The organism is Pseudomonas sp. KB_12, from assembly GCF_052114545.1.
In the GTDB taxonomy this organism is placed as follows: Bacteria; Pseudomonadota; Gammaproteobacteria; order Pseudomonadales; family Pseudomonadaceae; genus Aquipseudomonas; species Aquipseudomonas brassicacearum.
In genome coordinates this window covers 114,269-160,685 of record NZ_JBFREY010000012.1, presented here as the reverse complement: position 1 = coordinate 160,685, position 46,417 = coordinate 114,269, and the positions used below count along the sequence as shown (strand labels likewise).

Below are 46,417 nucleotides of genomic sequence, written 5' to 3'. Positions count from 1 at the left end.
CCGTTAACCACGCTGGCCGAACGCAGGCATTGTGGAGTGGGCAACCCGGCATGGATGCCGGGTTAGCCGCGCTGGGCCATGGATGGCCCTTCGCGGCGGGCCCACGGAGCAATGCCGGAGTGAGGGCACACCGAGCCTAGGCGAGGTGCCGAGTGGTGGGGCAAAGCGTTTTTGCTTACTTTTGGCGCTTTTCCAAAAGTGAGCCGCCGTAAGGGCGGAACCATAAGCCGCCGTTACCGCAGCAACGGATATGTACTCAGTCAGGCCGCCATCGCGAGCAAGCTCGCTCCCACAGGTTTCGTGAACGACACAAATCCTGTGGGAACCATTGGTTCTGTCAGGCGCTATGGTTCTGCTGGTATTGCATCAACGCCGGCAACAGCTGCTTATCAATCGCCTGGCGCACGGCCGGCAGGATAGTGGCGCTGCTGGTGTACATCTCCTTGACCATCCGCCGCAAATCATTGGCACGGACGGTGTCCAGCCCCCGCACGGCGCACTCGCACGCCTGCTCGGCGGTGGAGCCACTGGGTATTTGCAGGCCCAGGGCCTTGAGATGGCCCAGCAGGTCTTCCTGGTCGATCAAATCGGCGTACATCATGACGCTTTTCCTTGTTCAGGGATTGGGGTCGTGTCTCGATTCTGGTAGCCACCCGAAGCGGCGGCAAGGGCAAATGGTCGCAATGTCATGAATGACTATGGAGGCGTCGTTTTCGGCTAACTTGCACGGGGCTGGACTGGGCACACTGACCTCAAGCTGAATCACGATGGTTTGGTCACCCTCGCGCGACAGCTCCTCCAGTAACGCAACCTGCCCCGATCCTGTCACGGCTTGATCGGGGATTTTTTTGCCTGTGAATCAGGGAAAGCTTGGGTGTCTGGTGGATTGTCATCGCGAGCAAGCTCGCTCCCACAGGGGTTCTGTGTCGTTCACAAAATCTAATGTGGGAGCGAGCCTGCTCGCGATGAACGATGACGCGGTCTAGCGCTGCAACACCAGAATCCGCGACAACAACTCATCCCGATCCACATAGCACCCCTGGAAATGCCGGGCCCCGGAGGCCGGGTCGAAGGCATTGCGGGCGTGGAGGGTGCGGCGGTTGTCGAAGCACCAGAGCTGGCCGGGTTCGAGACGCTGTACCAGGCGAAATTGTGGCTCGCGGGTCAGGGCAATGAAGCGGCGGTAGGCGCGGTAAAGCCTGGGCATCTGCTCGACCGTGGTGTCGAACGGCCCACGCAGGAAGTTCGCCATGCGGATTTCCGAAACCTGGCCGAGGGCGTCCAGCGCGATGATCGGCGCCAGGCAGCGGTAGTCGCTGCGACGGTCCTTGTTGCGAAACTCCACCGGGATCCGGCACAGCGCGTCGAAGGCCTCGGGGTCTTCCTGGCGCAGCGCTTGGGCAATGGCAAACCCGTCGACAAAAATGCTCTCGCCGCCGTCGGCGTCATTCACCAGGCAATGCAGGAATTGCAGCCCCGGCTGCAATTCCCGGGTTGGCAAATCACTGTGCAACGGCAGGTTGAAAGCGGTGTAGGCGTTACTGTCGGCATCGGCCTTGGACTGCACGTTGAACAGCACGCCGAAGTTGCTCTCGCGAATGAAGGAAATGCGCTGGGCAATCCGTTTCAGCGAGCCGGGTTCGGTGGGTACGCCGCGCACCTGGGTCAGGCCGATGTCGCGCACCGCCAGCAACCATTGCAACAACGCATCGTCATCGTCCATCAGCGCGGGGTAGTCGAACACTGGCAATTGCAGGTCGCGTCGCCACAGTTGGCGCCGGGGCTTGTTCGCCAGGCGCTCGGCTCGGGACTGATCATCGTAGGCGTGGGCGCGCAACCAGCCGGGGTCGAAACGGCTCCGGTGACCGTCCTGCCAGTCCACGCACAGGCAACCTTCGTCGTCGAGGTAGGTTGCGCCGGGGGCAATGTCTTCAGGGACGTCGACGATTTCCAGCACCTGCTCGCGGGTGACGCTGTAGACGCATTGAGGGCAAGGGCAGTTGTCCCGCAACCACGGGTGATGAAAGGGGCTGGCCCGGCCATCGGCCCACGTCACTTGGATCCGGTCGACCAACGGTATGGCGGCGGTCAATGAGGAGATCAGGGGGTAACGACGGAAGTCGGCAAAGGCGGCGGTGTTCATGGCGATCTCCTGTTCGCGGCTTATCGGGGCAGAGGCAGGGCGATGATCCGGCCGATGTACAGCGGCGGCGGCAGGTCGGATTGTTCGTCGAGCAGGGCGCTGAGCCGGCCCAAGGCCTGTTCGGTGAACGGCACCGAGCGCGGGCCGGCCAGGTCGACGTGCAGTAGCATCTGTTCATTGCCGGCCAGCTCTTTATCACCGCCTACCAGGTGCAGGCTGTGGTAGAGGTGCAGGCGTTTGGCGTCGTGGCCGATGATGTGCGTGTGCACCTCGACCTGGGCGTCGAGCTTCACTTCGTGCAGGTAGTTCAGGTGCAGTTCGAGGGTGAACAACGAGTGGCCGCTGGCTTCGCGGTTCTGGCTGTCCAGGCCGAGCCGGTCCATCAGCGCGTCGGTGGCGTAGCTGAAGATCAGCAGGTAGAAGGCATCGCGCAGGTGGCCGTTGTAATCGACCCATTCGGGGAGGATGCGGGTTTGGTAGGTGGTTAGGGTGGGCATACTGGACTCCACAGGTCGTAGCTGACGTACACAATTGTGGCGAGGGAGCTTGCTCCCGCTGGACTGCGAAGCAGTCCCAAAACCGGTGGTATGCGGTGTATCAGTCAAATGGCATTCACTGGTTTTACGACCGCTTCGCGGCCGAGCGGGAGCAAGCTCCCTCGCCACAGGGGCGGTGTTTACTCGTTAAAGGCCATGCCGTGCTTGGCCTTGGTGGTCTTCACCGCCTCCAGCACCGCCAGCAGGCAATCATCACGATAGCGTTCCAGGGCCGAAATGCTGTGGCTGCCCAATTGCGCGCTCGTGCCGTCCACCACATCGTCGATCAGCTTTTCGGTCAGCTCTGGCGCTGGCAGGTAGGTCCACGGCAGTTGCAGCGCCGGGCCGAACTGGGCCATGAAGTGCCGCATCCCGGCATCGCCGCCGGCCAGGGTGTAGGTCAGGAACGTGCCCATGAACGACCAGCGCAAGCCGGCGCCAAAGCGGATCGCATCGTCGATTTCCCCGGTGGTCGCCACCCCGTCGTTGACCAGGTGCAGGGCTTCGCGCCACAGCGCTTCGAGCAGGCGGTCGGCAATGAAGCCGGGCACTTCCTTGCGTACGTGCAGCGGCCGCATGCCGAGGGATTCGTACACCTGCATCGCTGCCTGCACGGCTTCGGGCGCGGTGTCTTTGCCGCCGACCACTTCCACCAGCGGCAACAGGTAGACCGGGTTGAACGGGTGCCCGACCACGCAGCGCTCCGGATGGGTGGCGCCTTCGTAGAATTCGCTCGGCAGCAGCCCCGAGGTACTGGAACCGATCAACGCGTTCGGCTTGGCAGCGGCGCTGATCTGGCCGTGCAATTCGAGTTTCAGTTCCAGGCGCTCGGGGGCGCTTTCCTGGATGAAGTCGGCGTCGCGCACACACTCCTCGATGGTCGCGACAAAGCGCAGCCGATCCTGCGAAGCGCCGGGTGCCAGGCCTTGTTTCTCCAGGGCACCCCAGGCGTTGGCGACACGTTTGCGCAACGCTGCCTCGGCACCCGGCGCCGGGTCCCAGGCGACGACGTCCAGGCCATGGGCCAGGGCCCGGCTGACCCAGCCGCTGCCGATCACACCGCTGCCCAGGGCGGCGAAGGTCTTGATGTCGGTGATAAAGCTCATGGTGATTTCCTGAAAAAATAGTTCGGTGATCTCCTGTGGGAGCAAGGCTTGCCCGCGATGGCGGCAGTAGATTCAACGGGGATGTCGACTGACATACCGTTATCGCGGGCAAGCCTTGCTCCCACAGGTTGTGCCCCCCAATAGGGGAAGGTGGATGTCGGTTTAGCCGCGCTGGACCAGGCCCATTTTCTTGCGACCTTCAGCCGGGGTGAGCACCCGCGCACCGAGGCGGCTGAGGATTTCGCCAGCCCGCTCCACCAACTGACCGTTGGTAGCGAGTACGCCTTTGTCCAGCCAGAGGTTGTCTTCCAGCCCGACCCGCACGTTGCCCCCCAACAGCACCGCCTGGGCGGCCATCGGCATTTGCATGCGGCCGATGCCGAAGCCGGCCCACACCGCATCCGCCGGCAGGTTGTCGACCATGGCTTTCATGGTAGTGGTGTCGGCCGGTGCGCCCCACGGGATGCCCAGGCAGAGTTGGAACAGCGGGTTGTCCAGCAGGCCTTCCTTGATCAGTTGCTTGGCGAACCACAGGTGACCGGTGTCGAAGATCTCCAGCTCGGCCTTGACCCCCAGCTCAGTGATGCGCTTGGCGCCGGCCCGCAGTTGCGCCGGGGTGGAGACGTAAATGGTGTCGCCGTCGCCGAAGTTCAGGGTGCCGCAATCCAGCGTGCAGATTTCCGGCAACAGCTCTTCGACGTGGGCCAGGCGGGTCAGCGGACCGACCAGGTCGGTGTTGGGGCCGAATTCCATCGGGTTTTCCCCTGCACCGATTTCCAAGTCGCCGCCCATGCCGGCGGTGAGGTTGACGATGATGTCCACGTCCGCCTCACGGATGCGCTCCATCACTTCGCGGTACAGCGCCACGTCGCGGCTGAACTTGCCGGTCTGCGGGTCGCGGACATGGCAATGGACCACCGTGGCCCCGGCCTTCGCCGCCTCGATGGCAGCGGCGGCGATCTGTTTCGGGGTGACCGGCACGTGGGGGCTCTTGGCGGTCGTGTCGCCAGCACCGGTGAGTGCGCAGGTGATGATGACGTCGTGGTTCATGGTGCGGATTCCTTCAGGCGTGGTAAGTCACTGCGCAGTTAGTGGCCTGTGTGGCTAATTCGAGCACTCAACTTCGGCGCCAGAACTTGCCAGACTGCGTTGCCATTCCTCGCCGTAGCGGGCTACGACTCGTCATGGCGCCTTGCCTGGCAAGTCCTGACACTCGAATTTGAGTGCTCGAATTAACCGTACAGGCCACAAGTGCTGCACAGATGGATAACGGTTGTTCAGTTACTGGTCAGTTTCAGGTTGTCGGCGGCGGGCTTGCCGTCGAAGGTGGTGACGCCTTCGAGCCAGCGCTGCTTGTCTTGCGGATGATCCTTGAGCCATTGCCGGGCCGATTCGAGCGGGTCCTTGTGATCGAGCAACGGCTGCATCATCCGGCTCTCATCCTCGGCGCTGAACGTCAGGTTGCTCAGCAAGCGACCGACGTTCGGGCATTGTTGGGCGTAGTCCGGCGCGGTGACGGTCCACACGGTGGCCATGCCTTCGTTCGGGCCGAGGGCGTCGTCGCTGCCGGTGAGGTAGGTCATTTGCACGTTGACGTTCATCGGGTGCGGCGCCCAGCCGAAGAACACCACGGCTTCCTTGCGCCGCACGGCGCGGTCCACGGCGGCGAGCATGCCGGCTTCGCTGGACTCCACCAGTTGGAATTTGCCCAGGCCGAACTGGTTCTTGGCGATCATCGCCTTGATCTGGGTATTGGCGCCGGAGCCGGGCTCGATGCCGTAGATCTTGCCGCCCAGCTCTTTTTCGAATTTGGCGATGTCGGCGAAGGTCTTCAGACCCTTGTCGGCCAGGTAGGTCGGCACGGCCAGGGTGGCGCGGGCGTCCTTGAGGCTCGGCTGTTCCAGCACCTTGACCTGTTTGGCCTCGACGAACGGGGTGATGGTCTGGGTCATCAACGGGTTCCAATAGCCCAGGAACAGATCCAGGCGCTGGTCGCGGATGCCGGCGAAGATGATTTGCTGGGAGGCGCTGGTTTGCTTGGTCTTGTAGCCGAGGCCGTCGAGCATCACTTGGGTCAGGGCGCTGGTGGCGATGACGTCGGTCCAGTTGACCACGCCCAGGCGCACGTTCTGGCACGCGGCGGGCTCGGCAGCCATGGCGGCGCCATTGAGCAAAGTGGTGCCGCAAAGTGCAAGTACACAGGAGCTGATCAGTCGTTTCATGTCGGGTTCCTCGGCAGCTTATTGTTATGGGGTCCGGCATCTGCGTACCGGTGATGCCAAGTTACGCAGCCCGGCGCCTGGCAAAACGCACAGCGGCGACGTGCTCTTGCACTGCAGCGACTCTTGAATGGGCGTTGCAACTGGCGTATCAAGGTCCGCACGCAACCCGCCAACCGAGTGCGCTCCATGTCCCAGGATTTCTACTTTTTGTTGATGCCGGGTTTTTCGGCCATCGGTTTCATTTCGGCCATCGAGCCGTTGCGGGTTGCCAATCGTTTTCGCGGCGAGCTTTACCGCTGGCATGTGCTGAGTGTCGATGGCGGGCCGGTGCTGGCGAGCAATGGCATGTCGGTCAACGCCGATGCCGCACTGGAGCCGCTGAAGAAGGGCACGACCCTCTGGGTGGTGGCGGGGTTCGAGCCGCTGAAATTCGCCACCCCGGCACTGGAGCGCTGGCTGCATCGGCTGGACAACGAAGGCGTGACCTTGGGCGGTATCGACACCGGCAGTGTGGTGTTGGCCGAGGCGGGGCTATTGGAAGGGCACCGCGTGACCTTGCATTGGGAAGCGATCGAGGCGTTCAAGGAGTCTTATCCGCAACTCAGCGTGACCCAGGAACTGTTCGAGATCGACCGTCGTCGCATCACTTGCGCGGGCGGCACTGCTTCCATCGACCTGATGTTGGACCTGATCGGCCAGGCCTACGGTTCGGAGCTGGCGATCCAGGTCAGCGAGCAGTTCGTGCTCGGCCGCATCCGCCCGCGCAAAGATCACCAGCGCATGGAAATCGCCAATCGCTATGGCATTCGCAACAAGAAGCTGGTGCACGTCATCGGCGAGATGGAAACCCACAGCGAACCGCCCCTGAGCACCTTGGCGCTGGCCGAATCGATCAACGTCACCCGTCGCCAGCTCGAACGCCTGTTCCGCCTGCACCTGAACGATACCCCGAGCAACTTCTACCTGCGCCTGCGCCTGGAAAAGGCCCGGCAACTGCTGCGCCAGACCGACATGAGCGTGCTGGAAGTAAGCATCGCCTGCGGTTTTGAGTCGCCGTCGTACTTCACCCGCAGCTATCGGGCACGGTTCGAGCGCTGCCCGCGGGAGGATCGGCGGCGGCAGGGGGATGGGCGGGAGCTGGTTTGACAGGCTTTTATACTCAATTATACTCGCGACTATAAATTATACCTGTCGCCATAATTGAGTATAAAACCATGTCCAAGCACCCCGGTTTTGTTTTCCGGCGCCCCGATCTGGCCCGCAATATTGTCGATGGGCTGGCCGGCGCCGGGATCCAGGATTACACCTCAGGCCTGTTCCTGGCCGCTCCGAGACGCACCGGAAAAAGTACTTTCCTGCGCGAAGACTTGATACCTGAATGCGAAACCCGTGGTTGGCTCGCGGTCTACGTCGACCTTTGGGCCAACAAGGAGAAGGACCCTGCCGAGCTGATCGCCTCGGCCATCGCCGGGGCACTGGTGCCTTATGAAAAGGGCATCCGCAAGCTCGCCAAATCCATGGGCATCGACAAACTCAGCTTCTTGCGCACGTTGTCCTGGGATTTCAGCCAGCCGCAACTGCCCGAAGGGGCGACGCTGACCCAGGCGCTGGAGCTGTTGCACCGTGCCGCGGATAAAACCGTGGTGCTGGTGATCGACGAAGCCCAGCATGCCTTGACCACCGAGGCCGGGGTCAACGCGATGTTCGCCCTCAAGGCTGCCCGTGACCAGCTCAACCAGGGACGTGTGGGCGATGCCAGCGGCCTGCGGCTGGTGTTCACCGGCTCCAATCGCGACAAGCTCGCGCACTTGGTATTGAGCCGCAACCAACCGTTCTACGGGTCCAGCATCACGCCGTTCCCTTTGCTGGGCAAAGCTTTCACCCAAGCCTACACCGCTCATTTGAACGCACACCTGGCCCAGACCAACCAGTTCAATGCCGATGACCTCGACCAGGCGTTTGAGTTGGTGGGGCGCCGTCCGGAGATGTTGCGCAGCGTCATCGGCGAAATTGCCCTGGAACTGGGTGAGGCAAGCCATTTGGGTGAGTTGCTGCGCAGCAGCGCCGAAATGCTGCGCGCTGGCGTCTGGACCGAGTTCGAGAGCGCCTGGAACGCCCTGACGGTGCCGCAACGCGCGGTGCTGCAGGTCATGGCCGAGCGCTCGCAAAACAACGAGCCCTTCGCGCCCTTCACCGATTCAACGCTGGAGGCGGTGGGCAAGGCGCTGAGGGCTATGGGAAGCGAAGTCGTGCCCGGTACCCAGACCATCCAAGCCTGCATCGACGCGCTGCGGGAAAAGGAATTGGTGTGGAAGTCCAACCGGGGTGGTTATGCGCTGGAGGACAAGGCGTTTGCGGATTGGTTGAAGGGGTATCGCAAGCAACATTGAACCTGGGAATACATCCTGTGGCGAGGGAGCTTGCTCTCGCTGGGTGGCGTCTTGTAGGAGCTGTCGAGCGAAGCGAGGCTGCGATCTTTCCCCAGACACTTGAGTCCCAAGTGAAAGATCAAAAGATCGCAGGCTTCGCCAGCTCCTACAGAGCCGAGCGGGAGCAAGCTCCCTCGCCACAGGTATTGTGTTCGGCTTTAAAAGGTCTATTTCTTCATCAACGCCGAACACGCCGCCTTGTACGCCTCATGCTGATACTTGTTCAGCGTCGCCGGCAGGGCGAAGTCATGTTTCTTGCTCTGCGCATTGATGGTCTGCGGCGACAGTAGCGCCACCTCGCAACCTTCCAGCAACTGGAAGACCCCTTCGATCTTGAACGTCGTCGGCCCACCGGCGAACTCGCCTTTCTTGCTGCGCTTCTTGATGGCGATGCGTTCGATGCCATTCTCAACCACGAACGCCCGCACCTGGGCAGCGAAAGCCTTGACGTTGGCGGCTTCGTCATCGTCGTCCAGGGCGATTTTCTTGGTGTTCAGCGCGACATGGCTCAGCACCTGTTGATCCAGCGAGGCAACAGCGATGATCGCTTCGCTGCCTTTGATTTCGATGCCGCACGTTTTCATGTGAATCCCTTTACCAATGATGCAAGCAGCTTACCGCGCTAAACGGCTTCTGAAGCATCACTCCTGCCCAATCGACTCCAAAAACTCCGACCGATCATCGCTCACCTGGGCCATGCAGTCGTTTTCGGCGATTTTGTAGGCTTCGCTGCCGGGTTTGGCCGGGAAGGCGGCGATGGCGCAGTCGGCCTCGCGCTGTTTTTGCCACAGTTGTTGGGCGGCCTTGACCTTGGTGGTGATGTCGTTGAGCTGGGCCTTGTCGTTGGCGTAGCGGGTTTGCAGGCGCTCGTTGAGGCTTTGCAGGTTTTCGCCCAGCAATTGTTCGGCGGCGGTTTTGCCGTAGGTCGAGCAGGCCAGGGTCTGGACGTCGTTTTCAACTTCGTCGCAGGGGTTGGGTTCGGTGTCTTCGGTCGCATGCGCGACGGTGCTGATCAGTGCCAAAGCCAGGAAGAGTGATTTCATCGCGTTGCCGCTCAAGTCCAGTGAAAACCAGTGATGCAGCGGATTCTGGCGTAAGCGTCGGCTAAAGAACAGACGGGCAGGGTGGGTCGACCATAGCCCTTTGTCGCGGATTGACGCTTTCGGCAATTCCCCTGTCGTTTTTGCACCGGGTCGCCACGGCCCTCAGGCATATGCTGGCCCCAAAGCGCCGGCACACGATTCGGCGCATGAATCGCTGACAAAAGGGGACTGCCTGATGAGCCCAGCCGAATTGCACGCCGACAGCATCGTTATCGACGGGCTGATCATTGCCAAGTGGAACCGCGACCTGTTCGAAGACATGCGCAAGGGCGGCCTGACCGCAGCCAACTGCACCGTGTCGGTGTGGGAAGGTTTCCAGGCCACCATCAACAACATCGCCGCCAGCCAGAAACTGATCCGCGAGAACAGCGACCTGGTGATCCCGGTGAAAACCACCGCCGACATCCGTCGCGCCAAGGAACAGGGCAAGACCGGCATCATCTTCGGTTTCCAAAACGCCCATGCCTTCGAAGACCAGCTCGGCTACGTCGAGATCTTCAAGCAGTTGGGCGTGGGTGTGGTGCAGATGTGCTACAACACCCAGAACCTGGTCGGCACCGGTTGCTACGAACGCGACGGCGGCCTGTCGGGCTTCGGTCGCGAAATCGTCGCCGAGATGAACCGGGTCGGCATCATGTGCGACCTGTCCCACGTCGGTTCCAAGACCTCCGAAGAGGTCATCCTCGAATCGAAGAAACCAGTGTGCTACTCCCACTGCCTGCCGTCCGGCCTGAAAGAACACCCGCGCAACAAGTCCGATGAAGAGCTGAAGTTCATTGCCGACCACGGCGGTTTCGTCGGCGTGACCATGTTCGCGCCGTTCCTGGCCAAGGGCATCGATTCGACCATCGACGACTACGCCGAAGCCATCGAATACACCATGAACATCGTCGGTGAAGACGCCATCGGCATCGGCACCGACTTCACCCAGGGCCACGGCCAGGACTTCTTCGAAATGCTGACTCACGACAAGGGCTACGCCCGTCGCCTGACCAGCTTCGGCAAGATCATCAACCCCCTGGGCATCCGCACCGTGGGCGAGTTCCCGAACCTCACCGAGACGCTGCTCAAGCGCGGCCATCCTGAGCGGGTAGTGCGCAAGATCATGGGTGAAAACTGGGTCAATGTCTTGAAAGACGTCTGGGGCGAATAACCGCCGCCGCACCGCCAATCCTCTACCTGCGGCCCTCTGCGCCGCAGGCAATACCACGAATTTCCGGAGTCAAGTTTTCATGGCCAAGATCGCCCCGCAACTGCCTATCGAAGTCGACAGCGAAACCGGTGTCTGGACCTCCGACGCCCTGCCGATGCTGTACGTGCCACGGCACTTTTTCGTCAACAACCACATGGGCATCGAAGAAGTGCTGGGCGCCGACGCCTACGCCGAGATTCTCTACAAGGCCGGCTACAAATCCGCCTGGCACTGGTGTGAAAAAGAAGCCGAATGCCATGGCCTGGAAGGTGTCGCGGTGTTCGAGCACTACATGAAGCGCCTGTCGCAGCGTGGCTGGGGCCTGTTCAAGATCCAGGACATCGACCTGGACAAAGGCACCGCCAGCGTCAAGCTCGAACACTCGGCGTTCGTCTATGTGTACGGCAAGGTCGGGCGCAAGGTCGACTACATGTTCACCGGCTGGTTCGCCGGCGCCATGGACCAGATCCTCGCCGCTCGCGGCAGCAAGATCCGCACTGTGGCCGAGCAGGTCTACGGCGGTTCCGAAGAAGGCCACGACGACGGCCTGTTCATCGTCAAGCCGTTGTAAGTCGAGGATCGCACCATGGCTTTTGAAGCAATGTTCCAGCCGATCCAGATCGGCAAGCTGACCATCCGCAACCGCGTGCTCAGCACCGCGCACGCCGAGGTCTACGCCACCGACGGCGGCATGACCACCGACCGGTACGTGAAGTATTACGAAGAGAAGGCCAAGGGCGGCATCGGCCTGGCGATCTGCGGTGGTTCGTCCGTGGTCGCCATCGACAGCCCGCAGGAGTGGTGGAGTTCGGTGAACCTGTCCACCGACCGCATCATTCCGCACTTCCAGAACCTGGCCGACGCCATGCACAAGCATGGCGCCAAGATCATGATCCAGATTACCCACATGGGCCGTCGCTCGCGTTGGGACGGTTTCAACTGGCCGACCCTGATGTCGCCGTCCGGCGTGCGTGAGCCAGTGCACCGCGCCACCTGCAAGACCATCGAGCCGGAAGAGATCTGGCGGGTGATCGGCAACTACGCCAGCGCCGCCAAACGCGCCAAGGCCGGTGGCCTGGACGGCGTCGAGCTGTCCGCCGTGCACCAGCACATGATCGACCAGTTCTGGAGCCCGCGGGTCAACAAGCGTACCGACGAATGGGGCGGCACCTTCGAAGGCCGCATGAAGTTCGGCCTGGAAGTGTTGAAGGCCGTGCGCGCCGAAGTGGGCGACGATTTCTGCGTGGGCATGCGCCTGTGCGGTGACGAATTCCACCCGGACGGCTTGTCCCACGAGGACATGAAGCAGATCGCCAAGTACTACGATGACACCGGCATGCTGGATTTCATCGGCGTGGTGGGCTCGGGTTGCGACACCCACAACACCCTGGCCAACGTCATCCCGAACATGAGTTATCCACCGGAGCCATTCCTGCACCTGGCCGCCGGTATCAAGGAAGTGGTCAAGGTTCCGGTGCTGCACGCGCAGAACATCAAGGACCCGAACCAGGCTACGCGGATTCTGGAGGGCGGTTACGTCGACATGGTCGGCATGACCCGCGCCCACATCGCTGACCCGCACCTGATCGCCAAGATCAAGATGGGCCAGATCGACCAGATCAAGCAGTGCGTCGGCGCCAACTATTGCATCGACCGCCAGTACCAGGGCCTGGACGTGCTGTGCATCCAGAACGCCGCGACGTCCCGTGAATACATGGGCGTGCCGCACATCATCGAGAAGTCCACCGGGCCGAAACGCAAAGTCGTTGTGGTCGGTGCCGGCCCGGCGGGGATGGAAGCGGCGCGTGTGGCCGCCGAACGTGGGCACGATGTGACCCTGTTCGAGAAGAAAGAATTCATCGGTGGGCAGATCACCACGGCCTCGAAAGCCCCGCAACGGGACCAGATTGCTGGTATCACCCGCTGGTTCCAACTGGAGCTGGCGCGGTTGAAAGTCGACCTGCGCCTGGGCGTGGCGGCTGATGCGGCAACCATCATGGACCTGCGTCCGGACGTGGTGGTGCTGGCCGTCGGCGGCCATCCGTTCCTGGAGCAGAACGAGCACTGGGGCGCCGCCGAAGGGCTGGTGGTCAGCAGCTGGGACGTGCTCGACGGCAAGGTTGCACCGGGCAAGAACGTATTGGTCTACGACACCATTTGCGAGTTCACCGGCATGTCGGTGGCCGACTTCCTCGCTGACAAGGGCAGCCAGGTCGAGATCGTCACCGACGACATCAAGCCGGGCGTAGCCATTGGCGGGACGTCGTTCCCCACCTACTACCGCAGCATGTACCCCAAGGAAGTGATCATGACCGGGGACATGATGCTGGAGAAGGTCTACCGCGAAGGCGACAAGCTGGTGGCGGTACTGGAGAACGAATACACCGGTGCCAAGGAAGAACGCGTGGTGGACCAGGTGGTGGTGGAAAACGGCGTGCGGCCGGACGAAGAAATCTACTACGCGCTCAAGGAAGGTTCGCGCAACAAGGGCCAGATCGACGTCGAAGCCCTGTTCGCGATCAAGCCCCAGCCGTGCCTGGAGCAGAGCGGCGATGGCTACCTGCTGTTCCGCATCGGCGACTGCGTGGCCCAGCGTAATACCCACGCGGCCATCTACGACGCCCTGCGGTTGTGCAAGGATTTCTAACGGCTTGTGGATAACCCTGTGGGAGCAAGGCTTGCCCGCGATAAATGCGACACGGAGGATCTGACTGACCGAGTCGATCGCATCGCGGGCAAGCCTTGCTCCCACAGGAATCGGGCAAGGCATCCAGCTAGTTTGGCCTGCAAGACCTGTGGTCTTTGGGAGCAACACCTATGTTGAACACCCTTCTTCCCATCCTGCTGTTTGCTGCCCTGGGCCTCGCGGTCCTTGGCGCCTTGCGGCGGGTGAACATGTGGCGCCGCGGACGACCGGCCAAGGTCGACCTGATCGGCGGTCTCTTCGCCATGCCCAAGCGCTATATGGTGGATTTGCACCATGTGGTGGCGCGGGACAAATACATTGCCAATACCCACGTCGCCACTGCCGGTGGTGCGGTGGCATCGATTGTGTTGGCGATTTTGGTACACGGTTTTGGCCTGCACAACCGCATCCTCGGTTACGCCTTGCTGCTGATGTCGGCGGTGATGTTCGTTGGCGCGATCTTTATGTACTTGCGTCGGCGCAATCCGCCGGCCCGTTTGTCCAAGGGCCCCTGGATGCGCCTGCCGAAAAGCCTGTTGGCCTTCTCGGCGTCGTTCTTCCTGGTGACCCTGCCGGTGGCGGGCATCCTCCCGGAAAACTTCGGCGGTTGGCTGGTGGCGGCGATCCTGGGTGTCGGCGTGCTGTGGGGTGTGTCGGAATTGTTTTTCGGCATGACCTGGGGCGGGCCGATGAAACACGCCTTCGCCGGTGCCCTGCACCTGGCCTGGCACCGCCGAGCCGAGCGCTTTGGTGGCGGTCGTTCCACCGGTCTAAAACCGTTGGACTTGAACGACCCTAGCGCACCGCTGGGCGTGGAAAAACCCAAGGATTTCACCTGGAACCAACTGCTGGGCTTCGATGCCTGCGTGCAGTGCGGCAAGTGCGAGGCTGCCTGCCCGGCGTTCGCTGCCGGCCAGCCGCTGAACCCGAAAAAACTCATCCAGGACATGGTCGTAGGCCTGGCCGGCGGCACCGATGCGAAATTCGCCGGCAGCCCTTATCCAGGTAAACCTGTCGGTGAGCATGGCGGCAACCCGCATCAACCCATCGTCAACGGCCTGGTAGACGCTGAGACCCTGTGGTCCTGCACCACCTGCCGAGCGTGCGTCGAGGAGTGCCCGATGATGATCGAGCACGTCGACGCCATCGTCGACATGCGCCGCCACCTGACCTTGGAAAAAGGCGCCACGCCGAACAAGGGTGCCGAAGTGCTGGAAAACCTCATCGCCACCGACAACCCTGGCGGCTTCGCCCCGGGCGGGCGGATGAACTGGGCGGCGGACTTGAACCTCAATCTGCTCAGCGAGAAGAAATCCACCGACGTCCTGTTCTGGGTCGGCGACGGTGCCTTCGACATGCGCAACCAGCGCACCTTGCGCGCCTTCGTCAAAGTGCTCAAGGCGGCGAAGATCGACTTCGCCGTGCTCGGCCTCGAAGAGCGTGACAGCGGCGACGTGGCCCGGCGCCTGGGTGATGAGGCGACGTTCCAGCTGTTGGCCAAACGCAACATCCAGACCCTGGCCAAATACAGCTTCAACCGCATCGTCACCTGCGACCCCCACAGTTTCCACGTACTGAAAAACGAATACGGCGCCTTCGATGGCAACTACCTGGTGCAGCACCACAGCACCTATATGGCGGAAATCATCGACGCCGGGGCGCTGAACCTCGGCCAGCACAAGGGCGACAGCGTGACTTATCACGACCCATGCTACCTGGGCCGCTACAACGGCGAATACGAGGCGCCGCGCCAGGTGCTGCGTGCGCTGGGTATCGAGGTCAAGGAGATGCAGCGTTCCGGTTTCCGTTCGCGTTGCTGCGGCGGTGGCGGCGGTGCGCCGATCACCGACATCCCGGGCAAGCAGCGGATCCCTGACATGCGCATGGAAGACATCCGCGAAACCGGCGCCGAACTGGTGGCCGTGGGTTGTCCACAGTGCACCGCGATGCTGGAAGGCGTGGTCGAGCCGCGGCCGATGATCAAGGATATCGCCGAACTGGTGGCCGACGCGCTGCTGGAAGACGCGGCCCCGAGCAAGCCTGTAGTCCCGGCCAAACGTGAACCTGCGCAGGTGCATTCATGAGCACAATCATCCGCCGCGACCCTCGCGCCGAGTGGATCGCCCGCAACCGCCTGCACCCGCTGCACGCGGCCATGCAACCGGTGCAGCATAGCTGGATGGGGCCCAACGGCATCATCCGCAAGAATGTCCATGGCGTCGGTTTCATCGGCCCCAACGGTATCAAGCGCATCGACCGCAGCGGCGCCCAGCAGGGTGGCGCGACCAAGCGTACCGCCGCCGCTGAAGTGCAACTGCCGCTGCATCAGGTGCCGCAACCGGCGTTCTACATCAGTGTGGTGCCGGACATGGTCGGTGGCCGCTTGAGCAGCCACGACCGCGATCTACTGGGCCTGGCCCATCAGCTTGCAGGTGCGGAAGGTGCGGTGCTGGCGGTGGTCTTCGGCGAGCATAAGGAAAGTGCCTTCGCCACGGCCGGTGTCGACCGCTTGCTGGTGCTCGATGGCGAGGAATTCAGCGGTTATGCACCGGAACAACGGGTGCAAGGCCTGCGGGCTGTGGATAACCAGTTCAGCCCACGCCATTGGCTGTTGCCTGACAGCCGCACCGGTGGCGGCGAACTGGGCCGGCGTTTGGCCGCGGCCCTGGGCGAACGTCCGGCCACGCGGGTCTGGCAGGTCAAGGGAGAAGAGTGCATCGGCCGCGCTGGTGCGGGCCTGCAAGACCTGGCCCGGCCATTGGCGCGCTTGATCCTGGCAGCGGCCGAATGCGCTGAACCGGTCAGCGAAACCCGCCACGAAGCCTTGCCGGTGGAGTTATCCACAAGCGTGGCCCGCAGCTTGTCGCGCATCGAAGACCTCGGCGCGGTGGCGGTGGACCCGGGCGCGATCCCGATGGCCGAGGCCGAATTCATTTTCTCCGGCGGCAACGGGGTCAAGGACTGGGCACTGTTCCACCAGACCGCAGCGGCCCTGGGCGCTACCGAAGGCGCGTCGCGGGTGGCGGTGGACGACGGCTTCATGGCCCGCGATCGCCAGGTCGGTGCGTCCGGTACCTGGGTTACGGCGCGGGTCTACGTGGCCGTGGGGATTTCCGGGGCGATCCAGCACCTGCAGGGCATTGGCGCCTGCGACAAGGTGGTGGCGATCAACCTCGATCCGGGTTGCGACATGATCAAACGGGCGGACCTGTCGGTGATCGGTGACAGCGCGGCGATTCTCCAGGCCTTGATCGCGGCGGTAGAGGCTTACCGCAACGAAGCCAAGCGTGATGCGGCTTAAGAAGGATAAGTTGATGAGTACCCAAGTGATCAGCCTCGTGTCCATCGGCGCCCACCCCACTTCCGGTCGGCCTCGGCGCGCCGAACAGGACGCTAGGGCCGTGGAGCTGGGCCTGCAACTGGCCGGCAGCGACCTGCAAGTGCTGCACGCCGGCGACGTGGCCGAACCGGCCCTGCGCGCCTACCTGGGCATGGGCCTGGATGAATTGCACGTGCTGGAAAACCCCGTCGGCGCCGACGCCCTGCCGGCCCTGACCGATTACCTGCGTGATGCCGGCGCCCAAGTGGTGCTCACCGGTAGCCAGGCGGAAACCGGTGAAGGCTCGGGCATGCTGCCGTTCCTGCTGGCCGAGAGTCTCGGTTGGCCGCTGGTGGTGGGGCTGGCCCAGGTCGAATCCATCGACAGCGGTGTGGCCCTGGTGCTGCAAGCCTTGCCGCGCGGCCAACGGCGACGTCTCAAAGTGCGTCTGCCGTTCCTGGCCACTGTGGATAACGCCGCGCCAAAACCTCGGCAAAGCGCCTACGGCCCGGCCCGGCGGGGGGCATTGCATGGCGAGGAGGTCGAAGTGATCGACGACACCTTGCTGGCGGTGGCAACCCTGCAACCGGCCAAGCCACGGCCCAAACGCTTGAAAGTGATCAAGGCCAAGAGCGGCGCCGACCGCATGAAAGCCGCCACGGCCAAGGCCAGCGGCGGAGGCGGGCAAGTGCTCAAGGGCGTGAGCCCGGAGGCGGGGGCCGAGGCGATTCTCAAGCTGTTGGTGGAGGAAGGGGTGGTTCGCTAGATCTGCCCTGCATCATCGTCAACCGACCTACCGCCATCGCGAGCAAGCTCGCTCCCACAGGGGATTGGCGGTGTGTGTGAATTTTGTGCTTACACCCAATCATTGTGGGAGCGAGCTTGCTCGCGATGGCAGTCTGTCAGTTAGCAAGGATGGTGGCTGATAATCCGTCATCGCGAGCAAGCTCACTCCCACAGTTGCTCTGTGTTACCCACAATCCCTGTGCGCGCTTCTGTGGATAACCTGTTCGCCCCTCTCTGCACCCCATGCAAATCAGGCCCTCCAGCCCTGCGTTCAAAAAATAATCAGTCTAACTCACGGTTTTTATTGGCTTTTGCTTGTGAGTAGTTATTCGCTTCAGCCGAAACTTGCCCCCAATCTCTGTTGGCGCTTCTGTGGATAAGATGTTCGCTCTACGCTGCAAGCCATACGAACCGGGGCGTTCAGCGAGTTGATCATAAACTGATCAAACAGCCTCTTTTATCAGGAAAATCTTCGGAAAACCTCGATTTACAAGCCGTCCAAAGGGTTTTCCACAGAATCGTCAAAATTACCCCCAAACACTGTTGGCGCTTCTGTGGATAAGGTGTTCGCTTACCGCCACACGCCTTGCCAGGCATGACTTACAGGTCTTTGATCAAAAAACAGCCGATAGGCCGGTAAAACCGTCATTGTTCATAAGTCACGGTTTTTATTCACTTTGCCGGTGAAAAAATGCCGGACATACACCTACTTGTCCCCATTTGCTGTGGGTGGTCATGTGGATAACTTGTTCGCCAAACGCTGCAAGCCACGGCGGGCATAGCGCAAATGGCGATAGATCAAATTTCATACAGTTCTAAGTCACACCCTTGACGAGGGTCTGTGGGCTGTCTTCACTCCATGGCACAAGGACATCGCCACTTTATCCACATCAGGTTCAGGGAGAACACATGATGGATAGCAAGGACCCCCGCTCACACCCGCAATCATCGGTGACCTGCGTCCCGACACCTCCCACCTCGTTGCACAAACGCACCCATCGTCGCGCCGTCAATCAGCGTGCGCGTCTATAGCGCCTGGTTTTTCCCCTGTAGCACCGCTGACTGCCGCCGGACCCTGCAAGGGACGGTGGCCAGGCGTTTGTGCGTCTGTCGATTTGCAGGCAACCGCAGAGTTGCCCTATCTGCCTGAGAGGACTTGAACATGACACGGATCTCGACCCCCATCAGTGATATCCAGGAGCACTACGACGTGATCGTCATCGGTTCGGGCTACGGGGGCGGCATTGCTGCCTCGCGCCTGTCCCGGGCCGGGCGCAAGGTGTGCCTGCTGGAGCGTGGCCGGGAGATCCAGCCCGGCGAATACCCCAACACCCTGCTCGCGGCCACCGAGGAACTGCAAGTCCATGACCCGGACGGCCACATCGGTTCGCGCACCGGTCTGTTCGACCTGCACGTCAACGCCCAGCAGAACGTGGTGGTCGGTTGTGGCCTGGGCGGCACGTCGCTGATCAATGCCAACGTTGCGCTGGAGCCGGAGCCTGGCGTGTTCGAGGACCCGCGCTGGCCGCAGGCGGTCCGTGAGCACCAGGACACGCTGCTCAAGGACGGCTACGCCCGGGCCCGGGAGATGCTCAAGCCCACCCCTTACCCCGCGTCGGAACCGAACCTGCCCAAGCTCGACGCGCACAAGAAGTCCGCCGATTACCTCAAGCAAGGCGCGCATTTCTACAAGCCGCCGATCAACGTGACTTTCGACAAGCTGCCCAACAACCTCAACCACGTCGGCGTCGAACAGCTGCCGTGCAATGGTTGTGGCGATTGCGTCTCGGGCTGTAACAACAAGGCCAAGAACACCACGCTGATGAACTACCTGCCGGATGCCTGGAACCACGGCGCGGAGATTTTCTGCCAGGCCGAGGTGCGGCACCTGGAGCGCGACGGCGATGGCTGGATCGTGCACTTCCAATACCTGGACAGCGGTCGCGAGATGTTCTCGGCGCCGACCCTGTTCGTGCGCGCCGACATCGTGGTGGTGTCTGCCGGCACCCTGGGCTCCACCGAAATCATGTTGCGCTCGCGGGACAAGGGCCTGTCGATGTCCAGCCAATTGGGCGAGCACATGAGCGGCAACGGCGACATCCTCGGGTTCGGTCACAACTGCGACCAGACCATCAACGGCATCGGCTTCGGCGCCCATTCGGCCAAGGAACTGGAACCGGTGGGGCCGTGCATCACCTCGATCATCGACATGCGCACCGAGGGCGACTGGCGCAGCCGCATGGTCATCGAGGAAGGTTCGATTCCCGGTGCCCTCGGTCGGGCCATGGTGCCGAGCATGGCGGCGTTTGCCGAAATGATCGGTGTGCCCACCGACACTGGCTTCGGCGCCAGCCTCAAGTACAAGGGGCGCGAAGCCGAGAGCTTTTTGCGCGGTCCCTACTACGGCGCGCTGCATAACATGCAGACCTACCTGATCATGAGCCATGACAACGCCAAGGGGCGCATGCTGCTCGACAGCAAGGATCAGTTGCGCATCGACTGGCCCGGCGTCGGCGAACAGGAGAACGTCACCCTCGGCAACGAGCGGCTGCACCAGAGCACCAAGGCCCTGGGCGGGATCTGGGTCGAGAACCCGATCTGGACCAAGCTGCTCAAGCACAGCATCGTCTCGGTCCATCCCCTCGGCGGTTGCGTGATGGGCGAGGATGCGACCCAAGGCGTGGTCAACCACAAGGGCCAGGTGTTCAGTGGCGCCAGCGGCACCGATGTCTACCCGGGCCTGTACGTGACCGACGGCGCGGTGATCCCGACGTCGCTGGCGGTCAACCCGTTGCTGACCATCTCGGCGGTGAGCGAGCGCAACATGGGGCTGCTGGCGGCCGACCGCGGCTGGATCATCGACTACACGCTGCCTTCGGCCCCGCGCAAAGCCGTGGCGGCGCCGACCCTCGGCGTGCAGTTCACCGAAACCATGAAGGGCTACTTTTCCACAGCCTTCATCCAGCCCCAGGGCACCGATCTCAGCCTGTATGAAGCGGCGGCCAAGCGTGGCAAGGCCGACAACTCGTCCATCGAATTCACCCTGACCATCACCGCCGCCGACCTCAACCGTCTGATCAAGGAGCCGGAGCATGCGGCAACCCTGGTGGGGACCCTCGACGCACCGTCGCTCTCGTCGCAGCCGCTGATCGCCAGCAATGGGGTATTCAACCTGTTCGAGCAGTATCAGGGGCAGGTTGGCGTGCGGCACATGAACTACGACATGAAGCTGACCGCCGAAGACGGCAGCGACTATTACTTCAGCGCCTTCAAGACCGTGCCCGAGGACAACGGTGTGCTGAACATCTGGCCTGACACCAGCACCCTGTACGTCACGCTCTATCGAGGGTCAGACAAGACCGGCGCGGTGATCGGTTCGGGGGTGATGCACATTCTGCCGGCGGACTTCGCCAAGCAAATGACCACCATGAAAGTGCTCAATGCCCGCAATGAACGTGAGCGCGTGGAGGCGCTGGCGCGGTTCGGCAAGTTCTTTGCCGGCATCTTGTGGGAGAGCTACGGCGGTGTCTTCGCCGGCGACGTCTACTTCAACCCGGACGCGCCGCCCCGGTTGAAACGGCCGTTGGATGCGCCGCCCCCGGTGGTGCATTTCTTCCAGACCGAAGACAACGTCGAGCTGCGCCTGACCCGTTACCAGGCCGGCACCAAAGGCCCGGTGATGTTGGTTCATGGCCTGGGCGTGGGCTCGAATATTTTCTCCACTGACACCATTCATACCAACCTGCTGGAATACCTCTGCAAGCACGAATATGACGTCTGGCTGTTGGATTTGCGGGTGAGCATCCTGCTGCCGGCCAGCAAAAATGAATGGAACGGCGACCAGGTGGCCCAGTACGACTTCAAGGCCGCCATCGAGCAGATCCAGCAGGCGACCCTGGCCCGTGACGTGCAGTGCGTGGTGCATTGCTACGGCGCAACGACCTTCTTCATGTCGATGCTGGCGGGCTTGCAGGGCGTGCGTTCGGTGGTCTGCTCGCAGATCGCCGCCGACACGGTGGTTGCCACTGCTACTGGGCTGAAGGCCGGTTTGCATTTGCCGGGGATGCTCGATGCCATCGGCATCAAGTCCCTCACGGCCTACGCCGACACCAAGGAAAGCTGGTTCAACAAACTCTACGACAAGGCCCTCAACGGCTATGCCCGGATCGAGGCCCAGGGCTATTGCACCAACCCGGTCTGCCATCGCATCACGTTCATGTATGCGTCGCTGTACCGCCACGACACCCTCAACGAAACCCTGCACGACAACCTGCATGAGTTGTTCGGCGAGTCGAACATCCAGACCTTCGAGCACCTGGCGCTGATCGTGCGCAAGGGGCACCTGGTGGACTTCAAGGGCAACGACGTCTACATGCCACATTTCGATCGGTTGAAATTGCCGATCTGCTTCATCAGCGGCGCCGACAACCAGTGCTACCTGCCGCAAAGCACCCTCAAGACCTACGAGCGACTGTGCGAGATGCACGGCCCGCAGTTGTTCAGCCGTCACGAAGTGCCGGGGTACGGCCACATCGACTGCATGTTCGGCAAGGATGCGGTGGTGGATGTGTATCCGATCATCCTTGAGCACCTGGAGAAGACGGCGTTGGGCTAGCTGATCGCCATCCGTGGCGAGGGAGCTTGCTCCCGCTCGGCTCTGTAGGAGCTGGCGAAGCCTGCGATCTTTTGATCTTGATCTTTCGCTCTCGATTCAATGGGCAGTGGAAAGATCGCAGCCTCGCTTCGCTCGACAGCTCCTACAGAGCCCAGCACAAAGGCTGTGTACCGAGTCAGGAATAAGGAAAAAGGATGCCATGAACACTTACATCCGCTGGTTCCAACGCATCATCTGGGTCGGGATTGTCATGAACATGTTCTTCGCGATCCCGGCGCTGTTCGCGCCGGCGTTGCTGACGTCCATGATCGGCCTGCCCCCCGTATTGTCCGATCCCTGGCTTGAGAACGCCGGCATGTTGCTGGTGGGGATCAGCCTGTTCTACATGCCCTCGGGGTTCAACGCGCCGCGTTTCGTCGTGCATTCGTGGTTGTGCGTGCTGTCGCGGCTGGTGGCGGTGGTGTTCTGGATCTACCTGATCAACACCAACAACCAGGGCCAGCTGTTCGTGCCGATGTTGATGGGCGACCTGAGCATGTTCCTGATCCTGGGCGTGCTGTTGTACCTCGGTTGCCCGGTGGCCAATCGCCCGCTGGCCTTGCTCTGCGCCGGCTGGCGGGAATGGCGCGCCGGCTGGGCGCGGCGCTGGCAGAGCCACGGCTTCAAGGTCGGCACGTTGGTGGTGGTATTGCTGCTGGGTTTCATCGGCTACCAGACCTGGTACCAGATGATCCGGGAAGTGCCGCAACCGGACTTCGCCTCCGATGAAGACCATTACAAATACGCCGCCATTGGCCTGGGCATCGAGGCGCGGATTCCCTACTACCTGTTCGCCGTGTTGCCGCAGATGTGCCCGGAAAAACTGCCCAAGCCGGGCGGTTACGAGGTGTTCGGTTTTCTCTATGAAAACGGCAAAGACCTGCCCATCGGCATGGCCAAGCGGCAGCTCGGTTACCCCACGGTGGAACCCAACTGTGCCCTGTGTCACACCGGCTCCTATCGGGCCAATGCCAGTGACGTAGCGGTTCCGGTCGCTAGCGCGCCGGCCAATACCCTGCAACTGCAGGCCTTCCAGTGGTTCGCCTACGAGTGTGCCAGCGACCCGAAATTCACCCCCGATGCGGTGATGGCGGCGATTAACGGCAAGTTCCAGCTGGGCTTTTTCGAGAAGCTGTACAACCGTTACCTGATCATCCCGATGGCCAAGAGCGCGCTGCTCAAGCAGAAGCAGGCGTATGCCTGGCAGAAGCTGCGTCCGGCCCAGGGGCCAGGGCGGACCGACACCTTCAACCCGACCAAAATGGTGGTGTTCGGCTTCCCGGATGACTCCACCATCGGCACCGTGGACCTGCCGCAGGTCTGGAACCAGAAACCGCGCGAGTCCATGTACCTGCATTGGGACGGCAATAACAACAAGATCCACGAACGCAACTACGCAGCGGCCATGGCCGTGGGCGCGACACCGGAGTCGGTGCTGCCGCCGAGTTTCAACCGGGTGACCAACTGGCTGTTGGGCCACAAGGCACCGGCCTGGCCGTTCGCCCTGGACCAAGGGAAAGTCGCCCAGGGCAAACCGATCTGGGAGAAAAACTGCGCCGGCTGCCATGATTTCGGCCGCAGCGACACCGGCCAGGTCACCACCAACATCGATCAGTTGGGCACCGATCCCCATCGCCTGAACTCCTTCACCACCGGCCTGGTGGCGGCGTTCCACGGCTTCAAGAAACCGCCGTTCGACTTTGGCGCCTACCGCAAGACCCAGAGCTACAGCAACACCCCCACCGACGGCGTCTGGCTGCGCGCGCCGTACCTGCACAACGGTTCGGTGCCGACCCTGTGGGATTTGCTGCAACCGCCGGAGCAGCGTCCGCAGGTGTTCTACACCGGCTCCGACATCTACGACCAGGAGAAGGTCGGCTTCATCACCCGAGGCGCGCAGATGAAGGCGTCGGCCGATTTCAAATATGACACCCGCCAGGAAGGCAACCACAACGGCGGCCACCTGTATGGCACGCAGCTGTCGGACGTCGACAAACGGGCCTTGATCGAATTCATGAAAACCCTGTAGCCCAGGGCATTGCGAAGGAGCGTTCACATGTCATTACTGCACCATTGGGAACATGAGTTCGACAAGCTCAAGGTCCGTTTGCACGGGTTGGTCACGCGGCTGGAGATGTCCTGGCAGAAGCTCGTCAACGAGCTCGAGCCTGAAGAGTTCGAGGCCATCGTCAAGTTGCTGCAGCGGGGTCATGACCAGGCACAATATGTGATCAAGCATGGCGAGCTGCCGGACGACGAACCGGCCGTGCCGTGGGAGTTGTCCCACGGCTTGTCGATCCTCAAGATCGGCAACGCCACGCCCCTGCCGCAAAGCGTGGACGAGTTGCCGACCCGGGTACTCAAGGACGGCACCTTGCTCGGCTGCCGCAAATGGGAACTGCTGGACCTGTTGTGGAGCGAGGCGCTGCTCAAGTGGATCGAAAACCTGCGCCACCACGCGCCGTTCGCTACCAACCCGGCGTTGGTGAAAATGGACAACGACGTGGTGTTGGCGATTGCTGGTGACTGGGGCACCGGGCCGTTCGACAGTCATGCCCCGGCCGTGGCGGTGGCCAACCAGATGGAGCTGGCCCTGGCCGATTTCACCATCCATCTGGGCGACGTGTATTACGCCGGCACCCATTCCCAGGAAGACGTCGACATGGTCGGCTGGCCCCAGGGCAGGCATGGCGCGTTCACCCTCAATTCCAACCATGAGATGTACAGCGGTGCCCACGGCTATTTCAAGGAATTGTCCAAGCGTTTCCCGGTGCAGCAGGGCACCAGCTACTTTGCCTTGTACAACGACGACTGGCTGGTGGTCGGCCTGGACAGTGCCTACGCCTCGGACGCCATGAACCTGTACATGGACGGCACCCTCAACACCCAGCAGATCGAGTGGATGAAAACCCTGCCCAAACGCAAGAAACTCATGGTGCTCAGTCATCACCAGGGTTTTGATATTTCCGGGCACAACAAGACGGCGCTTTACCAACCGGTGTGCGATGCCTTGGGACGCGAGCCGGATTATTGGTATTGGGGGCATTTGCACAACGGCATCTGCTACGCACCGCAAGGCGGATTGCATGCGCGCTGCGCCGGGCACGGGGCGATTCCCTACGGTACTACCAGTGAGTTGAATGGGCATGCCCGGGTGCTGTGGTCGGAAACGCAATTGGCGGGTGACGAGGCGTATCCGCTGCGGGTGTTGAACGGGTATGTGAAGGTGCGGCTGAAGGGGGAGGAGATTGTCGAGACGTTTTATGGGGAGGATGGCAGTGTGCGGTGGTCTTCCCACTGAAGATCGTTCCCACGCTCCGCGTGGGAATGCCTCTACGGACGCTCCGCGTTCGGCTTTTGGGACGCAGAGCGTCCCGGGCTGCATCCCCACGCAGAGCGTGGGGACGATCATCAACCGAAGCTTTGGATTTTAGCCCTGGACTGGAACGCCCTTGAGGTACGGCGCCGGTTCGGCCCCCAGGTTGTTGAGCAAGCGCTCGCTGTACCAATCCACGAAGTTCACCACGCCGAACTCATAAGTCTTGGAGTACGGGCCTGGCTGGTAGGCGGTGGAGTTGATGCCGCGCTGGTTTTCTTCGGCCAGGCGACGGTCCTGGTCGTTGGTGGCGTCCCAGACTTCGCGCATGCGCGCCACGTCGTAGTCCACGCCTTCGACCGCGTCCTTGTGCACCAGCCACTTGGTGGTGACCATGGTTTCCTGGGCGCTGATCGGCCACACGGTGAACACGATGATGTGGTCGCCCATGCAGTGGTTCCACGAGTGCGGCAGGTGCAGGATGCGCATCGAGCCCAGGTCCGGGTTCTTGATGCGACCCATCAGCTTGGCGCAGCCTTGCTTGCCATCCATGGTCATCGACACGGTGCCCTTGAGCAGCGGCATGCGCACGATACGGTTGCGCAGGCCGAAACTGGCGTGGGCGTAAGGGATCTTCTCGGCGTCCCAGGCGGCGGCGGAAGCGGCCACATGGTCCTTGAAGGCCTGGTCGGCCCGCGGGTCGGTGACGTCGTCCCATTCCAGCAGGGTCTTGAGCAGTTCAGGGTGCGAGGCGTTGCAGTGGTAGCACTCGCGGTTGTTTTCCAGTACCAGTTTCCAGTTGGCCTTTTCCATCAAGGTGGTTTGCACCGCCACCTTGGTGTTCTCCATGTCGTACGGTTCCATGTAATGGTTCAGCGTCGACAGGAAGTCATCGATGGCCGGCGGGTTCTCTGCCAGGCTGATGAAGATGTAGCCACCTGCGGTCTTCACGTTCACAGGCTTGAGGCCGTACTGCTTCATGTCGAAGTCGGCGCCCATCTCGGTGCCGGCGAACAGCAGGCGACCGTCCAGCTCGTAGGTCCACTGGTGGTAGTGGCAGACCAGTTTGGCGACCTTGCCCTTGTCGCTGGTGCACAGCCGCGAACCGCGGTGGCGGCAGACGTTATGGAACGCGTGCACCACGCCCTCGGCACCGCGAATCACGATGATCGGGTTCTTGCCGATTTGCAGGGTCAGGTAGTTGCCCTTGGCCGGGATTTCGCAGGTCATGCCGGCGATCAACCATTCTTTCTGGAAGATTTCCTGCATATCGATATCAAACAGGCGCTCATCGGAGTAGAACGGCTGCGGCAGCGAAAAGGTGCGCTCGCGCTCTTGCAGCATTTGCGCGGTGGCCTTGCGTGCGGGTTCCAGCGGATCGCCCAGGCTCAGGGTAGTGGTGTCCATCGTTTTATCCTCGTGGCCCTCTAAGCGGAGCCGGTGAAAATGACTTGGTAGCCGATGTAACGGGTTGGGATGGTCAATTCCGGCGCAGGAAATCCTGATCCTGCGTTGCCGCTCCTCGCCATAGCGGGCTATGACTCGTCACGGCGCCTTGGCTCAGCATTTCCTGCATCCGGACTTGCCTCACCCCAACCCGTCACATCGGCTACAGGTTGTGCTACGCAAGGCAGAAAACTTTGTTTATCTGTTGGGGCGAGTGTGGGGCCGCGCAGGGGCGCAACCTTATCCATGGGCGACATGGCCCAATCTGTTCCCGACGCGCAAGCCCCGGTAGTTGGGGGCTGGTCGCGATAAGTATGTGAATGTCGCAGATAGGTAAATGGTCACTCAGGCGCCTGCGCACAATCGCCCTCATGAAGGCCGACAGTCGGCCGTGGAGATCAGCATGTCCAATAACTTCCTGAACCCGGTCACGACCCAGACCTGGGCCAATGGCCGACATATCGTACGTTGCGTCAAAGTCATCCAGGAAACCTGGGATGTGCGCACCTTCTGCTTCATGGCCGACCAGCCGATCCTGTTCTTTTTCAAGCCTGGGCAATTCGTCACCCTGGAGCTGGAAATCGAAGGCCAGCCGATCATGCGCTCCTACACCATCTCCAGCTCGCCGTCGGTGCCCTACAGTTTCTCGGTGACCATCAAGCGCGTGCCGGGGGGCAAGGTTTCCAACTGGCTGCACGACACCCTGCATGAAGGCCAGGAGCTGGCGGTACACGGGCCGGTGGGGTTGTTCAACGCCATCGACTTCTCCAGCCCCAAGGTGCTCTACCTCAGCGGCGGCGTCGGGATTACCCCGGTGATGTCCATGGCGCGCTGGTACTACGACACCAACGCCAATGTCGACATGACCTTTATCCACAGCGCCCGCTCGCCCAAGGACATCATCTACCACCGCGAGCTGGAGCACATGGCGTCGCGGATCGACAACTTCAGCTTGCACCTGATCTGCGAAAAACATGGCCTGGGCGAGCCCTGGGCCGGCTATCGCGGTTATCTGAACCACAAGATGCTGGAATTGATGGTGCCCGACTTCCTCGAGCGCGAGGTGTTCTGCTGCGGCCCGACCCCATACATGACCGCGGTCAAGCGCCTGCTGGAAGCGGCCGGCTACGACATGAAGCGTTATCACGAGGAATCCTTCGGCGCCACACCACCGGAAGCCCGCGCCGACGCCGTGGAACAGGCCGAACAAGCGGCCGACGCCCCGCAAGTCGATGCAGCGGACCTGCATCTGGTGGAGTTCACCTCCTCGGGCAAGAGCATTCGCGTGGGGCCGGGCGAAACCGTGCACGCCGCGGCTGCCAAGCTCGGCATGATGATCCCCAAGGCCTGCGGCATGGGCATCTGCGGTACCTGCAAGGTGCTGAAGCTGGGCGGGGAAGTGGAAATGGACCACAACGGCGGTATCACCGAGGACGACGAGGCCGAGGGGTATATCCTGTCGTGCTGCAGCGTGCCGAAGGGGGATGTGCGGATCGATTTCTGATCTGCCCATCTGTAGGAGCTGTCGAGCAAAGCGAGGCTGCGATCTTTTGATCTTTCGCTTGAGACTCAATCTGGCTTGGAAAGATCGCAGCCTCGCTCCGCTCGGCAGCTCCTACGCGCTCATAACTTCGCGAATATCCGCCGCCAATTCCCGCACCCGCTCTTCCTCGGTATCCCACGAGCACATGAAGCGTGCGCCGCCTTTGCCAATGAACGTGTAGAAACGCCAGCCCTTGGCGGTCAGCGCGGCGATGGCCGGTTCCGAGAGTTGCAGGAACACGCCGTTGGCCTGGACCGGGAACATCAGTTCCACGCCGGGAATGTCGCTGACCAGCTCTGCCAGCAATTGGGCGCAGTGGTTGGCGTGGCGGGCGTGCTTGAGCCAGGCCTGGTTTTGCAGCAAACCGACCCAGGGCGCGGAGAGAAAACGCATCTTCGAAGCCAGTTGCCCGGCCTGTTTGCAGCGATAGTCGAAGTCTTCGGCCAGATCATGGTTGAAGAACAGGATCGCTTCACCCACCGCCATGCCGTTTTTCGTGCCGCCAAAGCACAACACGTCCACGCCGGCCTTCCAGGTCAGGTCGGCCGGGGAGCAGCCGAGGAAGGCGCAGGCGTTGGAAAACCGCGCGCCGTCCATGTGCAGGTTCAGCCCCAGTTCCTTGCAGGTGACACTGATGGCGCGGATTTCTTCCGGGGTGTAGACACTGCCGACTTCCGTGGCCTGGGTCAGGGTCACGACCCGGGGCTTGGGGTAGTGGATGTCCTGGCGCTTGAGGGCGATCTCACGGATCGACTCGGGGGTCAGCTTGCCGTTTTCGGTGCGAGCCACCAGCAGCTTGGAACCGTTGGAGAAGAACTCCGGTGCGCCGCATTCGTCGGTTTCGACGTGGGCGGTTTCCGAGCAGATCACGCTGTGGTAACTCTGGCACAGTGAGGACAGCGCCAACGAGTTGGCCGCCGTGCCGTTGAACGCGAAGAACACTTCGCAGTCGGTTTCGAACAAGGCCCGGAAATCGTCCGCCGCGCGGTGGGTCCACTCGTCGTCGCCGTAGGCGCGTTGGTGACCCTGGTTGGCTTCTTCCATGGCCGCCCAGGCTTCGGGGCAAATGCCGGAATAGTTGTCGCTGGCAAACTGTTGACTCTTGTCGGTCATGGCCTTGCTCCTTGAATAGAGAGTCCTGGGTAAAGAGATCCCTGGCGGAATGCCCGGGTGGGGCGCTCCATGGTTCGGCGTGTTTGGGTCCACAGCGCCGTGTCAATGTTGGTGCGCACTTTACCCAAGATTAGCGGGGGAACACACCGGATGTTTCTGTCGGAAAGTATCAAACTCATCGAGCCGTTTTACACATGAGCCGGCGCGACGGGGCGCTGGACCTGCTCAAGTGGCTGGCTCTGTTGGCGATGGTGCTCGATCATCTGCGATATGTCGGTTTCTCCGTCGATTGGCTATATGTACCGGGACGCCTGGCGTTTCCCTGGTTCTGCCTGGCGATGGCGGCGAACCTGGCGCGCAACGACGCCAGCACCGTCCCGTGGCGTTACCTGGGTTGGTTGCTGCTATTCAGTGCCGTCAGCGAAATCCCCTACCGCTTGTTCATCCCTGATCCCACCACCCTGAATGTGATGCCAACCCTGGTCCTGGGCTTGCTGGTGGCGCGCGGTTGGCAGACACCCACCCTGGAGGCACGATGCCAGGCGGTGACGGTGTTGCTGCTGGCGGCGCTGTTTTCGCCGCAACTGATGTTCGGTTTCTTTGGTGTGCTGCTGCCGCTGGCGATGTTGCTGGTCTTCAAGCGTCCCTTGTACATGGCTTTGTTGCCGGGGCTGATCTGCGTGGCGGCCAATCAATGGCGGGTGTTGTATGGCTCGGCGTGGCTGGGGAATGGGGTGGCGCTTTGGGGATTGGTGGCCTGCCTGATCGCGCCATGGCTTGGGCTGATGCTTTTGCGACAGGCTGGTCGTTTTCATCCACCGGCGATGCGGCGCTGGGCGTATGGCCTTTATCCCGCGCATTTCCTACTGTTGCTCGCGGTTCGCCAGATCGTCGCGTAACCCTATGGGAGCAGCATCTTGGGAGCAAAGCCTGTGGGAGCAAGGCTTGCCCGCGATGAAAGCGCCGCGGTCTCCCGTGGACCGAGGCGCCTGGATCGCGAGCAAGCTTTGCTCCCACAGTGCTATCGCGCAGGCCTTGCTCTCCGACTCTTTGATCCCATGTCGTAAACGCACCTTTGCGTGGCGTCCATAGGCATTTGACATGCCTGCGCCAGCCATACCATCGCATCCAAAGGGCACGACCGAATGGTCCGTGCCTCACCGAGACGAAAGGCGCACCGCCGCCGCTGGGAGAGACGCGATGTTCAGCAAGCAAGACCAAATCCAAGGCTACGATGATGCACTGCTGGCGGCGATGAACGCCGAAGAGCAACGCCAGGAAGATCACATCGAACTGATCGCGTCAGAAAACTACACCAGCAAGCGCGTGATGGAGGCCCAGGGCAGCGGCCTGACCAACAAGTACGCCGAAGGCTATCCAGGCAAGCGCTACTACGGTGGCTGCGAACACGTCGACAAAGTCGAAGCCCTGGCCATCGAGCGCGCCAAGCAGTTGTTCGGTGCCGATTACGCCAACGTCCAGCCGCACTCCGGTTCTTCGGCCAACAGCGCCGTGTACCTGGCGCTGCTGCAGGCTGGCGACACCATCCTGGGCATGAGCCTGGCCCACGGCGGTCACTTGACCCACGGTGCCAAGGTGTCGTCCTCGGGCAAGCTCTACAACGCGGTGCAATACGGCATCGACACCACCACCGGCCTGATCGACTACGACGAAGTCGAGCGCCTGGCGGTCGAGCACAAGCCGAAGATGATCGTTGCCGGTTTCTCCGCTTACTCCAAGACCCTGGACTTCCCACGTTTCCGCCAGATCGCCGACAAGGTCGGTGCCCTGCTGTTCGTCGACATGGCCCACGTTGCCGGTCTGGTCGCCGCCGGTCTGTACCCTAATCCACTGCCTTACGCCGACGTGGTCACCACCACCACCCACAAGACCCTGCGCGGTCCACGTGGCGGCCTGATCCTGGCCAAGGCCAACGAAGAGATCGAGAAAAAGCTCAACGCCGCGGTATTCCCCGGCGCCCAGGGCGGCCCGTTGATGCACGTGATCGCCGGCAAGGCGGTGTGCTTCAAGGAAGCGGCGGAGCCTGGCTTCAAGGCTTACCAGCAGCAAGTGATCGATAACGCCCAGGCCATGGCTGGCGTGTTCATCAAGCGCGGCTACGATGTAGTGTCCGGTGGCACCGATAACCACCTGTTCCTGGTCAGCCTGATCCGTCAGGGCCTGACCGGCAAGGACGCCGATGCTGCCCTGGGCCGTGCCCACATCACCGTCAACAAGAACGCCGTGCCGAACGACCCGCAATCGCCGTTCGTGACCTCGGGCCTGCGCATTGGCACCCCGGCGGTGACCACGCGTGGTTTCAAGGTGACCCAGTGCGTCACGCTGGCCGGCTGGATCTGCGACATTCTCGACAACCTCGGCGATGCCGATGTCGAGGCCAATGTCGCGCAGCAAGTGGCGGCCCTGTGCGCGGACTTCCCGGTTTATCGCTGAGTCGGTTTTGGAGTAATGACTATGCAACGCTATTCGGGCTTCGGCCTCTTCAAACACTCTCTCAGCCATCACGAAAACTGGCAGCGGATGTGGCGCACGCCGACCCCGAAAAAGGTCTACGACGTGGTCATCGTCGGCGGTGGCGGGCATGGCCTGGCGACCGCCTACTACCTGGCCAAGGAACACGGCATCACCAACGTGGCCGTGGTCGAGAAGGGCTGGTTGGGCGGCGGTAACACCGCACGCAACACCACCATCGTGCGCTCCAACTACCTGTGGGACGAATCGGCCCACCTGTACGAACACGCGATGAAACTCTGGGAAGGCCTGTCCCAGGACCTGAACTACAACGTGATGTTCTCCCAGCGTGGCGTCTACAACCTGTGCCACACCCTGCAGGACATCCGTGATTCCGAGCGTCGCGTCAGCGCCAACCGCCTCAACGGCGTGGACGGCGAGCTGCTCAACGCCAAGCAAGTGGCCGACGAGATCCCGTACCTGGATTGCTCGAAAAACACCCGCTACCCGGTGATGGGCGCCACCGTCCAGCGCCGCGGCGGCGTGGCCCGTCACGATGCCGTGGCCTGGGGCTTTGCCCGGGCGGCGGACGCGTTGGGCGTGGACCTGATCCAACAGACCGAAGTGATCGGTTTCCGCAAGGAAAACGGCGTATGCATCGGCGTGGAAACCAACAAGGGCTTCATCGGTGCCAAGCGCGTCGGCGTGGTGACGGCCGGTAACTCCGGGCACATGGCCAAGCTCGCGGGCTTCCGCCTGCCGATCGAATCCCACCCGCTGCAAGCGCTGGTGTCCGAGCCGATCAAGCCGATCATCGACAGCGTGATCATGTCCAACGCCGTGCACGGCTACATCAGCCAGTCCGACAAGGGCGACCTGGTGATCGGTGCTGGTATCGACGGCTACAACGGCTACGGCCAGCGTGGCTCGTACCCGGTGATCGAACACACGGTCCAGGCCATCGTCGAGATGTTCCCGGTGTTGTCCCGCGTACGCATGAACCGCCAGTGGGGCGGCATCGTCGACACCACGCCGGACGCCTGCCCGATCATCTCCAAGACCCCGGTGCCGAACATGTTCTTCAACTGCGGTTGGGGCACTGGCGGCTTCAAGGCCACCCCGGGCTCGGGCAACGTCTTCGCTGCAAGCCTGGCCAAGGGTGAAATGCACCCGCTGGCCGCGCCGTTTTCCATCGACCGTTTCCACAACGGCGCACTGATCGACGAACACGGCGCTGCTGCCGTCGCCCACTAACAGGAGAAATCCCTATGTTGCACATCTTCTGTCCTCACTGCGGCGAACTGCGCTCCGAAGAGGAATTCCATGCATCCGGCCAGGCGCATATCCCGCGTCCACTGGATCCGAATGCCTGCACCGACGAACAGTGGGGCGACTACATGTTCTTCCGTGACAACCCACGCGGGTTGCACCATGAGCTGTGGGATCACGTCGCCGGTTGCCGCCAGTACTTCAACGTGACTCGCGACACCGTGACCTACGAGATTCTCGAAACCTACAAGATCGGCCAAAAGCCGCAATTCACCGACAAGGCTGACAGTCCGAAAGCGGCCGCGCAGGCTCTGGGAGAGAAGGTATGAGCCAGATCAATCGCCTGTCCAACGGCGGACGGATCGACCGCAACAAAGCGCTGAGCTTCACCTTCAACGGCCAGACCTACAAAGGCTTCGAGGGCGATTCCCTGGCCGCCGCGCTGCTGGCCAACGGTGTCGACATCATCGGCCGCAGCTTCAAGTATTCGCGTCCGCGCGGCATCTTCGCCGCCGGTGCCGAAGAGCCGAACGCGGTGCTGCAGATCGGTGCCACCGAAGCCACGCAAATCCCTAACGTGCGCGCCACGCAACAGGCGCTGTACCAGGGGCTGGTCGCCACCAGCACCAACGGCTGGCCGAACGTGAACAACGACATGATGGGCATTCTCGGCAAGGTCGGCGGCAAGCTGATGCCGCCGGGCTTCTACTACAAAACCTTCATGTACCCGCAATCGTTCTGGATGACCTACGAGAAGTACATCCGCAAGGCCGCAGGGCTAGGTCGCTCGCCGACCGAGAACGATCCGGACACCTACGACTACATGAACCGTCACTGCGACGTGCTGATCGTCGGCGCAGGCCCCGCTGGCCTGGCCGCCGCACTGGCCGCGGCCCGCAGCGGTGCGCGCGTTATCCTGGCCGATGAGCAGGAAGAGTTCGGCGGTAGCCTGCTCGAATCCCGCGAGAGCCTGGACGGCAAGCCGGCGACCGAATGGGTCGCTGCTGCGGTGGCTGAACTGCAATCGATGCCGCAAGTGTTGCTGTTGCCTCGCGCCACGGTGAACGGTTACCACGACCATAACTTCCTGACCATCCACGAGCGCCTCACCGACCACCTCGGCGACCGCGCACCGATCGGCCAGGTCCGCCAGCGCATCAACCGCGTCCGCGCCAAGCGCGTGGTCCTGGCGACCGGCGCCTGCGAGCGCCCGCTGGTCTATGGCAACAACGACGTGCCGGGCAACATGCTGGCCGGTGCGGTGTCCACCTACGTGCGTCGCTACGGCGTGGCACCGGGCAAGAAACTGGTGCTGAGCACAAACAACGACCACGCCTATCGCGTGGCCCTGGACTGGTTCGACGCCGGCCTGCAAGTGGTGGCTGTCGCCGATGCGCGCAGCAACCCGCGTGGTGCGCTGGTGGAAGAAGCCCGCGCCAAGGGCATTCGCATCCTCACCGGCAGCGCCGTGATCGAGGCCCGTGGCAGCAAGCGCGTCACCGGGGCACGTGTTGCCGCGATCGACGTCCGTGCCCACAAAGTCACCAGCCCCGGCGAATGGCTGGACTGCGACCTGGTGGCCAGCTCCGGCGGCTACAGCCCGGTGGTTCACCTGGCTTCGCACCTGGGTGGCAAGCCGATCTGGCGTGAAGACATCCTCGGTTTCGTACCGGGCGAAGCACCGCAAAAGCGTGTCTGTGTCGGTGGTGTGAATGGTGTCTACAGCCTCGGTGATAGCTTGGCTGACGGTTTTGAAGGCGGCGTGCGCGCGGCCAACGAAGCCGGCTTCAAAGCGGTGGAGGGTGTGTTGCCCAAGGCCCTGAGCCGTCACGAAGAGCCGACCCTGGCGCTGTTCCAGGTGCCTCACGAAAAATCCACTGCACGGGCACCGAAGCAATTCGTCGACCTGCAGAACGACGTCACTGCCGCCGCCATCGAACTCGCCACCCGCGAAGGCTTCGAATCGGTGGAACACGTCAAGCGCTACACCGCACTGGGCTTCGGTACCGACCAGGGCAAACTGGGCAACGTCAACGGCCTGGCCATCGCGGCCCGTTCGCTGAACGTGAGCATCCCGCAGATGGGCACCACCATGTTCCGTCCGAACTACACGCCGGTGACCTTCGGCGCGGTGGCGGGCCGGCACTGCGGGCACATCTTCGAGCCGGTGCGCTTCACCGCGCTGCATGCCTGGCATGTGAAAAGCGGCGCCGAGTTCGAAGACGTCGGCCAGTGGAAGCGTCCTTGGTACTTCCCGAAGAACGGCGAAGACATGCATGCCGCGGTCAAGCGCGAATGCAAGGCCGTGCGTGACAGCGTTGGCCTGCTGGACGCCTCGACCCTGGGCAAGATCGACATCCAGGGTCCGGATGCTCGCGAGTTCCTCAACCGCGTCTACACCAACGCCTGGACCAAGCTCGACGTGGGCAAGGCCCGCTACGGCCTGATGTGCAAGGAAGACGGTATGGTCTTCGACGACGGCGTAACGGCCTGTCTGGCGGACAACCACTTCCTGATGACCACCACCACCGGCGGCGCGGCGCGCGTGCTGCAATGGCTGGAAATCTATCACCAGACCGAATGGCCGGACCTGAAGGTGTACTTCACCTCGGTCACCGACCATTGGGCAACCATGACCCTGTCGGGCCCCAACAGCCGCAAGCTGCTGAGCGACGTCACCGACATCGACCTGGACAAGGACGCTTTCCCGTTCATGACCTGGAAGGAAGGCCTGGTGGGCGGCGTACCGGCGCGGGTGTTCCGCATTTCGTTCACCGGTGAACTGTCGTACGAAATCAACGTGCAGGCCGACTACGCCATGGGCGTGCTCGAGCAGATCGTCGAGGCCGGGAAGAAGTACAACCTGACCCCGTATGGCACCGAGACCATGCACGTATTGCGGGCCGAGAAGGGCTTCATCATTGTCGGTCAGGACACTGACAGCTCGATGACCCCGGACGACCTGAACATGGGCTGGTGCGTAGGACGGACCAAGCCGTTCTCGTGGATCGGCTGGCGCGGCATGAATCGCGAAGATTGCGTGCGTGAAGAGCGCAAGCAACTGGTGGGCCTCAAGCCGATCGACCCGAATGTCTGGCTGCCAGAGGGCGCGCAACTGGTGTTCAACACCAAGCAGGCGATCCCGATGACCATGGTTGGTCACGTGACCTCCAGCTATGCCCACAACTCCCTGGGTTATTCATTTGCCATGGGTGTGGTCAAGGGCGGCCTCAAGCGGATGGGCGAGCGCGTGTTCGCGCCATTGGCCGACGGCAGCGTGATCGAGGCAGAGATTGTTTCTTCGGTGTTCTTCGATCCGAAGGGGGATCGGCAGAATATCTAACATTTAAGCCCTGTGGTGGGGGCGTGTGGGAGCAAAGCTTGCTCGCGATGCAGGCGACACGGTAGCCATCAGACCGAGTTATCGTTCATCGCGGGCAAGCCTTGCTCCCACAGCGCCACGCACCGGCAGGTCGAACAAGCATTCAGACAGGTGCTCCATATGACCGCAGTCAACGTGTACCCACAACGCCCAACCACCGGGGCCAAGGCCGAGTCGTCGCTGCACCATGCCGACCTCGCCAGCCTGGTGGGCAAGGGCCGCAAGAACGCCGGCGTGACCGTGCGCGAGAAAAAACTCCTGGGCCACCTGACCCTTCGTGGCGACGGTCACGACCCGGCGTTCGCCGCCGGCGTGCACAAGGCCCTGGGCCTGGAATTGCCAGGCGCCCTGACCGTCATCGTCAAGGGTGAAACCAGCCTGCAATGGCTTGGCCCGGACGAGTGGCTGCTGGTGGTACCCACCGGCGAAGAGTTTGCCGCCGAGAAAAAACTGCGTGAAGCCCTGGGCGACCTGCACATCCAGGTCGTCAACGTCAGCGGTGGCCAGCAGATCCTCGAACTGTCCGGCCCGAATGTGCGCGACGTGCTGATGAAATCCACCAGCTACGACGTTCACCCAAGCAACTTCCCGGTGGGCAAGGCCGTGGGCACGGTGTTCGCCAAGTCGCAACTGGTGATCCGCCACACGGGCGAAGACACCTGGGAACTGGTGATCCGCCGCAGCTTCTCGGATTACTGGTGGCTGTGGTTGCAGGACGCCGCGGCTGAGTATGGCTTGAGCGTGCAGGCCTGATTCTTGGTCTTGGAATGCTGTTGTGGCGAGGGAGCTTGCTCCCGCTCGGCTCTGTAGGAGCTGCCGAAGGCTGCGATCTTTTGATCTTTCGCTTGGGATTCAAGTGTCCTTGGAAAGATCGCAGCCTCGTTTCACTCGACAGCTCCTACAGAGCCCAGCGGGAGCAAGCTCCCTCGCCACAGGGTTCTATGTCGCCCAGTTAATTTTGAACAGGAGTCACCGCAATGAGCCGCGCCCCAGACACATGGATCTTGACTGCCGACTGCCCCAGCGTGCTCGGCACGGTGGACGCGGTGACCCGCTTTCTGTTCGAGCAGGGCTGCTACGTCACCGAGCACCACTCCTTCGACGACCGGCTTTCGGGGCGCTTCTTCATTCGCGTGGAGTTTCGTCAACCCGACGGTTTTGACGAGCAGAATTTCCGTTCCGGCCTGGCCGAGCGTGCCGAAGCCTTCGGCATGGTTTTCGAACTGACGCCGCCCAACTACCGGCCCAAAGTGGTGATCATGGTCTCCAAGGCCGATCACTGCCTCAACGACTTGCTCTACCGCCAGCGCATCGGCCAGTTGTCCATGGACGTGGTGGCCGTGGTCTCCAACCACCCCGATCTCAAGCCGCTGGCCGACTGGCACCAGATTCCCTACTACCATTTCCCCCTGGACCCGAACGACAAGCCCTCCCAGGAGCGGCAGGTGTGGCAGGTGATCGAAGACACCGGTGCCGAGCTGGTGATCCTTGCGCGCTACATGCAAGTGCTGTCGCCGGAGTTGTGCCGCAAGCTCGACGGCAAGGCGATCAACATTCACCACTCGCTGCTGCCGGGCTTCAAGGGCGCCAAGCCGTATCACCAGGCCTACAACAAAGGCGTGAAACTGGTGGGCGCCACGGCGCACTACATCAACAACGACCTGGACGAAGGTCCGATCATCGCCCAGGGCGTGGAAGTGGTGGACCACAGCCACTATCCCGAAGACCTGATCGCCAAGGGCCGCGATATTGAAGGGCTCACCCTGGCCCGGGCCGTGGGGTATCACATCGAGCGAAGAGTGTTCTTGAACGCCAATCGCACTGTCGTTCTTTAGACCGACATCGCGAGCAAGCTCGCTCCCACAGGGAGTACGCGATCAACTGTGGGAGCGAGCTTGCTCGCGATGAGGCCCTTACAGACGACAAAGAAACAAAGACACAAGCACTAACCCGAGCAATCAACGCGCTGCCTGCCTGGGCAACGCAGTTCCACAAAAACAACAGCGAGGTGAAAGCATGTCTGGTAATCGTGGTGTCGTGTATCTCGGCAACGGCAAGGTCGAAGTACAGAAAATCGACTATCCAAAAATGCAGGACCCGCGCGGCAGGAAGATTGAGCACGGTGTCATCCTGCGCGTGGTCTCCACCAACATCTGCGGCTCCGACCAGCACATGGTGCGCGGCCGTACCACCGCCCAGACCGGCCTGGTCCTGGGTCACGAAATCACCGGTGAAGTGATCGAAAAGGGCAGCGACGTCGAGAACCTGAAAATCGGTGATCTGGTGTCGGTGCCGTTCAACGTGGCTTGCGGGCGCTGCCGTTCCTGCAAAGAGCAACACACTGGCGTCTGCCTGACCGTCAACCCGGCCCGTGCCGGCGGTGCCTACGGTTACGTGGACATGGGCGACTGGACTGGCGGCCAGGCTGAATACGTACTGGTGCCGTACGCCGACTTCAACCTGCTGAAACTGCCGGACCGCGACAAGGCCATGGAGAAAATCCGCGATCTGACCTGCCTGTCCGACATCCTGCCCACCGGCTACCACGGCGCAGTCACCGCCGGCGTTGGCCCTGGCAGCACCGTCTACATCGCCGGTGCCGGCCCGGTTGGCCTGGCGGCCGCCGCTTCCGCCCGTCTGCTGGGCGCGGCCGTGGTGATCATTGGTGACGTCAACTCCATCCGCCTGGCCCACGCCAAGGCTCAAGGCTTCGAAATTGTCGACCTGTCCACCGACACCCCGCTGCACGAGCAAATCGCCGCACTGTTGGGCGAGCCAGAGGTGGATTGCGCCGTCGACTGCGTCGGCTTCGAAGCCCGCGGCCACGGCCATGACGGCGTCAAGCACGAAGCCCCGGCCACCGTGCTCAACTCATTGATGGGCGTGGTCCGCGTCGCTGGCAAAATCGGCATCCCCGGCCTCTACGTCACCGAAGACCCGGGCGCTGTCGATGCGGCGGCGAAAATGGGCAGCCTGAGCATCCGCTTCGGCCTGGGCTGGGCCAAATCCCACAGCTTCCATACTGGCCAGACCCCAGTGATGAAGTACAACCGCCAACTGATGCAGGCGATCATGTGGGACCGTATCAACATTGCTGAAATCGTTGGCGTACAGGTGATCAGCCTGGATGACGCGCCGAAGGGTTACGGCGAGTTCGATGCGGGCGTGCCGAAGAAGTTTGTGATTGATCCGCATAAGTTGTTCAGTGCGGCGTAAGCGGTAAAGGGCAAGACGGGGAAAGGGCGACTGTGATGTCGCCCTTTTTATTCAGCTCAGCGTAAAGCGTGGGTGATGCGAGGATGTAAGTATTGGCTGCTTAAGTTCGTCGAACTCTGTTGCGCGACACCTCCTCGTAAGACGGTGGAGCATCGTAAGGTGGTGGCGGAGTATCATCGTAACCGGGAGGCACAACGCCAAATCGATGTCTAAGAGCAGTTAGCCCTGGATCATTGTCATCCATAACAACAGCTGGTCTATGACCTTCAGCAGCTCTACGAGCTCTCCTTGCTGTGAAGGGGTCCCACCATGAGTGTTGTGAAGAAGCGCGCGGCCGAGAGAGTTCCGGTGATGGGGGGCCTGAAGCAAACGGAATGTCCGATGTCTCACCCCCGTCTAAGTAGTAGGAATGCGAGCCGCGACGGGAGGCAGAAGGCGAGTGATGTACTGCTATCGTTTCTCTAGTTGTCCATGCAGCAGTTAAATCGTTCGGGCTCTTTGATGCGATGGGAGAAGGAGGGGGCGTAAGTGGTCTATTGGGAACTCCGTTGGTTGGGAACCCTGAGATGCCTTGTCCTGCTGTCTCTTGCACTGCAAGGTTATAGGCCCGATCAGCACGCGCTACTCGCGACGATGGCGGTATGAATCCCAGTGCCCTCCCAATGGATTTAAACCATGCCGGTAAGTGCCCCGTCGGATCCACCCGATTTACCGGATCTCCAACACAGTACGTATAAGCATTCACGCCCCCGTCCCCAAACGGACTCAAACTGTCCGGGCTGTTAAACCGCATCAATACCGGATTGAACGCCCGATACCCATTACCCAACAAATAATGCCCCGTCACCGGATCCGGCCGTTCGCCGTTGAAGCCGAGCAGGCTGAGTAAGCCGTTTTCCGCCGGGCGATGGCCGTAGGGTGTGTAGGCGAGGGGATGAGGCTGTGTGGCATCGAGCGCGTGCAGCACCGAGCGTTGCTGATCGGTGGCGAGCAAGGTGCTTTCGATGACGCCATCCTGGCGCTGTTGTTGCGCCAGGAGTTGATCGCCCTGCTGGAAAATCGAGCGCTGTACCGAGCCCTGGATCTCGCTGGTCAGGCGCTCCTTCAGGTAGAAGCGCTGGGTGTGGGCCTGGGCCGATGGCGTGCAATCGACCAGGCGATCCAGTGGGTCATAGTGGTAACGGCAGAGCAGCGTTTTGTGGTTTGCCGACATGAATTGACTCCTGCGTGAGCCGAGGGTTAATCCGGCGTCACTCTCATGGCTTGCATGCCTTTGTCACTCTTCTCGATTTCAAAGAAGACTGTTTGCTTCTGTTTCAATGTTTTATAACCCTCGCCGGCGATCGCCGAGTAATGAACGAACAATTCCTTGCCTCCTTTGCCGCAAGTGATGAAGCCATAGCCCTTTGCATCGTTAAACCACTTCACGGTTCCTTTGATTCGGTCGCTCATTTTTATTCTTCCTGCTTGCCCGAATGAAGAAAGGCACAGGGACTGTGGTTTGCCCAGAGCCTTGTTTGTCGTTGTCACGGCTGCAGGTTAGAACCCGAATGAACAGCTGCCTACTGTCAACGTTGACAGTAGGCAATACCGAGAGGAAATAACGGCTTGCGCGTTGATAGTCGGATGACTGGCGCTGCGGTCAGGCCATGGCTTGTGCCTGCAAGCGGCGACCGATCACGTCCAGCACGTCGCAGCCATCGCGCAAGGGAATCGCCAGGAGCAGGGCGAAGTCGTGGAGGACGACGGCGTCGGAACTGAGCTCTTCGCGAAAGGCGATGTTTTCCAACAGTTGGGTCACGGCGCGGATGCGGTAGGCGGCGGTTTCGTGGAGGACGTCGAGGGGGGCTTGGGTATCGATGAGCAGGGCGGCGGGGGAGCAGTCGACGCCGGTGAGGGGCATGTATCGGTTCATTGGGTAGATCTCAGCAGTTTAGTGGGGGCCGCCACTCACTCGTCGCCAAACGAATGGGTGGCAGCTGTACGCGGGTTGGCGAACCGAAAACTGCAAATCGGCAGACCCGAGAGTCTCCCGCGCACAACTGCCATTAAGCAGTTTTGCGAGTGCAAAAGCCCGTGCCAAAAAGCAGGGCTTCTGACTGCAGTTTATCGAGTCGCCAAACCCGAGTCGCCATGTGGACGACGGGACAACTATAGGCATCGCGGATTGGCTTGGGCAAGGCTCGCTGTTGCGGGTGATTTCCCAAGTAGTTGTAAGATTTTTAGTCGACGGTGATCGAGCGCCGGTTGTGGCCAGAAATTGCACGCGTCGGGTTGTGGACACTGTGTAGGAGCTGCCGAGTGAAACGAGGCTGCGATCTTTCCCCAGACACTTGAGTCTCAAGCGAAAGATCAAAAGATCAAAAGATCGCAGGCTTCGCCAGCTCCTACAGGGTCCAAGTGCCCTCGCCACGGTTAGCGATGGGCCGTTGCAGTCTCGACCCGTTCGCAAAATTCAGGGTAGAACCCTTTGGCGCTAGGACCTTGGCAATAGTCCTGCGCCTGGGCCAGGGCGTCGCTGCTGAATTTCAGGCTGCGGGGCATGCTGGCAAAGGTCTCGTAGCCGCCTTGTTGGGTCTTGATGGCGTCGAACCCTGGCATGTCATAGACCAGTTCCACATCATCATCGGCAAGGATCCGCGCCTTGACCGTCACTTGCGTGTACTGCTTGCCCCCTGGCGCGCCGTTGAGCGCTGCCAGGCCATGGCCGACAACGCGCAGCAGGTGCGGCACCCAGGGCTCGCAGTCATCCGCGCAAGCACCTGGACGGTAAAGCACCGTCAGCGTTTGCTGGTCGCGGGTCACATCGGTAAGCGTCGGGTCGGAGCGCTTGATGCGGTGTTCGATGGTCAGCCAGGTCTTTTGTTCTTCGCTGGTGCCGTCGGCCAGCTCCGGATTCAGTGGGCCGCGCTGGCATTCGTTGACGCCCAGGACAATGAGCATGCCCGTCAGGATAACGGCGAGGGTGGCGCCGCCGATTTTTACGTTCATGGGCAAACTCTGCTGGAGAAAGCCGCACTGTACGGTAACGGTGCGGGCGATGGCAGGGCGCCTTGAAACGCTGTGCAGGAACAGTGACGCGGTTGCCATTCCCGATCAAAGAAACAGGTTGAAGTAGTCTCCGTCCATTAACCTGCACATTCTGGTGTTCGGGCTTTCGCAGCGATTGTTCACCCACCCTGAAAAGGCCGGTTCCAGGATCTGCTGATACTCCATATTCAGATTTATGTCCCCGTACCTGCACGTGATGGTCGCCCTTGTGGTTGCCTGCCTGTCCTCGTCGGCTTCATGAATAACGTACTCGGCACCTTCGAACTGCAACGATTCCGGGTCGACCACGTCCACGAGGCTTTCGCTCTCCCATTCGTGGTCGTCCTGTACATCGACGAAGAAAACATCCTCCACCGATTCAATGTTTCTATGGATGTCAGTGACGGCAGGGCAGGTTATTTCACCGGCATGGGCTTGGCCGATGATCAGCAAAAGCAACGCCGCGCCTCCAGTCAGTATTTTTTTCATGTGCCAGGCTCCAGGGCTCAGATCAACGATTCACGGCTTTGGTCGGGCGGGCTACTGTCAAGGTGGGCAGTTCTTTATGTCAATTTAGAACTGTATATGGATGTTTGGTAACTTTTAGCTATATAAAAAAGCGCAGTTTTCGTTGATTCAGAAACTTCTGACGGCCTTGGAAGAATTTTCTGTAATGGCTATCGGCCATTCCTGTAATACGTTTAGGAACAATCTGCGTCCACACCAGTCCAACGCACGCTTTACGCCGCTCTCTATGAGCGGCTTTTTCATGCTCAAGAGGAAGTCCCGGATGAAGGTTTCACGTGGTTTTGCTCTGTCTTGCCTGTTGACGCTGGCTGCCAGCCCAGCCTTCGCGCAGTTCAGCCTCAGTGATGCAGCCAATGTGGTGTCGGCGATGCAGGGCAACCAAGGCGAGCAGGGTGAGGGCGCCGTGGCCGCCGCGCCGAAAGCCGCCGGCCTGCTCAACACCTTGGGATCGGAACTCAAGATCACGCCGGAACAGGCCATCGGCGGTGCCGGTGCGATGCTGGGGCTGGCGAAGAACCGACTCAGCGAGCCGCAGTTTTCCGAGTTGAGCAAAAGTGTCCCGGGCCTGGATCAGATCGCTGGGAACAGCGCCATCGGTGGGCTCAATGGCCTGGGCGGTTTGCTCGGCGGCGGGTCGGACAAGAATGCACTGCTCGACGGCTTGCTGGGCAACGTCAAGGACACCGGCGACCTGAACAATGCCTTCAGTGCGCTGGGCATGGACAGCGGCATGATCGGCCAGTTTGCCCCGATCATCTTGCAGTACCTCGGTCAACAGGGCGTGGCGGGTTCGTTGCTGCAGAATCTGGGGGGGATTTGGGGGAGTAGTGCGGGTGTTTGATGAGGTGTGGCGACATCGAAAATCCGCCACGCAACCATCAGAATCTCAAGCTGAAATAGTCGGTGTTCACTCGTCTGCAGGTGTCGGTGCCCCGGCTGGCGCAACGGTTGGCGGCCGAGGGTAAAGACATCGGCTGATAATCCAGCGTGAGATTGTTCTCGCCGTAATTGCAGGTGATGGTCACCCTCCTCGGTACCTGCTCATCTTCGTCGGGTCCATGGATCGCGAACTCGGCGTCGTTGAAGGGCAGCGCCGCCGGGTTGAGCTCCTGCACGAGGCTCTGGCTTTGCCATTCGGGATCATCCTGCATTTCTATCGTCGCAGTGTTGTCATGGAGTTGTGCCACGGCCGGACAAGTGACTTCTCCGGCGTGGACATGGCCGATCATCAGCAGAATTATTCCGCCGCCGCCCGTCATGAAGTTTCGCATGTGTTTGCTTCCGTGTTATGTCCCGGCGACATGGTTACGGCTGGGTCTGGCGAGGGGTACTGTCAGGGTTGACAGTTTTTTATGCTGATTTGGAATAAAAAAATGCCAGGTCCAAAAGCCGAGCCTTCAGCATCGGAGCTTTTTCAGCCGCTGCCTACTATCAGAACTGTTAGGTTCCACTCCTTTCGTTGCGCAATTGGGCGATGCGTCGGTCCTTTTCAGTCCAGAGCTGATTAACCCAATCCTGCACCTGCTGGCGAAACTCCGGGTCGTTTTCGTAGTCGCCCTGCCAGAGCGTAGGGTCCAGCTCGCGGGTCTGGATGTCGATGATGACCCTGGGCACCGCGCCGCTGATCAAGTCCCAGAACCCGGGGATGCGTTGCTGCGGATAGACCACTGTCACGTCCAGCACCGCGTCCAGCTGTCCGCCCATGGCCGCCAGCACGAACGCCACGCCACCGGCCTTGGGCTTGAGCAGGTGGGTGAAGGGGGATTGCTGTTGTTGGCTTTTGGCGGCGGTGAAGCGGGTGCCTTCGAGGTAGTTGACCACGGTGACCGGTTGACGCTTGAACAGCTCGCAGGCGGCCTTGGTGATTTCCAGGTCCTTGCCGGCCAGTTCCGGGTTTTTTGCCAGGAACGCCTTGGTGTAGCGCTTCATGAACGGGTAATCCAAGGCCCACCAGGCCAGCCCCAGGAATGGCACCCAGATCAGTTCTTTCTTGAGGAAGAACTTGAAGAACGGCGTACGCCGGTTGAGGGTCTGGACGAGGGCGGGGATGTCTACCCAGGATTGGTGATTGCTGATCACCAGGTAAGACGTATCGCCACGCAGGTCCGCGCCGCCGCGGATGTCCCAGTGGGTGGGGATGCACAGGGCAAAGATCAGCTTGTCGATCTCGGCCCAGGTCTCGGCGATCCACATCACCGCCCACGAGGCATAGTCGCGAAAGCGCCCGGGCAGGATCAGTTTGAGCACGGCGAACACCATCAGCGGCCCGAACAGCACCAGGGTGTTGAGCAATAACAGCAGCGTGACGAAACAGCCGGTGAGCAGGCGGCGCATAGATGACTCTTGCAAACAGGTGGGCGGGCCATGATAAGCAAGCTTCGGGCGGCAGGCCAAATCGGTGTGGACGAAAGTTTCACTTGGGCTAGGGTAGGTTGGGAGTGCTTTTTGTGGTCAGAGACTGCTCTCGCTCGGCTGTGTAGGAGCTGCCGAAGGCTGCGATCTTTTGATCTTTCGCTTCGGACTCAAGTGTCTTTGGAAAGATCGCAGCCTCGTTTCACTCGACAGCTCCTACAAGGGCCGAGCGGGAGCAAGCTCCCTCGCCACAGGGATGTTTAACCGAACGAATTCGTTGGCCACGGTCTAAAACCCCACTCCCACAATGGAAGCCCTATTGCATGAAATCCCTTCTAGCCCTGCTTTCCCTGGTGGCTCTTCCAGTGCTGGCCGCCGAGCCAACCCTGTACGGGCGCTACGAATACATTGCGCTGCCGGAAATCGGTGGCGAAGTGCTCAAGGCCAAGATGGACACCGGCGCCCTGACCGCCTCGCTGTCGGCCAAGGACATCGAAACCTTCACCCGTGACGGTGATGACTGGGTGCGGTTCCGCCTGGCGACCAAGGATGCGAGCAACAAGGTCTATGAGCA

General features: G+C 61.4%; 40 protein-coding genes (1 of these 40 only partly in view). 23 read left to right on the top strand and 17 right to left on the bottom strand.

Annotated features, from left to right (window positions below; translation table 11 throughout):
• Positions 1-337: 337 nt before the first annotated feature.
• The 6 genes from AB4Z20_RS12585 to AB4Z20_RS12560 all read right to left on the bottom strand — a co-directional run bounded on the left by AB4Z20_RS12585 (position 338) and on the right by AB4Z20_RS12560 (position 6,007).
• On the bottom strand, positions 338-601 hold the full coding sequence (locus AB4Z20_RS12585) for a hypothetical protein (protein ID WP_018612353.1): 264 nt from the start codon (positions 599-601) through the stop codon (positions 338-340).
• A gap of 381 nt (positions 602-982) precedes the next feature.
• Positions 983-2,143, bottom strand: coding sequence for a gamma-butyrobetaine dioxygenase (locus AB4Z20_RS12580; RefSeq protein ID WP_442090013.1), 1,161 nt, complete (start codon positions 2,141-2,143; stop codon positions 983-985).
• Positions 2,144-2,163: 20 nt separating this feature from the next.
• Positions 2,164-2,640, bottom strand: a complete 477-nt coding sequence (locus AB4Z20_RS12575) for a thioesterase family protein (protein ID WP_258689582.1) — start codon at positions 2,638-2,640, stop codon at positions 2,164-2,166.
• Between the two features lie 179 nt (positions 2,641-2,819).
• Positions 2,820-3,785: an L-carnitine dehydrogenase gene (locus tag AB4Z20_RS12570; RefSeq protein WP_253470072.1), complete on the bottom strand. Its 966-nt coding sequence runs from the start codon at positions 3,783-3,785 to the stop codon at positions 2,820-2,822.
• 162 nt (positions 3,786-3,947) lie between these two features.
• Complete coding sequence (locus AB4Z20_RS12565; RefSeq protein ID WP_442090012.1) at positions 3,948-4,835, bottom strand: 3-keto-5-aminohexanoate cleavage protein; 888 nt, start codon at positions 4,833-4,835, stop codon at positions 3,948-3,950.
• Between the two features lie 227 nt (positions 4,836-5,062).
• Positions 5,063-6,007 carry a choline ABC transporter substrate-binding protein gene (locus AB4Z20_RS12560; protein WP_013694418.1) on the bottom strand — a complete coding sequence of 315 codons (945 nt, stop codon included), beginning with the start codon at positions 6,005-6,007 and terminating at the stop codon, positions 5,063-5,065.
• Positions 6,008-6,193: 186 nt separating this feature from the next.
• On the opposite strand from AB4Z20_RS12560, the gene AB4Z20_RS12555 reads away from it, so the two are divergent.
• Both AB4Z20_RS12555 and AB4Z20_RS12550 read left to right on the top strand, forming a co-directional pair.
• Positions 6,194-7,153: a GlxA family transcriptional regulator gene (locus AB4Z20_RS12555; protein ID WP_253470070.1), complete on the top strand. Its 960-nt coding sequence runs from the start codon at positions 6,194-6,196 to the stop codon at positions 7,151-7,153.
• Between the two features lie 68 nt (positions 7,154-7,221).
• On the top strand, positions 7,222-8,397 hold the full coding sequence (locus AB4Z20_RS12550) for an AAA family ATPase (protein ID WP_320389561.1): 1,176 nt from the start codon (positions 7,222-7,224) through the stop codon (positions 8,395-8,397).
• A 206-nt stretch (positions 8,398-8,603) separates the two neighbouring features.
• On the opposite strand, the gene AB4Z20_RS12545 is transcribed toward AB4Z20_RS12550, so the two are convergent.
• Both AB4Z20_RS12545 and AB4Z20_RS12540 read right to left on the bottom strand, forming a co-directional pair.
• Positions 8,604-9,020, bottom strand: coding sequence for a DUF3010 family protein (locus tag AB4Z20_RS12545; protein ID WP_253470066.1), 417 nt, complete (start codon positions 9,018-9,020; stop codon positions 8,604-8,606).
• Positions 9,021-9,077: 57 nt separating this feature from the next.
• Entirely contained in the window at positions 9,078-9,479 is a 402-nt protein-coding gene (locus AB4Z20_RS12540) for a lysozyme inhibitor LprI family protein (protein ID WP_253470064.1), read from the bottom strand.
• Between the two features lie 235 nt (positions 9,480-9,714).
• Here AB4Z20_RS12540 and AB4Z20_RS12535 point away from each other — a divergent pair, with 235 nt between their 5' ends.
• From AB4Z20_RS12535 to AB4Z20_RS12495, 9 genes are all read left to right on the top strand, one after another.
• Positions 9,715-10,692 (top strand): dipeptidase, encoded by a 978-nt coding sequence (locus AB4Z20_RS12535; protein ID WP_014340593.1) that lies wholly within the window; start codon positions 9,715-9,717, stop codon positions 10,690-10,692.
• 79 nt (positions 10,693-10,771) lie between these two features.
• Positions 10,772-11,302, top strand: a complete 531-nt coding sequence (locus AB4Z20_RS12530) for a 4-vinyl reductase (protein ID WP_003177589.1) — start codon at positions 10,772-10,774, stop codon at positions 11,300-11,302.
• A 15-nt stretch (positions 11,303-11,317) separates the two neighbouring features.
• Positions 11,318-13,378 (top strand): dimethylglycine demethylation protein DgcA, encoded by a 2,061-nt coding sequence (gene dgcA / locus AB4Z20_RS12525; protein WP_014340592.1) that lies wholly within the window; start codon positions 11,318-11,320, stop codon positions 13,376-13,378.
• Positions 13,379-13,548: 170 nt separating this feature from the next.
• The gene (dgcB, locus tag AB4Z20_RS12520) at positions 13,549-15,501 is read left to right on the top strand and encodes a dimethylglycine demethylation protein DgcB (protein ID WP_442090011.1); all 1,953 of its coding nucleotides are present in this window, start codon (positions 13,549-13,551) and stop codon (positions 15,499-15,501) included.
• Positions 15,498-16,718, top strand: coding sequence for an electron transfer flavoprotein subunit alpha (etfA, locus tag AB4Z20_RS12515; protein WP_442090010.1), 1,221 nt, complete (start codon positions 15,498-15,500; stop codon positions 16,716-16,718). Before dgcB ends, etfA begins: the two co-directional genes overlap by 4 nt.
• A gap of 13 nt (positions 16,719-16,731) precedes the next feature.
• Positions 16,732-17,502, top strand: coding sequence for an electron transfer flavoprotein subunit beta (gene etfB / locus AB4Z20_RS12510; RefSeq protein WP_253470056.1), 771 nt, complete (start codon positions 16,732-16,734; stop codon positions 17,500-17,502).
• Positions 17,503-18,684: 1,182 nt separating this feature from the next.
• A complete protein-coding gene (locus AB4Z20_RS12505) occupies positions 18,685-22,137 on the top strand; it encodes a GMC oxidoreductase (protein WP_253470054.1) in 3,453 nt (1,150 codons plus the stop codon).
• Between the two features lie 199 nt (positions 22,138-22,336).
• On the top strand, positions 22,337-24,205 hold the full coding sequence (locus AB4Z20_RS12500) for a hypothetical protein (protein ID WP_442090009.1): 1,869 nt from the start codon (positions 22,337-22,339) through the stop codon (positions 24,203-24,205).
• Between the two features lie 27 nt (positions 24,206-24,232).
• Positions 24,233-25,477, top strand: coding sequence for a metallophosphoesterase (locus AB4Z20_RS12495; RefSeq protein ID WP_442090008.1), 1,245 nt, complete (start codon positions 24,233-24,235; stop codon positions 25,475-25,477).
• A 129-nt stretch (positions 25,478-25,606) separates the two neighbouring features.
• On the opposite strand, the gene gbcA is transcribed toward AB4Z20_RS12495, so the two are convergent.
• Positions 25,607-26,899: a glycine-betaine demethylase subunit GbcA gene (gene gbcA / locus AB4Z20_RS12490; RefSeq protein WP_253470047.1), complete on the bottom strand. Its 1,293-nt coding sequence runs from the start codon at positions 26,897-26,899 to the stop codon at positions 25,607-25,609.
• 442 nt (positions 26,900-27,341) lie between these two features.
• Between gbcA and gbcB the strand changes: the two genes are divergently transcribed.
• Positions 27,342-28,442: a glycine-betaine demethylase subunit GbcB gene (gene gbcB, locus AB4Z20_RS12485; protein ID WP_024618931.1), complete on the top strand. Its 1,101-nt coding sequence runs from the start codon at positions 27,342-27,344 to the stop codon at positions 28,440-28,442.
• A gap of 111 nt (positions 28,443-28,553) precedes the next feature.
• Here the strand turns inward: gbcB and AB4Z20_RS12480 are convergent, their stop codons facing one another.
• Positions 28,554-29,594: a threonine aldolase family protein gene (locus tag AB4Z20_RS12480; protein ID WP_442090007.1), complete on the bottom strand. Its 1,041-nt coding sequence runs from the start codon at positions 29,592-29,594 to the stop codon at positions 28,554-28,556.
• Between the two features lie 194 nt (positions 29,595-29,788).
• Here AB4Z20_RS12480 and AB4Z20_RS12475 point away from each other — a divergent pair, with 194 nt between their 5' ends.
• From AB4Z20_RS12475 to fdhA, 8 genes are all read left to right on the top strand, one after another.
• Positions 29,789-30,493, top strand: a complete 705-nt coding sequence (locus AB4Z20_RS12475) for a TraX family protein (RefSeq protein ID WP_320389554.1) — start codon at positions 29,789-29,791, stop codon at positions 30,491-30,493.
• Positions 30,494-30,794: 301 nt separating this feature from the next.
• A complete protein-coding gene (gene glyA, locus AB4Z20_RS12470) occupies positions 30,795-32,048 on the top strand; it encodes a serine hydroxymethyltransferase (protein WP_003206308.1) in 1,254 nt (417 codons plus the stop codon).
• A gap of 21 nt (positions 32,049-32,069) precedes the next feature.
• On the top strand, positions 32,070-33,320 hold the full coding sequence (locus AB4Z20_RS12465; RefSeq protein WP_003177603.1) for a sarcosine oxidase subunit beta: 1,251 nt from the start codon (positions 32,070-32,072) through the stop codon (positions 33,318-33,320).
• 14 nt (positions 33,321-33,334) lie between these two features.
• Positions 33,335-33,664, top strand: a complete 330-nt coding sequence (locus AB4Z20_RS12460; RefSeq protein WP_003206305.1) for a sarcosine oxidase subunit delta — start codon at positions 33,335-33,337, stop codon at positions 33,662-33,664.
• Positions 33,661-36,678, top strand: a complete 3,018-nt coding sequence (locus tag AB4Z20_RS12455; protein WP_214509904.1) for a sarcosine oxidase subunit alpha — start codon at positions 33,661-33,663, stop codon at positions 36,676-36,678. Before AB4Z20_RS12460 ends, AB4Z20_RS12455 begins: the two co-directional genes overlap by 4 nt.
• Before the next feature lie 159 nt (positions 36,679-36,837).
• Positions 36,838-37,470 carry a sarcosine oxidase subunit gamma gene (locus tag AB4Z20_RS12450; RefSeq protein WP_442090005.1) on the top strand — a complete coding sequence of 211 codons (633 nt, stop codon included), beginning with the start codon at positions 36,838-36,840 and terminating at the stop codon, positions 37,468-37,470.
• Between the two features lie 224 nt (positions 37,471-37,694).
• On the top strand, positions 37,695-38,552 hold the full coding sequence (gene purU, locus AB4Z20_RS12445; RefSeq protein WP_014340578.1) for a formyltetrahydrofolate deformylase: 858 nt from the start codon (positions 37,695-37,697) through the stop codon (positions 38,550-38,552).
• A gap of 181 nt (positions 38,553-38,733) precedes the next feature.
• Positions 38,734-39,933, top strand: coding sequence for a formaldehyde dehydrogenase, glutathione-independent (gene fdhA / locus AB4Z20_RS12440; protein WP_003177608.1), 1,200 nt, complete (start codon positions 38,734-38,736; stop codon positions 39,931-39,933).
• Positions 39,934-40,033: 100 nt separating this feature from the next.
• Here fdhA and AB4Z20_RS12435 read toward each other — a convergent pair whose 3' ends face one another.
• Positions 40,034-40,900, bottom strand: coding sequence for an RHS repeat-associated core domain-containing protein (locus AB4Z20_RS12435; protein ID WP_442090015.1), 867 nt, complete (start codon positions 40,898-40,900; stop codon positions 40,034-40,036).
• Positions 40,901-40,906: 6 nt separating this feature from the next.
• Here AB4Z20_RS12435 and AB4Z20_RS12430 point away from each other — a divergent pair, with 6 nt between their 5' ends.
• Positions 40,907-41,164: a hypothetical protein gene (locus AB4Z20_RS12430; protein ID WP_442090016.1), complete on the top strand. Its 258-nt coding sequence runs from the start codon at positions 40,907-40,909 to the stop codon at positions 41,162-41,164.
• 8 nt (positions 41,165-41,172) lie between these two features.
• On the opposite strand, the gene AB4Z20_RS12425 is transcribed toward AB4Z20_RS12430, so the two are convergent.
• The 4 genes from AB4Z20_RS12425 to AB4Z20_RS12410 form a co-directional block, all read right to left on the bottom strand.
• Positions 41,173-41,385 carry a cold-shock protein gene (locus AB4Z20_RS12425; protein ID WP_024619756.1) on the bottom strand — a complete coding sequence of 71 codons (213 nt, stop codon included), beginning with the start codon at positions 41,383-41,385 and terminating at the stop codon, positions 41,173-41,175.
• Between the two features lie 190 nt (positions 41,386-41,575).
• A complete protein-coding gene (locus AB4Z20_RS12420; protein WP_018603560.1) occupies positions 41,576-41,848 on the bottom strand; it encodes a hypothetical protein in 273 nt (90 codons plus the stop codon).
• A gap of 500 nt (positions 41,849-42,348) precedes the next feature.
• Positions 42,349-42,924 (bottom strand): hypothetical protein, encoded by a 576-nt coding sequence (locus tag AB4Z20_RS12415; protein WP_253478324.1) that lies wholly within the window; start codon positions 42,922-42,924, stop codon positions 42,349-42,351.
• Between the two features lie 105 nt (positions 42,925-43,029).
• Complete coding sequence (locus AB4Z20_RS12410) at positions 43,030-43,452, bottom strand: DUF3757 domain-containing protein (RefSeq protein ID WP_442090002.1); 423 nt, start codon at positions 43,450-43,452, stop codon at positions 43,030-43,032.
• Between the two features lie 301 nt (positions 43,453-43,753).
• Between AB4Z20_RS12410 and AB4Z20_RS12405 the strand changes: the two genes are divergently transcribed.
• Positions 43,754-44,332, top strand: a complete 579-nt coding sequence (locus AB4Z20_RS12405; protein WP_053182592.1) for a DUF2780 domain-containing protein — start codon at positions 43,754-43,756, stop codon at positions 44,330-44,332.
• A 37-nt stretch (positions 44,333-44,369) separates the two neighbouring features.
• Here the strand turns inward: AB4Z20_RS12405 and AB4Z20_RS12400 are convergent, their stop codons facing one another.
• Positions 44,370-44,762 (bottom strand): DUF3757 domain-containing protein, encoded by a 393-nt coding sequence (locus AB4Z20_RS12400; RefSeq protein WP_258689564.1) that lies wholly within the window; start codon positions 44,760-44,762, stop codon positions 44,370-44,372.
• Positions 44,763-44,931: 169 nt separating this feature from the next.
• Positions 44,932-45,825, bottom strand: coding sequence for an acyltransferase (locus AB4Z20_RS12395; RefSeq protein WP_442089999.1), 894 nt, complete (start codon positions 45,823-45,825; stop codon positions 44,932-44,934).
• Positions 45,826-46,166: 341 nt separating this feature from the next.
• Between AB4Z20_RS12395 and rloA2 the strand changes: the two genes are divergently transcribed.
• Positions 46,167-46,417, top strand: partial view of a retropepsin-like aspartic peptidase RloA2 gene (gene rloA2, locus AB4Z20_RS12390; protein WP_024618699.1) — the 5' end (the start) only. It continues 256 nt past the right edge of the window; the window shows 251 of its 507 coding nt (coding positions 1-251); its start codon is at positions 46,167-46,169; its stop codon lies beyond the right edge, outside the window.

Excerpts from the sequence above, each read along its gene's own strand:
- AB4Z20_RS12585 (WP_018612353.1), bottom strand. The coding sequence starts at position 601 with ATGATGTACGCCGATTTGATCGACCAGGAAGACCTGCTGGGCCATCTC.
- AB4Z20_RS12580 (WP_442090013.1), bottom strand. The coding sequence starts at position 2,143 with ATGAACACCGCCGCCTTTGCCGACTTCCGTCGTTACCCCCTGATCTCC.
- AB4Z20_RS12575 (WP_258689582.1), bottom strand. The coding sequence starts at position 2,640 with ATGCCCACCCTAACCACCTACCAAACCCGCATCCTCCCCGAATGGGTC.
- AB4Z20_RS12570 (WP_253470072.1), bottom strand. The coding sequence starts at position 3,785 with ATGAGCTTTATCACCGACATCAAGACCTTCGCCGCCCTGGGCAGCGGT.
- AB4Z20_RS12565 (WP_442090012.1), bottom strand. The coding sequence starts at position 4,835 with ATGAACCACGACGTCATCATCACCTGCGCACTCACCGGTGCTGGCGAC.
- AB4Z20_RS12560 (WP_013694418.1), bottom strand. The coding sequence starts at position 6,007 with ATGAAACGACTGATCAGCTCCTGTGTACTTGCACTTTGCGGCACCACT.
- AB4Z20_RS12555 (WP_253470070.1), top strand. The coding sequence starts at position 6,194 with ATGTCCCAGGATTTCTACTTTTTGTTGATGCCGGGTTTTTCGGCCATC.
- AB4Z20_RS12550 (WP_320389561.1), top strand. The coding sequence starts at position 7,222 with ATGTCCAAGCACCCCGGTTTTGTTTTCCGGCGCCCCGATCTGGCCCGC.
- AB4Z20_RS12545 (WP_253470066.1), bottom strand. The coding sequence starts at position 9,020 with ATGAAAACGTGCGGCATCGAAATCAAAGGCAGCGAAGCGATCATCGCT.
- AB4Z20_RS12540 (WP_253470064.1), bottom strand. The coding sequence starts at position 9,479 with ATGAAATCACTCTTCCTGGCTTTGGCACTGATCAGCACCGTCGCGCAT.
- AB4Z20_RS12535 (WP_014340593.1), top strand. The coding sequence starts at position 9,715 with ATGAGCCCAGCCGAATTGCACGCCGACAGCATCGTTATCGACGGGCTG.
- AB4Z20_RS12530 (WP_003177589.1), top strand. The coding sequence starts at position 10,772 with ATGGCCAAGATCGCCCCGCAACTGCCTATCGAAGTCGACAGCGAAACC.
- dgcA (WP_014340592.1), top strand. The coding sequence starts at position 11,318 with ATGGCTTTTGAAGCAATGTTCCAGCCGATCCAGATCGGCAAGCTGACC.
- dgcB (WP_442090011.1), top strand. The coding sequence starts at position 13,549 with ATGTTGAACACCCTTCTTCCCATCCTGCTGTTTGCTGCCCTGGGCCTC.
- etfA (WP_442090010.1), top strand. The coding sequence starts at position 15,498 with ATGAGCACAATCATCCGCCGCGACCCTCGCGCCGAGTGGATCGCCCGC.
- etfB (WP_253470056.1), top strand. The coding sequence starts at position 16,732 with ATGAGTACCCAAGTGATCAGCCTCGTGTCCATCGGCGCCCACCCCACT.
- AB4Z20_RS12505 (WP_253470054.1), top strand. The coding sequence starts at position 18,685 with ATGACACGGATCTCGACCCCCATCAGTGATATCCAGGAGCACTACGAC.
- AB4Z20_RS12500 (WP_442090009.1), top strand. The coding sequence starts at position 22,337 with ATGAACACTTACATCCGCTGGTTCCAACGCATCATCTGGGTCGGGATT.
- AB4Z20_RS12495 (WP_442090008.1), top strand. The coding sequence starts at position 24,233 with ATGTCATTACTGCACCATTGGGAACATGAGTTCGACAAGCTCAAGGTC.
- gbcA (WP_253470047.1), bottom strand. The coding sequence starts at position 26,899 with ATGGACACCACTACCCTGAGCCTGGGCGATCCGCTGGAACCCGCACGC.
- gbcB (WP_024618931.1), top strand. The coding sequence starts at position 27,342 with ATGTCCAATAACTTCCTGAACCCGGTCACGACCCAGACCTGGGCCAAT.
- AB4Z20_RS12480 (WP_442090007.1), bottom strand. The coding sequence starts at position 29,594 with ATGACCGACAAGAGTCAACAGTTTGCCAGCGACAACTATTCCGGCATT.
- AB4Z20_RS12475 (WP_320389554.1), top strand. The coding sequence starts at position 29,789 with ATGAGCCGGCGCGACGGGGCGCTGGACCTGCTCAAGTGGCTGGCTCTG.
- glyA (WP_003206308.1), top strand. The coding sequence starts at position 30,795 with ATGTTCAGCAAGCAAGACCAAATCCAAGGCTACGATGATGCACTGCTG.
- AB4Z20_RS12465 (WP_003177603.1), top strand. The coding sequence starts at position 32,070 with ATGCAACGCTATTCGGGCTTCGGCCTCTTCAAACACTCTCTCAGCCAT.
- AB4Z20_RS12460 (WP_003206305.1), top strand. The coding sequence starts at position 33,335 with ATGTTGCACATCTTCTGTCCTCACTGCGGCGAACTGCGCTCCGAAGAG.
- AB4Z20_RS12455 (WP_214509904.1), top strand. The coding sequence starts at position 33,661 with ATGAGCCAGATCAATCGCCTGTCCAACGGCGGACGGATCGACCGCAAC.
- AB4Z20_RS12450 (WP_442090005.1), top strand. The coding sequence starts at position 36,838 with ATGACCGCAGTCAACGTGTACCCACAACGCCCAACCACCGGGGCCAAG.
- purU (WP_014340578.1), top strand. The coding sequence starts at position 37,695 with ATGAGCCGCGCCCCAGACACATGGATCTTGACTGCCGACTGCCCCAGC.
- fdhA (WP_003177608.1), top strand. The coding sequence starts at position 38,734 with ATGTCTGGTAATCGTGGTGTCGTGTATCTCGGCAACGGCAAGGTCGAA.
- AB4Z20_RS12425 (WP_024619756.1), bottom strand. The coding sequence starts at position 41,385 with ATGAGCGACCGAATCAAAGGAACCGTGAAGTGGTTTAACGATGCAAAG.
- AB4Z20_RS12420 (WP_018603560.1), bottom strand. The coding sequence starts at position 41,848 with ATGAACCGATACATGCCCCTCACCGGCGTCGACTGCTCCCCCGCCGCC.
- AB4Z20_RS12415 (WP_253478324.1), bottom strand. The coding sequence starts at position 42,924 with ATGAACGTAAAAATCGGCGGCGCCACCCTCGCCGTTATCCTGACGGGC.
- AB4Z20_RS12410 (WP_442090002.1), bottom strand. The coding sequence starts at position 43,452 with ATGAAAAAAATACTGACTGGAGGCGCGGCGTTGCTTTTGCTGATCATC.
- AB4Z20_RS12405 (WP_053182592.1), top strand. The coding sequence starts at position 43,754 with ATGAAGGTTTCACGTGGTTTTGCTCTGTCTTGCCTGTTGACGCTGGCT.
- AB4Z20_RS12400 (WP_258689564.1), bottom strand. The coding sequence starts at position 44,762 with ATGCGAAACTTCATGACGGGCGGCGGCGGAATAATTCTGCTGATGATC.
- AB4Z20_RS12395 (WP_442089999.1), bottom strand. The coding sequence starts at position 45,825 with ATGCGCCGCCTGCTCACCGGCTGTTTCGTCACGCTGCTGTTATTGCTC.